The sequence below is a fragment of the Cyanobacteriota bacterium genome (assembly GCA_027618255.1).
Lineage (GTDB): Bacteria > Cyanobacteriota > Vampirovibrionia > LMEP-6097 > LMEP-6097 > JABHOV01.
Map to the genome: position 1 here is coordinate 1 of JAQCFG010000009.1, position 46,102 is coordinate 46,102.

Here is a 46,102-nt window from a genome sequence, read left to right on the forward strand (position 1 = left end):
TGAGGTCTGAACCGTTAAGGTCAATTGTTGTATTTGCATCCATAGACATCGCGTCTTTGAAATCTTCAAAGTCTAGTGAGTCAGCAGCAACAGTTGCAACGACACCAGTTAAAGCCGCTCCATTACCCAAGAATGTACCATTGACAGTTCCTGTAGAAAGTACGTTACCATTGATTTCTAAAGCATGAGTCGGAGTGTTAGTACCAATACCCAAATTAGTACCAACTGGAATAGACTGAACACCTGTACCCAAATCAATTGCAGCAAAAACTTGACTACTTGCCAAAATCAAAATTATTAAAACTGTTATTAATCTAGAAAACATCCTGTCTATTAATGTTTGCCCAATAATGCCAATTAAGTTCACTAGGCTAAATAGTCTAAAGAGAGTCTTTACCACTAAACCATTTAGTATATTTGACATTATTTATTAGACCTACTTATCTCAATCCACTCAGTATCACCTGTGTCATACATTAGTACTAGAGTATCTTTATCACCCAAAGTCACACTTGCTCCATCAGTTAATGCCAAACCTGCACCTTCATCAAGCCTTACAGTATTAGTATCGTCAGTTCCCTTGATAATAATAATTTGACCATCAGTTCCAGTTGCAACTTGAGGTACAGAAGTTAAATTAACAGCTCCACCATTACCAACAACTTTGACAATAGAATTAGCTACAGCAATTGTAGTACCCACACTCAAGCTCTGTACTGCACCTGGTATCAAGGCAAGTGAACCATTTATCTCTAACCTGACACTTGGGCTAGTAGTGCCTAGACCTACTGAACCAGTAGAACTATCTACATATATATCATCTGTGTTAACAATAAATGAACCATCAGCGCTACCGTCAATTACAAGACTCGTTACTCCTGTCACATTGTCTGAGTCATCAATAATCACCGCCGATTGCTGCACTGCCTTGGATCCACCATTACCACGTACAACAGAATTATCAGCAATAGTACTAGATGAACTAACATCACCACCACCAGAGGCAACTGCCCAACTAGCATTACCATTAGCGTCTGAAGTTAATATCTTTCCACTACCAGCAGCACTTGGGATTAAAATACTTCCATTAAACTTGGCTGTTGAACCATTGATAAATAAAGAAGTGCCGTTAAAGCTAGAACCGATTATAGTGGCTGTATTAATAGCAGGGCTAGTAAGAGTTTTGTTGATTAGAGTTTGAGTATCTGTTGTACCAACAACTACTCCACTTGGATCGGCCTTTGTAGCCCAATCATCCAAATCAGCATCGTAAGCTTGCACGTCAGCACCAATGACCAAACCTAAATTAGTTCTTGCGGTTGATGCATTATCAATATCACTTAAATTATTTCCATTATCCATGGAGCCGCTGCCACCACCAGAAGCTGCTGCCCAAGTTGCTACCCCACTAGCGTCACTAGTTAAAACATAGCCAGCATTTGCACCAGTAGGAATCAATAGAGAACCATTGATTTTCAAACTATCATTGACTTTAACCAAGCTGGTACCATTCAGCTCAACAGAATCAAGCAAAGCATTGGTAATTTCATAACCAGCCATATTTAAGTTCTGAGTTGCAGTATGATTACCGAGATTGTCACCATTAACATTGGTTGATGAATCAATCCATGAAACAAGACCGTTACCATCAGTACTCAAAACATAACCAGCAACAGCACCACTTGCAATAGTAAGAGTACCTGTAATAGCTGTGTTACTAAGTGTTTTACCAGTCAGTGTCTGTGCTCCAGTAGTTTGAATCACAGTTGAAGGAAGTGGAGTCGTCTGCACAAGCGTTGTATTTGTTGAAGTTCCTGCGCTCGTATTACTAATAATCTTTCTTATTCCACCAGCAGTAAAATAAAGATCATTACCCATAACCTCAAGAGCACCATCAACAAGCTCAGCACTAAGAGAACCTGGCTTGATTCGTAATGCCGGTTGATCACCAGCTCCAGCCTTGATATCCAAGTAGGCCTGTGGTGACTCAATACCAATACCCAAACTTCCATTACGGCTAAAAGTAAATTCATTAACAGCGGTACTATCAACAGAAATCCCTAGACTACCAGCCGAAGTATATTTAACTGTCGCTTTATTTGAAGCATCAAGCCCCAAAAAGAATTGTTGATAAATATCAGTATCATTTAAAACCAAAGTATCTACTGACGTGTCACCACTCAATTCATTAGTATTAATACGCTGCACCGGTAGTGCCGTCTGCTCCGTTTTTTTTCATTAACGGAATAGCAACTGTATATTTGCCATCTAATTCTTTATATACAGATGTTTCTGAAGTCTTACTTGGTCTTGCCAAGAAAGATACATTCTGTAGAATATATTTCAACTGACAATCATCAAAAACATCTTCAGCACAATCAGCTGCTGTAAGTTCACTAGGATTGACTTGATCAGGCACATTGATTGCAGTTAATCCTAGTGAATAAACATTGACAAGTATTCCAGAAGCATCATAGACATCAAGATAGATATCTTCTTGTGCTTCTATCTCACCAATTTGAATAGTGAATCTAGAATTGGCCGCTTGTCTATCACTAAGTAAAAGTGGTGAGACAGTATTAATAATCTGTTTTTGACCACTTACTAATCTATAAGCATCGATTTTATAATTCTGTGGATAAGTTTTTTTTGTAGCAAGAGGCAATGCATTCATCCTCAAGCGCAAACTTGCATCTTCACTCAGCAAATCAAATTCAAGATCATTAGAATTAACCGTTAAAGCTAAACCAGTATCAGAACCCTGGTCTAAATTAACAATTTGATATTTCAATTGAGCTCTTGCGTGAGCTGCACTTAAAACCAAAACTTGGCCCATAATCAAGAAAACTGCTAATGATTTTGAAATTAATGATTTAATCTTCATTCTATATTCAAGTAATTTTTTTACCCAGTTAGGTAGATCGACTTAATTCCTTAAATCTAAAGAGCCCCATCGTATATTAGTAATCATTAATCTTTTCACCACCCTATATAGTCTATATTGACTATATTTATTAAGCCGAAGTTATTAAACGGTGTTTAATAATAACTTATTTCCTCTAAACTTGATATTTGGACCTATTTCAGGGGATGATGAGTACTAAGTAACGATAAAGAGAAATCTACTAATGAAGACACTCAACGAAACAACTCTACGTGATTTACCCAAGGCAGACCTCCATGTCCACCTTGATGGATCTTTGCGCTTATCGAGCTTAATTGAACTTGCCAAAGAGCAGAAGATAGAACTTCCATCTTATAGCGAAGCTGGTCTTCGAGAATTAGTCTTCAAAAATCAATACAAAGATCTTCCTGATTACTTACAAGGTTTTCAATTTACCTGCGGAGTGATGCAAGACCTGCAAGCTCTTGAAAGAGTTGCCTATGAATTTGCTTGGGATGCCTATCATGATGGAGTCGTCTATATTGAACCTCGTTACTCTCCTGATTTACTCAAATCGAATAAAACCAAAAGTCATGAAGTCATAAGCTCAATAGACAAAGGACTCAAGAGAGCTAGTCTTGAAATCAATGCTCTCATTGATAAAGAGAACCTTGATTTAGCTCAAGAACAAAAACCACTTCATCCTGCTTTTGTATATTCACACATCATTTGTGCGATGCGCATGTGGGATCCACAACAATCGCTAGAAACTATTCAATCAGCGATGCTCACCAAAGAAAAACACAACTTACCAATCATGGCGATTGATCTTGCTGGTCCAGAAGACGGTTTCCCGGCAATTGATCACGCTGATGCCTACACCTATGCACACAAAAATTTCTTATACAAAACAGTCCATGCCGGTGAGGCTTACGGTCCAAGTAGTATCTTTCAAGCAATCACGAATCTCTATGCCGATCGAATCGGACATGGTTTCCATCTTTTTAATAAAGAAATGATCAACACCAAAGATCCAAGCAAAGCAAACAACTATGTCGATAATTTAGTTCAATATATTGCAGAAAAAAGAATCACACTTGAAGTTTGCCTCACCAGTAACCTGCAAACTCTTCCTGAGCTCAACAATGACCCAGCGAATCATAGTCTTGCCAAGATGCTAGAACATGGTATTAGTGTTGCAATTTGCACAGACAATACTTTAGTTTCAAACACAACCATTAGCAAAGAATTATCACTTGCCGCTAAGACTTTTAATCTATCAAATAAAACCATCAAAAAACTAATCATGTATGGAATCAAACGAAGCTTTTATCCTGGTAGCTATCTTGAAAAAAAGAAGTATATAGATCAGTGTAGTAAGTATTATGATTTCATTGCGGAGCAATGAAATTGCCTACGCTTGCGATACAAGCCTATGATATTTCTAGAAATGCTAAAATCACTGCTAGATGTCAATCTACTTAGACAACGCAGCTACCACCCCACTCGCTCCAGAACTTATAGAGCTACTTAACGAGCTGAATACAAATCTCTATGCAAACCCCAGTAGCCTTCATAGTGCCGGTCGGACAGCAAAGAAACAACTCAATCAAGCACGCAAAACAATTGCTGCAATCCTCAAAGCCGAGCCAGAAGAAATCATCTTCACCAGCGGAGCCACTGAAGCCAATAACTATGTTTTTCAAATTTGTGATTATGACCTCATCATCACCAGTCCAGCAGAGCATGCAAGTGTCTTAGAACCCGCAAAGTCCTCTGGCAAAAACATCATTTGGTTAACCCTCAACAAAGAGGGCTATATTAATTTAGAAGAACTAAAATCCAAACTTGAAGAGAATTCACAGAGGAAAATCATGCTCTCATTAATGCATGGCAACAATGAGATTGGTACAATCCATGACATTGAAACAATTGCAACACTCAAGGCTCAATACCCCAATGTGATTTTTCATAGTGATTGCGTGCAAAGTTTTGCCAAATACGATATTGATTTAAGCAAAACTCCAATCGATCTAATCTCAGCTTCAGCTCACAAAATCCATGGACCAAAAGGAGTTGGCTTACTATATATAAGGAAGCAAATTCAAACTGACCAAGCACTGATTATTGGTGGCGGTCAAGAATTCTCACTGCGCTCAGGCACCGAAAACCTCAATGGCATTATTGCTTTTGCTAAAGCAGCTCAGTTAAGTCAAGAGCAAGACTCCAAGCTAGAAGAACTACACAACTATTTATTCAAACAGCTCAAACAAATTGATGGACTGATCATCAATGGACCACAAGAAGTTCAAAGACGACTAATTGGCAATATGAACATCAGCCTCAGCAAATTAAAACTAAATTCAGAAGAACTCGTTTTACAGATGGACCTAAAAGGAATTGCTATTTCTTCAGGCTCTGCATGTTCATCCAATAAAGCTAGCGCTTCAATAGAAAGCTCTTATGTGCTGCGAGCCTGCCAGATTACTGATGACCTTGCCACCAAAGCTATTAGAATATCCGTCTCAAGGTTTAATAATAAAGCTGAACTAGACCAGTTATGCGACATAATACGTAAATTATCTTCGCAATTCTCTTGACTTGTTACTTGACTAAAGAATCTGGGATAATCATTGGATAGGGACTTGCCTAAAGTCTTGATTTGCATACATGTCAGAAAATCACATACAACTTGATGACGAACTTGAACCAAGTTCAGAAGAACTTCTTGAAACAGAGGTCTTTGAAGAGAGCCTGAAAGAAAATGACGAGCTTGAAGAAGAGAAAAAAGACAAAGCAAAAACAACACTTAAAGAAAAAAAAGAAAGAGGCTCTAATGATGACAGTGTCTTCATGTATCTTAAAGAGATTGGTAAGATACCAACTCTCACAGCCGAGCAAGAAATTCTAATCACTCGCGAAATTCACAAAGGCGGGACAGGTGGTGAAAAAGCAAAACGACAACTTGTTCAAGCCAACCTCCGACTAGTAGTTAGTATCGCAAAACGATATTCGTCAACCAATATCCAATTATTAGATCTCATTCAAGAAGGCAATCTTGGTTTAATGAAAGCCGCTGACAAATTTGATCACGCCAAAGGCTACAAATTCAGTACCTTTGCAACCTGGTGGATTAGACAAGCTATCAGCAGATCAATTGCTGACAAATCACGCACAATCAGAATCCCTGTGCACATGGTAGAAAACTCTAGTAAGCTCCGCAAAGTTATCACCAAACTTAGTAATGCTTTAGGTAGGCTCCCCACTGACGAAGAAATTGCCGGCACCTTAGATATCACAATAGAAAAACTTCACGAAATTCAGAACTTGCACATGAAAACTATTTCAATGTCCAGCAAAGTTGGTAGCAATGAAGATGGCTCTTCCCTCGCCGACTTTATTCAAAGCGACGATTCTTACGCCTCGCCAGACCAGTATGCAACTGCTCAATTACTTAAAGCCGAACTCAAAAATGTCATCAATGATCTTTCCGATGACGAACAAAGTGTTCTCATCCTCCGTTATGGTTTACTTGAAGATGAGCACCAAAAGATATACAACTTTGAAGAACTAGCAGAAATGCTAAATATGAGCAAAGACAAGGTCAAAAAGCTTGAAGCAAAGGCGCTGCGCAAACTCAAGGCGCATGTACTCAAGACCGGCAAGCTCCAAGAATTCATTTGATAACATAGCCCCAAAGTCCCATCTGCTGCGTTACGCTCATCCTTCAAAATCCTCATTGGCGGCTCAGCCAACTGCGGTTTTTCAGAACTCGCAAGCCTTGCATATGAACCTTTGGAACTATGTTATACGTGATAAAATAAACACATGAAGTACATCTTAGTTCTAATTCTTTTATTGTCACTCAACCCAGCCCAAGCTGGCGTTATTAAAGCAAGCGGATCACGTCAATGTGCTCTGACCAAAAATATTAATGTAGATGAACTTGTTGATAGTGCAGCAATCATTTTCCGTGGTAGCTTAGATTCCATTAGCCAATCAGAATCCAATGGCTTGCCAGTTCGAGAACTTCATTTTAAAGTATCAGACCCAATTAGAGGAGTTGATAGCAAATTACTCACTCTTAATGAATGGGCTTCTGTCAAGAGTCCCTTTGTTGAGGATGTCATCAAAAATAAGCCTTACGTATTTTTCTTTCATGAACCGAGCAAACTTGGTCTAACTTCATTAATTGGAATGGAACAAGGATTAGTCAATATCGACAGAGAAAATCGCCTTAAATATTCTAAACGACTAGGATTAAAGAAAGTCAAAAACTATTTCTTTATGCAAAGAACGACTGAGCTTGAGTTAAACGACTATAAATCACTTAGAGATTTTTGCTCTAAATAGTAGTAGACCTGTTTCGAAACAGGTCGCTCAAAAAAAGGTAGCAACCATGCGCAACGCATGTGTTGCCCCTCTAGAGAATAGGCTCCTGGTTAATTTTTGCTACAATATGATTATATATGACGGATTTCAAACAAGTTGAACAAAAAGCCAATGAGATAAGGATCAATTCTCTCAAAATGGTACATGCAGCAAACTCAGGACACCCAGGTGGCTCTCTTTCAATTGCTGATATTCTTGCAAGCCTTTATTTTGGTGGACATCTCAAACACAATCCCAAGAATCCAGAAGATCCCAACAGAGACATCTTGGTTCAAAGCAAGGGTCATGCCTCACCGGCTCTTTATTCTTGTCTTGGCTTAGCTGGTTTCTTCCCTATTGAAGAGACCATGAGCTTCCGTCAACTAGGTTCACGCTTTCAAGGTCATATCGATAGAATGAGAGTTCCAGGAGTTGAAATTTCAACTGGTTCACTTGGTCACGGACTTTCCAACTCTGTTGGTATTGCATTAGCTGCCAAACTAGACAAGCATCCACGTAGAGTCTTTGCAATTCTTAGTGATGGTGAGCTGCAAGAAGGATCTAACTGGGAAGCAGCAATGTCAGCGGCGCATTTCAAACTCAGTAATTTAACAGCAATAGTAGATCGCAATCGTATTCAACTAGACGGCTGGACAGAAACAACAATGGGCTTAGACCCACTTCCTGACAAGTTCAAAGCCTTTAACTGGGAAGTCATTGAAATCAATGGTCACAACTTAGAACAAATAGATCAAGCACTAACTAAAGCAGCAGCGCTTGGTACTGGTGAGAAACCAATCATGATTATTGCAAGCACGATCAAAGGCAAGGGCGTTAGCTTCATGGAAGATCAAGTCGCTTGGCATGGTGTAGCACCTCAAGATGCTGATCTAGCAAATGCGCTAAAGGAGCTAGTTTAAATTATGGGTCAACAATTAACAATGTCAGAAACTGGATGGAAATTAGGCGATATGGCAGCCACGCGCGAAGCCTACGGCAAAGCGCTCAAAGAACTTGGCGATAAAAATCCCAATGTAGTTGTGCTTGACGCTGACTTATCCGGCAGTACTCAAACCAAACATTTTGCTAAAGCGCATCCTGATAGATTTTTTAATATGGGAATCGCTGAGATGAACATGATCGGCACTGCAGCTGGGCTAGCTCGCATGGGCAAGATTCCTTTTGCTTCAAGCTTTGCAATGTTTGCAGCTGGCAGGGCTTGGGAGTTTGTGCGCAACTCAGTCGCTCATAACCATCTCAACGTCAAAGTTTGCGCGACACACGCTGGACTTACAGTTGGCGAAGATGGTGCTAGTCACCAAATTATTGAAGACGTTGCTATCATGCGTGTCATCCCAACAATGACAGTTATTGTACCTGCCGATGCAATCGAGGCTTATCAAGCAATTTATGCAATTGCAGAGTATGATGGTCCTGTTTATGCAAGACTCGGTAGAGCCAAAGTACCAGTGGTTTTTGATGAGAATTATCGTTTCCAAATCGGCAAAGCCGCGACCTTACTAGAAGGCAGTGATGTCAGCTTGATTGCTTGTGGTGTGATGGTTTATCGCGCGCTTGAAGCAGCCAAAGAACTTGCCAAACAAGGTATCAAAGCAGAAGTAATTAATATGGCAACTATCAAACCACTAGACAATGCTGCAATCATCAAAACTGCAACGAAGACTGGTAGAGTGATTACGCTTGAAGAGCACAATGTAATTGGTGGGCTCGGAGATGCTGTTGCAGCAGTAATCTCTGAAGAAGTAGATACTAAAGTCAAGTTCAAACGCATGGGCATTGAAGACAAATTTGGACAATCAGGAGATGGAATGGCTCTACTAGATCATTACGGCTTAGCTGTCAGTGACATAGTTGTAGAAGCTACACGTCAATGCAAAGCATAAGCAAAATCATATTTTGTTACGCCTTACTCTGCCTCAGCAACTTCGTTGAGCTGCCGTTTTGGGCTTTCTCTGGTGATAGCTTAGTAGTTTATGATTATCGCCTTCTTTATATAACTTGTTTTATTCTTAGTCTTGCTTTCAAAAACAACTATGCCTTTATCGCTTCTTGCCTCTATATCATTTCAGGTTTAGCCGGCTTACCAATATTTGCTTTTGGTGGCGGCATAGAATATATTTTTGAACCAAGCTTTGGTTATATTCTAGGACTTTTAGTTATTAGTTTATTAGCTTTTTATAGCAAAATACACATCCCAGAAATTGGCGTGCGCACATTCAGAGACAAAAGCATACTGCCCTTGATGTCTATTGTCTTTGCACATGCGCTGGGCTTGATTTACCTATTAGGCACTCAGAGATTGGATTTAGACCACTTTGCCAGCATGACTTTATATCAGATATTTTATGACTTGTTTATAGCTCATCTTGTTATAATTATTCTATGAACCAAACCATAGCAAGACCTACAACTAACAAAATCGGACTCAAGATCCTCAAGCTAGATCCAGCAGTAGAAACACCATTCTACGGCTCAAGTGAATCAGCGGGTTTTGATCTGCGTGCTTTTATTCCTCAGCAGCAGGAAGTCACTATCAAAGCCAACGGCGGTCGTGCCAAAATAGAAACCGGGCTCAAGTTCGTTACTCCAATTGGTTTTGAAGTGCAAATTAGACCAAGATCTGGACTCGCGTTCAAGCATGGTATCTCTTTAACTAACACGCCGGGTACTATTGATTCGGATTATCGCGGTGAGATTCAAATCCTTATGATCAACCATGGTAACGAAGACTTTGTCGTTAAACACGGCGAGCGTATTGCTCAAGCAGTTATTGCACCTGTGTGGCAAGCGGAGTTTGAAGAAATCTCTGAATTACCAAGTGAAGAGAATAATGATAGAGGTACTGGTGGATTTGGTAGTACTGGGGTTAAGTAATCTAAATTAATTCAACTTCGCAATAACGTCATCAATCTTAGACTTATCCACTGAACCAACAAGTTGTTCAACGGGCTTACCGCCCTTAAAAAAGATCAAGTTAGGAATAGAGTTGATTCTAAATTTAACAGCTGATTCCGGGTTATCGTCAGTGTTTAATTTAACTACTTTGACTTTACCAGCATACTCTTCGGCAATTTTGTCGACAGTAGGAGCAAGTGCTCTGCAAGGCCCGCACCATGGTGCCCAAAAATCTACCATTACTGGGATATCTGATTGCAATACTTCTGCTTCAAAATTACTATCTGTTACTTCTGCTGTCATACTGTTAATTATAACATTGCTATAGGTGGCGGGCGTGTAAACGCCGATGGTGGTTATGCCACTACATAGACTTGCTGACTAAGCAGGGCAGAAAGCCCGTAAGCAGTTCGCTCTACGCGAACTTGACGGACGACTATACATAGATGTCAATAATCAATCCCTGCAACTCCCCCAGTGAATCAACAAGCGCAAGCTCAGCTTGCTCAGTAGCAAATAACTCCTCTGCCAAAGCATCAAGCTTGGAATCAACAATCTCTATACGCTGAAAATGATCGTCCTTACTTTGAGAATCGTAAGCATGATCGCGAATATCTGTAAGAAAATCTTTCAAGTCTTTAACGTAAGACTTGACGCTTGAATCAAGAGGATGATGCAAAACAACAACACCTTTGGCGCGAAGACCTGCCAAACGATCTTGCATTGCTTCAAGCTCAGGTTTGGATTTAAGTTTGGGCTCGGTAACTGCCTTTAATCTCTCTAAGAAATTAGGTTTTTTGACTGTCTTCGTGATAGTTTCTGCCAATTTAGCTGAATCGGCCACCTTAGAGTCTAGGTCAGTAGCAGCATCCTTGGCACTGGGCCTTTGGAAAGCATCAAGGGAATTATTGCCAATTCCGGATATCGCATTAAGTGACATATAAACAATTTCCCCAAAAAAACAAGGCTTTGGACTAATCTATATGTACGATTTCTTAAGGAAAGAACCTGTTTCGAAAGAAAGTTTCGATCTACAGGTCGCTCAAAAAAAGCTAGCAACCGCGCGGAATGCGCGTTTGCCTTTGGAGATAATTCCGACTTTAAAACAAGTCTAATAGGCCAGTAGGAGTGGGTTTTTCAGTGAATCCTTAACCTAAATACTAAAAAACCATGTATATCAGTTAAATAACAGCCTAGATTTGCTAAGATTTTGTGCTTATGGCAATCGAATTACAAATCAAACCCAGAGAAAACAAGAAAGCTAAGGCTCTTCGCAGAGAGGGGCAAATCCCAGCAACAATTTATGGACCAGAAATTGAGCCAATAAATCTACAACTTGGGGCCAAAGATTTTTCGCAACTACCTTATGCTGATTACACACACCTTATTGATCTTAAAGATGGTGGAGCAGGACATGAAGTACTAATTAAAGACATCCAAAGAAATTTCGTTAGTCGTGATGTTCAAAGTATTCAGTTTTACAAAGTTAAACGTGGACACAAAGTTACAACTAGAATTGCATTTAAGTTTGTTGGTGTTTCACCAGCTGTCAAACTTGGTGCTGACTTCATTATCGGTCACAAAGAAGCTCACGTTCGTTGTCTTCCAAAAAATATTCCTTATTCAATTGATATTGATATTTCTGTTCTTAAACAAGATGGAGATCACATTACCTTTAATGACCTCAACCTTGATCCAGCAGTTTTAGAACTTCTTGATCCTGGTAAAGAGATTGTTTGCAAAGCTCAAGCCAAACGTACAGATCACACTATCGAAGCTGCTCCTGCTGAGGTTGCTGCTCCTGCTGAAGTTGCTGAAGCCAAAAAAGCTGACGCTTAATTCCATTTCAACAACAAGTCCCAAAATACTTACGTTAATTTATGACAACAAGTCTTCATATCGATATAGACCTAGAACAACAATTTCTGGATTTATATCAGCAGCTCAATCCTGCCCAAAAAGAAGCTGTTGATAGTACCGAAGGTCCGGTCATGGTTATTGCCGGTCCTGGCACTGGCAAAACTCAAATTCTTGCGATGCGCATTGCCAACATATTGCGCAATCCAGATTTGCAAATTAGTCCACAGAATATTCTGGCGCTGACATTTACAGAAAGCGCCGTTACTGCCATGCGCAACCGCTTGATTAGTATCATTGGCACTGATGCTTATTACGTACGCATTCACACCTTTCATTCATTTTGTAATGAAGTGATCAAGGAAAATCCAGAAAAGTTTTTTACCATTAATCCAATCTCAGATCTTGAGCGCATCCAAATCTTCAATAAAATCATTGATAAGTTGGATCCAAATAGTCCTGTCAAGCCATTTGGTGATCCCTACTTATATCGAGGAGACTTGAGCAATCTCGTACAAATACTCAAGCGTGAATCGATTGATGTTATTGCACTCAAAGATGCTATTCAAAGACTCGAAAGCTTTCTTGGTAGAAACTCTGAACTCATTGAAGACTTTATTGCAAGAAACGCGCGCACTATTAAAGAAGAGGATTGTAATCTATTGCTAGAGCAGCTTTATGTGGCAAATCAAAACTCCGAATTCACAAAATTGATTCAGGAATACTACCAGAACGCAGATAGGATTACAACTTTTAAAAATAATCTCAAGGATTTTTATGAAAAGAATCTCAAACTCATCCCAAAACAAAAAGAGCTTTGTAACGTCTATAAAGAATATCAACAAGAGCTTCAAAGCCAAAAACTCTATGACTTTGAAGATATGATACTTCGGGTTATTAATCAATTTGAAAATGATCCAGATTTACTTGCGCGTTATCAAGAGCAGTTTCTTTATATTCTGGCTGATGAATACCAAGATACCAATGGTGCCCAGAACCGCATCCTACAACTATTCACACAAGCAACAACCGAGTATCAAAAGGATCCAAACATCTTCGTTGTAGGAGACGATGATCAATCTATCTATCGGTTTCAAGGGGCATCTGTTGAAAATATCATTCATTTCTACAAGTCTTTTGAAACTACAATCAAACTTATAGTCCTTAGTCAAAACTATCGTAGTCAGCAAGCTATTTTAGATATTGCAGACTCAGCCATTGACCAAAATCAAGCCAGAATCTCGAAGCTAATACCAAGCATCAATAAGAAACTTCAATCAGCTGGTCATGCAGCTAGTTATCCGCAAGCCAAAATCCAGCTCACCAAGACCCTTAATCAAGAAGACGAGCTACATCATATCGCTGGCAAAATCGAAGAGCTAACTCAAGCTGGCACTCCTGCCCGAGAGATCGCCATTCTCTTTAGAGAAAATAAAGAAGCGATTGCCATCATGGATATACTTGCAAGACTTGGAATTCGTTCCAAAATTGACTCTGGCGATAATATACTTGAAGACAGAAATATTCAACAGCTTATTGATTTGCTGACTGTGATTAATAAACCAGAAAGTAATTCCGCTTTGCTTTTCAATATACTTAATTATCAATTCATCACTAATTCTCAAAACTTCAAGGAAGCTGGGATCACAACTAGAGATATTTTCAATGCTAATCGCATTATGCCAAGAAGCCCTGAACCAAAGGCATTCATTGATGTTTTACTGGACAGTCACCTATTTAAGAATTGGGCTGATAAAATCATCACCTACAAACAGCTCTCCGCTAACCTCAAACTTGATATTCTAATCGAAAATATCATCAAGGACTTTGGCTACTTAGACTATGTGCTCAAGCAACCAAACTACACTACCAATATCAGTAACTTAGATGCGCTCTTCCAAGAAATTCGCAACTGTACTGAGATGAGCAAAAGATACAGAGCGGAAATCAACAAAGAAGCAAAACTCCAAGATCTAATTGAACACCTCAATCTCATTTACAGTAACGGACTTAAGATACAGTCTAGGACTAGCAAGCTAGAGGGTGACTTTGTCAGATTGATGACTGCTCACCGTTCCAAGGGACTAGAATTCGAACATGTCTTTGTAGTTAATTGCCGCGACAAACTCTGGGGTAATAAAACAGCCAGAGCCAAAATCAAACTACCTCCAAACTTAATTCAAGAAACCGAATCGCTCTTGATTGACAATCAAAATGAAGATGAGCGTCGATTGTTTTATGTAGCAATGACTCGCGCCAAGAAACAACTCTATATTTCACACCATCTCAAAAACAGCAGTAATAATGACACAGTGCCTTCGATGTTTGTTTCTGACTTAAACAAAAACCAACTAGTCGAAGTTCACAACCTTGAAGCACAGTCCCAAAGCCAAACAGCTCTCGGCGAGATTCCTCTGCAGTTTCAAGAAGCAGATGATTTTGCTATCGTTGAAGCTCAAGAATATATCACTGGCTTACTAGAGAATTACAAATTATCCGTAACTCATCTGAATAATTACCTAACTTGCCCGCGTAAGTTCTTTTATCAAAATCTTTTGCGAGTGCCATCAGCCAAAAATAAACATGCCAGCTTTGGTACCGCTGTTCACGCAGCCCTCTTTGATTATTTTGTAGCTTTTCGTCAGAATGATACAAACAATGCCAACTTGGAATATCTGCTCAAACAGTTTACCGAACATTTAGAAAACGAATACCTAGCAGAACAAGAATACAAAGACACAGTTGGTGTTGGTATCGAAGCGCTCACTCAATACTTCAATCATTATCAAGCAGGTTTCATTAAAGACATAGAGCTTGAATATGATTTTAGTCACAAAGGTATTAATCTAGATGGTATTGAACTCACAGGAAAGCTCGACAAAATAGAAATTATAGATGACATAGTTGGAGTCAAAAAAGTCAAAGTAATCGATTACAAAACTGGTAATCCAGATGGCAAATATCAAGCCCTCAAGCCAGGCGGCGACTATCATAGACAAATTGTTTTCTATCAATTACTTTGTGAGCTGGGCTATAAAGACAAACTCAGTCCATTCAAAATGATCAGTGGTGAGATTGACTTTATTCAAGCGAGCAAAACCAAAGGTTTTGTCAAGAGCACGATTGAAGTAACTAATGAAGATCTTGACGTGATTAAAGCTGAAATCAAAACCATGTATCAATCAATACAAAACCAAGAATTTGATAAAACCGAAGACTTGGATACTTGCAGCAAATGTAGCTTTAAAAATATTTGCGGACGTTAGAGTATAATAAATTCATGAGCCGTAACCTCATCAAAAAAATCCTCATAACAATAATCCTAATTGCTTTAAGTTACGGGATATTTTATCTGCTTTGCCAAAAGCCTAATCTCTCGATTGAGATTCATGGTCTTAATCTAATTAATGAAACAGAGATCAAAGGGAAGCTCACTAACTTTGATTTAGCAAATAAAGCCTTGATACAAATCAATCCAAAACTAATCAGCAAACAGCTTAGTCAATCACCGCTCATCAAATCAGTCAAAACCAAAATCAGTCTCCTGCCTCAACGCAAGTTATCTATCTACATTGAAGAAACCAAACCTTGGGCAATTTACAGAGACTCTATCTTGGGTGAGCAAGCTCAAGTCTTAATCGAATCCAAAATCTCTGCTATCAAATATCAATCAGACGCTATCAATCGTCTCTATGGAGAATCTCATCAAAACAAATCACCTGTCATTGAACTAATGAGCACACGAGCTCTCAGTGATGCAGAACTCTTAATGTTAAAGAACTCTAGTGACACGATTAATAACAATATTGCGTTAATCGCAGCTAACACAATCAATGGCGCCGACATGTATCCACTGCGCTTAATTAGAGTAAACAAAATCAATAATGTATTTTTCTACAGTGACAAGCTCAAGTTTGTTACAGGTGTTTTAAACGATGAGCTATTTAACAGAGTCAAACGCCTTGATACAGTAATTCCCAAGATGATAGCACTAAACCAAAAACAAGAACTTGCTTATGTCGATTTGTCTTTGAGTACTGATGAGATCATTTTGGGCAAGCCCAACCAGAGCGATTAACTACTAGACCTCATTACAAAAAGACCCCAAACCATAGGTTTTGGTAGAGTTCCTTCGAAGCCATTTATGGTTTCAAAAGAACTATATTGTGATAACCAATAAAACTAAGTTCAGCAGCACCAGTCATAAAGATAGTCTCAGCCACAGAATCCCAGCGAATAACCAAAGTGCCGCCAGGCAGCTCCACTTCTATATCAGTATCTTTTTGGACATGTCCTCTCAAAACAGCAGAGACTACAGTCGCGCAAGCACCAGTACCGCAAGCCTCGGTAAAACCACAACCTCGTTCCCAAACTACTAGCTTGATCTTGGTTGGACTAATAATTTGAGCAAACTCTACATTAGTTTTTTGCGGGAAGTTCTTATGAGTCTCGATCTCTGGACCATGAGCTTTAACAGCTTCAATATCCTCAACAAAAGTGATTGCATGGGGATTGCCCATAGAAATAAAGTCATAGTCAAATCTTACCTGCAAAGACCCATCTGCTGCGTTACGCTCATCCTGACCAGTCATCATCGACGGCTCAGTCAACTCAGCCTGATCAGAATTTCGCAAGCCTTGCATATGAGCCTTTTCAGGCAAGATTCCCAAGTCATCCAATAAAAGCGAAAGCCCTTCCTCTATAGACCTTGCAGCTCCCATATCAACTCTGACCATCTCATTATCAAGTAACTCAAGTCCAATATCACCAGCCAAAGTCTCTAACTTAAAACTAGTCTCTTCGCCACTAAGCCCATGTTCATAAATATATTTTGCAGCGCAACGCACACCATTGCCGCACATCTCAGCGATAGTCCCATCAGAGTTATAGAATCTCCAAGAGCGAATAGCATGTTCAGATTCTTTAACTTGATCAATAATTATCAAACCATCAGCACCAATACCACGATTGCGATCACAGATCTTACGCGTCAAAGCAGTCTCGTAATCGACATTAGAGTCAGTAGGCAAGTGACTAGCGTTAACAATGACAAAATCATTGCCCAATCCATGCATTTTTTCAAATGGCATTAAGTAGCTAGTACCTTGTTTATATTTTTCTTCTGCGAGGCCTTCCATTTGCATCAAATTGTATCACGCTTGCTTCTGAGCTAAAACCCCACCATCACGCCTGCCGCACTTCGGTCCTTCAAAAAGCTTACAACCAGCATTGGCAAAAGCATCCTTGGCAACACGACTAGAACTATATGTAGAAATCAAGGCTCCTGGTTTAGCCTTCGTGACAAGCTTGGCTACAAGATCTTGCTCCCAAAGCCAAGGACAAACCTTGGGACTAAACGGATCAAAGAAAATCGCATCATAGTAATTCTTCTCAAGTTTTTCAATACTAACTCGTGCGTCATCCAATAAAAGCTCAAGACTATAATTTCGGGTTTCAACTTTCAAGCTATCAGCGAGCTTGGCAAAATCCTTCATCACAACTTGCATCTCTGCTGGGAAATCTATCTTTGCAATCTCTTGGATAATTTCAATATCATTTTCAAGTCCAGTAATTTCGATTTTGATTTCTGGATTCACTTTGAGAGCTTCAATAATTGCAACAGCCGAGTTGTAACCAAGACCAAAACAAAAATCTAAGATCTTCAACTCATTAGAAACAAGAGCCAGTTCTTTAATACGGCAAGCCTGCACATGTTTCTCAAGAGCTTCTGTGTAAGCGCCATAGCGAGAATGATATGATTCTTGAAACTCTTGATTAAAAAAGCTAATAGAGCCATCTGCTGTTTTTTCTTGATTGAGCTTCATCTTCACAATTGTAGCAAGTGCAGTCATTGCCAGTTCCACATCTAGCTTGCCAATGTTATGCTTAGATCAATGCAAGAACTCACTCAGCAACTCTTCCAAGACCTACTCAGCAAACAAAACAAAATAGCCTTTTGTTTTGATTACGACGGTACCCTCGTTGAGCTTGCCAAAGAAAACATAGTTCACGCAGCGCTATTCCCGCAGTCAACAGCGCAGCTACTTAATGAACTTGCCAAGAAAGCTCCAGTGGCAATTATTACCGGTAGAGAACTCAAGAACCTTAAAGCCCTACTCAATAATCAATTAGATCCTGCCATTCATCTCTATGGTACTCATGGTGTTGAAATGGGAAAAGATAGTGAGGATGATCAATACTTAGAGCATCTCAATACAATCAGGACGATCTTTAGTGAAGATCCAGATATTGAATTTGAACAAAAAAGAATCTCAATTACTATTCATTATTTAAATCATCCTCAGCCGCAAGACTTACTAAATAAATTACGAGAGCTTGCAAAAAGCTACAGCTCGATTTTTCGTATTCAGGAAGGTAGAGACTTTTTTGAATTCCTGCCGATCAATATTAACAAGGGAATGGCAATCCTCGATGTCGCCAAGAAACACCCAGGCTATTTTCTGCTTTATTTTGGTGATGACTTAACTGATATTTATGCCTTTAAAGAAGTCAATAAGCTTGGTGGCTTATCTTGCCAGGTATCTAAGCGTATTACGAACTGGTGCGAAAAGCTTTCAGATACAAGGCTTGCGAATCCCTTGGTGACTGAGTTGACTGAGCCGTCGATGATGGCGCCAAAGGATGAGCGTAACGCAGTAGATGAGGCTTTGCGTACTGGTTCGAAAAATGGTCAAGCTGGGTATCTTATTAATAAGGTCATTGATTTACACCAGCTAATAGCTTGCTATCTGGATCAATAGACTGGCCGCAACTAGGAAATCACCATGAGTACGACAACTAAAGAACTTAAAGAGCTTTCAGCTTATCAATTACTACAACGCAATAAGGCTTCACTCAAAGAAGCATTACAACTTTTAATCAATGCCAAGCGCGAACTTAATCCTGAATTTCTAGATCAAAATTTAATCAACTCAATGAAAGCTGGCTGGCCCAAAGACCAAGCACTGCCTTTGCTTTTTTCACAAAACCAATTGTATGTAGCCTGCTCAGAAGTCGCAGAAGCTGAGCTAGCAAGCAAGCTCAAAACCTTAGCTGGAAGTTCCGAGCTCAAATTAATTAAAATAAACCAACGTAGTTGGGACTTCGTGCAAAATCAAGACAAAGCTGGTGGAGCAAACAATGGTGGTAAAGCAACTGGACAACTAGGCGCTCACTTAACACAATCTCTTGCGGCAATTCCAGAAGTCAAAATCAGTGCTACCGATGAAAATTCAATTGGGAACGAAGTTCGCAGAATATTACTAGATGCAGCCTCCAGTGGTGCCTCTGATATTCACTGGGAGCCTTACGAGAACGTACTGATAGTCAGGTTTAGAATCGATGGTGTCTTGAATGATATTTGCAAATATAAATGTGATCCGCAGAATGATTACCGCAAAATTATTTTAGCTCGTATCAAAATTATTGCCGACCTCAATATTGCTGAAGCGAGAATACCCCAAGATGGTAGAGTAACAGAAATCATCAACGGATCAAAACTAGACTTGCGTGTTTCAACGCTACCAACTCTTCACGGTGAAAAATGCGTTGTACGTTTATTACCTCACGATAATTCATTTCTTGAACTTAGTGATCTTGGTATGCCGCAATCAATTATTCCTGATTTTGAATCATGGCTAACTATGTCACAGGGCATGGTTTTAATTACTGGACCAACTGGTTCAGGGAAAACCAGTACTCTCTACACTAGCTTGGCAAAATTAATTGACACTACCAAAAACGTAGTAACCGTCGAAGACCCAGTAGAGTTTCAGCTAGCAAGAGTAAATCAAGTACAAGTAAACGTCAAAGCCGGTCTTACATTTGCAGCTGGTCTTCGTAGTATCCTCAGACAGGATCCGGATATCGTGATGATTGGTGAGATTCGTGATAAAGAAACCGCTGAAATTGCAATCAAAGCCGCTCTTACTGGTCACTTAGTTTTAAGTACACTGCATACCAATGATGCACCGAGTACCATTACTCGTTTGATTGACATGGGAATACCTCCTTACCTTGTATCAAGTGCCCTGGTTGGTGTTATGGCCCAAAGACTCCTGCGCCGAGTCTGCTCTCACTGCAATTATGAATATCAATCAACAGAAGAAGAGAATACTCAATTAGGTATTAGCGAATCGGTTAATTTGGCTAAGGCTAAGGGTTGTCAAAATTGTAATAATACAGGATACTCAGGTAGAGAGGGTATCTTTGAAATGATGCCGCTAACCGAAGAAATGAAACAAGTTATTTCTAAAGGAGTCGACGTTGAAGTACTCAATCGCTCCATGACAGAAATGGGTATGCCTACTCTTTATAGCGCTGCAGTGATAAAAGTCCTCGAAAAGAAAACTACAGTAGAGGAATTAATGAGGGTAGTACCTCCAACAAGATAAGCGGGTCAGTTTAACTGAATGGTAGACGATAAAAATTCCGACGATAAACCGTCATTTTTTGACTTCTCAGACGATGAGGCTAGATCTTGGCCGCCTGCTGACTCGCATCCAACTGAGGACGACAGCGAAACCGAAGATATTGAAGAAACTACAATTGAAGCAGAACTTCCGAGCATCCAAACAGCTAGTTCTGAACCTGAAGAATTCAATGTTGAAGATTTATTCTCTGATGACTTAGAAGAAGTTGCAGAAGCTGAACCAGAAGCTGAACCTAGCCCAATCACAGCAACAGAAGCCAGTACCGAAGATGATGATGAAGATCTCTTCCCTGATTTTGAACCAATCAAAAAAATAGAAACTGAAACCGATTTTGATCTCACAGCTAATAAACATGATCAAGAAGAAGATCTTGACGATGAAATTGAACTAATTACAGATCCTTTAGTGGATAGTCTTACAGAAGATCTTGACGAGTTTGGTTTTGATGAAGAGCCAGAAACTACAATCCAAATTAATAGTAAAGAACTCCATCAAGAAAGTGTTGATGCTTTGTACAACGACTACTCAGCAAAAGCAGAAGCCGAACCAATTATAATAGAAGAAACAAAAACTCTTCCGTTCCGTACTTTTACGACCTATGATTACAGCGAAAGTGGCATAAGTCAAACTGATTTAAATGACGAAGAAGAAGACAAACCAGGCCTTAACAAAAATGTACTTATACTACTTGCCGTCTTTGTCATAATTGGTGGTTGGTACGGATTTAAGACTATTTTCTCAAGAGACCTCAATGCCAACAAAGGTCGTGAACGTCAGAGCAAACCTAAAAAACAAAAATCATTAATGCTAGCTGAAAAAATAAAAATCCCAGTGTGGGACTTAAGTAGCCAAGAATTTTCAAGTGTGGCAAACGAAAATACCCTTGTCCAAGATATTTTCTATCAAGCTGGGCGAGCCAACCCTTTCTTATTACCAGATTCTGTTATTGCAGAAATGATGAGAGCTGCTGAGCTTGAATTAATCAATAAACAAAAGCCAAACACTTATCGAAGAACAGCATATCGTGCAACTCTAGTTGGTGTACTAACTTCAACTAAAAACACTATCGCTTTAGTTAATTACCAAGAAGCTGTCTTTGATGTACTTGAAGATACATCCAAAGACAAAATCATCAAACTTGCAACTAAAGCAATAGAAAAATCCAATGAAAACATTCAAGAGATGGTTGTTGGTTCTTATATCGGACCTTGGCAAATCAAAGAGATAGAAGCACCTGAGGATGCATACGTTGAACCAAGAATCACCGTAGAAAATAATTTCCAAACAAAAATCATGAGCATGGGTAGAGCAATTGAGCTGGGTATCTTCGATGAAGATGGTAATCTAGACAACCTTGAAACATCTGGTGATGAAGTTTCTTTGGGTGAGTTTCCATTCTAGAACTAAACTTTGAGTTTAATTGACTCTTCTAAATCAGCTAACACTTCTTCTGGTTTACGGCTTGCATCAATCTTAATTACTTGCGAACCATAAAACTGATTTAGTGGTCCACCTGTTTCTGCTTCATAGCCGCCCAATCGCTTGACAATAGCGTCAGGCATATCGTCTTTGCGTTGATATAAAGCTGAACCACAAAGATCGCATTTACCTTCTTCTTTAGGAGCATTAAATTTGGTATGAAAAACACCTTTGCATTTTTTCTTGTGATCATCAGCACACATGCGTCTACCAGCAAGTCTCTCTGTCAAAGCCGCTGAATCAACCTGAAGATCAAAAATATAATCTAAGTTAGTATAAGTCGCCAAGAATTGTGCTTGACCTAAGGTACGCGGATAACCATCAAGAATAAAGGAATCCAAGTTACTAAGTTTGGCTTTAACAATCTTGTTGACGATGTCATCAGAAACCAAAGCTCCAGATTCAACAATCGCTTTGACTTGATTACCAAGCTCAGAGCCAGATTTAATTTCACTACGAATTAAATCACCTGTACTAAGATGTTCAATTCCAAATTTCTCAGCAAGCTTGGCTGATTGAGTGCCCTTACCTGAGCCCGCCGGTCCTAAAAATAGTATCTTTTTTGACATGAACTGCTAATTATAACAAACTTGGAAGAGAAGATTTATTCCGAATGTAGTGAAAACTCGGTTGCTTGCAGCCGAGTAAGTCAAATTCATGGCAAAACTTTATATTTAGTTAAGTGTATTGACAACTAAAGCAATAGGCAGACATCCCCATAACTATAGAACCTATATTTCTCTTGAATAGCTATCTGGTAAAGCTCTTGCACCTTCTCTAGTCCAATCAAAGCACTAATCAAAACAATCAAACTAGACTTCGGCAAATGGAAATTAGTAATCAATCCATCAATGATTTTAAATTCAAAACCAGGACTAATAAATATATCAGTGGCGCCAGTAAGTTCACCAGTTCGTGCGACTGACTCTAAGACCCGAGTGGAAGTACTACCAACTGCAATAATTCTTCTACCTTGTTTTTTAGCTTGAAGAATTTTGCTCCAAGTATTTTGACTAATAGAGTAATGCTCCAAATGCATTTTGTGCTCACTGACATTATCAACTTTGATGGGAGCAAAAGTCCCAAGACCAACATGCAAAGTTAGTTCAGCTATTTCAATACCAGCAGCAACTAAACCTTGATCAATCTCATGGGTGAAATGCAATCCAGCAGTAGGCGCAGCGACACTACCAGCCTCACGTGCATAAACAGTTTGATAACGCTGCTTGTCAAATTCTTCAGCATCACGTTTCATATAAGGAGGAATCGGCATCATGCCACAAGCATCAATTGCTAGATTGAACTTCTCTTCTGTTCCAAAATCCACCAATACATCATCGCCTTGACGCTCAATAAAAATCTCTTGATTATTGTCTAAAAAATATCGACGACCTGCTTTAATACGTTTGGCATTTCCAGCCAAGGCCTTATAGCTTGACTTGGTGATAGGATCCAAAAGCAAAATCTCTAGCTTAGAACCAGTATCAGTATCCACCACAAAACGAGCAGCAAGCACTCGACTGTTGTTTCTCACGATCAAATCACCTGGCTTCAAAATAGACAGAATATCAATAAACTTTTTATGCTCCAGTGAATCTGTATTACAAGAATAATGCAATAAACGAGACTGATCCCGACGCTCCAATGGGTAGCTTGCTATTAGCTGCTCAGGTAAATCAAAATTAAAGTCTTCAAGCTTCATAGGGTCGTATCCGGACATCGGACATTTACTCGATAATATACTATACTTAAGCCAAAGATCGACATAAAAATGTCCGATGTCCGGATACGACCCTATGAAGCTTAGTATTATCATTTGCACCTTCAATCGATCAACCGAACTGGAAGACCAGTTCGAAGATTTGATGCAACAAATTCGCTGGCTGCGATCTTCAGAATCAAAAGATATTGAACTTATCATCGTTGATAATAATTCAATCGATAACACTAGTGAAGTTGTTTATAAACTAGTAGAAAATACCGAACTCTCAATTAAATATTTTACTCATGATAGTTTTGGATTAAGTCACTGCCGCAATCTTGCAATTGAAAAAGCGACTGGTGATCTACTAGCGTTTATTCATGATGACATCACTCTTGATGAGGACTGGGTCAAAGAAGCCTACAAAATTGCCTTACAATGTCAAGACCAAGAAATTGGTGTCTATGGCGGACGCACAGTGCCAACCTGGCAATCAAGCCTACCAAAGTGGGTTAACATCGAAGGACGTAATGCAATTCGCCAAGAAGTTTTTAGAGGACATAGCCATGGCGACGAAGAAGCTCTTTATCCTTTCACTAGTGATTTTGGTTATGCTGAATATCCAACCAGTACCAATTTCCTAATTCGTCGTGAGGTTTTTGAGAACTGCGGCAACTTCAGAACTGATCTAGGTCCAAGTGCAGCTGGTGGGATGACGCTCTATGACGATGTTGAATTCTTTGAATATCTGAGCTGTCTCAAAATCCCAATGCTCTACATGCCACAACTAATGGTTTTCCATAGCGTCAAAGAAAGCAGACTCACGCTCAAAGCCACTCGCCGTTGGTATTTTAAATATGGTCGCGCTCAATACTGGACAGCTCATACCGACCGAATGAAACGCGATCCTAATCCATTACTTGCTATCGAAGATAAATATCGCAAGCTCGTTCCTAAGTCGATGACCAAAAAAGTCAACGGCATTCCACTATATCTTTATCTCAAAATCGCAACAATGTCAGTAGTTTGGTTCTTGCATTTATTTACCTTCAACAGTAAACGTAGAAATTATTTAAGCTATCGAATTTCTGAAACCCTTGGCGAAATTGACGCTGCTGCCCTCGTTGACGAAATGCATTCTATTCGCAAATTTAGTTTTAGAGACAAGCTGGTACAAAAAGGTTTGTTGAAACCAAACTAGTCTGTAAGGGAATTTAGCTGAGCCCTCAGCACTGAGACCAGAGCTGCTTTGAACTAATTACAGCAGCCCCGAAGGGCGTCCCGAAGTTGGTTAACACCAACGAGGGCGAGTATAACGACGTTCTTGAACTTCAAGGCATGATCTAAGACATGCGCTGGCCTGGGTCTGCGCCTTCAAGCGTCATAAAGCGCGGCGAAGTCACCTGTTGTGACAATGCCTGATTCACAAAACCTTGAGTCGGAGTCATAAAATACTTTGCATCACTAGCTTCAAAACCTGGTCTATACCCGCGAACCAAAGTAACTAGTGGATAAGAAACCTCAAACTCAGGTTGCCATGGTTGTGGATTAAATGTTTCCATTGCTTCATCAACGGTGTAGTTATAATATTCTCCAACCTTGTCGGATGCTGTAACTAATTTGTTCAACCAAGCTCTCTCACCAGGCTTGCCAACATATTCATTTGGCAATTTCTCAAAATCAGGTTGATTACTAGCATTCTCAAATGAGTTTTTAGCTTCACTAGCTGAAGTGATTGCTTTTTGCAAGTTCTTATTAAAAAAGTTACGAATATCTTTGGGTAATTCTTGATGATGGTCTTTATAGTAAGTAACCAAAGCAGCTATATCTATTTTGGCTCCATCACCAGGAAAGAAAGCCAGGATCGCTTCTAGTTCAGACTTCTCGCTAGCAGTCATTTGATCTGTTTCTGTTTTCTTATCATCTTCTTCTAATTTGTTTTTGATTAGATTTTGCGCGACTGGACCAAGATCTTGTGACCTTGCAATAATAGATGCTTTTTTGAAATTAGATTTAGCATCACCAGCTTGTTGGTTCTGTTGTTGTCTTTGACTAGCACTAACATATTTATCAAATACTTCTGGAAATCTATTCATCAAAACACTAAAAGCAAACTTGAAAGTCACTGGACTAAGGGAGTTGAGTGCTTGCTCAAGTTTTTGAGCAGCAAGCTCATTATTTTTCTTGATGTCTTTTGCTTTATCAAGATGTTTAGTATCATTAGCTTCAACAAGCTTCTCTGGATTCTTAGTAAAACTATCAGCATCACGTGCATCACCAACTTCATGTCTAATTTGAGTTGCTAGTTGATCAAGATTGAGATTTTTTAAATGCTTAAACACTGAATTAACAGCTCTCTTAGCACCTGTAAATGCAAAGTCTTTTGCTGGCGGCTGCGGTGCTGCGTTTTGTTGTAAATTTCCTTGTGTTTCACCTAACATATCTGTTCTTTCCCCTTTAACTTATAGCGTTGACCATATTGACGTATGGATCTGCAGGAGTACTATTAAAGTCATTAGCAAGGGTCACCAAGCTATCTCTCAACTCTGCACTCATTCCTTTTGATGATGATATCGAAGCTCCAAATTGTCTTTGCGCAGTCATCTCACCTTCTTTGGAGATTGCAATTTCATTTAGATGTTGCGCTTTTTTTATTGCATACTCCGTCATCATTTCCTTATACTTCTTGCCCATCTGTTTGATGATTTCTTGAGCTTGAGCTTTCATTGCAAACTTGGCTCCCTCATCTTTTATTTGAGAAGTATTTTGTGAAGAACTAAAAAGAACTCCAAAGATTTTGGCTGTTAAAGTTGGAGCGACGCCATTTTGCACAACTGATGCTAAGTCACGAATAAATAATTCATGAACTGGGTTTGCAGCATACTGCCCTGACGATGCCTCACCTGCACCTTGCGAAGCTTTATCAGCAAAGACAGATACATTTAAAAATCCATCTGCTAATGCTCCGGCCTGCAAAAATTGTGAATAAGCTGCGTTTGTAGCGGGGCTAGACATAAATATCTCCTATGTAGTAAAGAAACTACATTGAAGTTAAGAGGCGGTTAAATCGACAATAATTTGTGATCCTGAGCCTCAAAGGGCGTCAGGATCACATTAGATATCTTGCGAAACGAAGTTTCGCAGTAGATGTCGCCCAAAAAAAGGTCGCAACGACGCCAGTAGGCGGAAGTTGCGTTGATGATAATTCCGACTTTCGCAAAAGGTCTATTAGACTTGTTTCGAAACAGGTCTATTGCTAAAGAGAAAGATCTGTATTGGTAGTAAGTACTATTTGTAATTCTTGTCCTTTGTAAACAGAGGCATCATCACCATGAGAGAATAGCGCCATAACACTGCCACCAAGCAAGGTTCCAACCACTGGTAATCCAAGTGTCGCAACAGAAACCACCTTACCAGTACTAGTACCTAGTAATGATTGAGTCGGTTTCATGGCCTTATCACTAAAACCAGTTTGCGGATCTAATAAACCATCCTCATTGACTATTCCAGTTTGAAAAACCAAATCAGCATCCAAAGGCACGTAATCTCCTTGTGGAGACAGTAAGGTGTCGAGCTTGATTCCTAGCTTGCCTGATCGACTTAGTAGTCTTGGCTTTTTGATGAAATTGATCTTGCCTCTAATCCAACTATCTTTAGGGACGATGAGCTTACGAAAATCACCAGAGATATAAAAATCATTCATCACTCTTGCTTGAAAATCATCTCCAACATCAGAGATATCAGCAGCGAGAGGCGTCTCAACCCGTATTCTGAGCCTAGTTTCAACAGGAATTTGCGCTGTAGAACTGTGTAATTTAAACGGCGAAGCAGCAAAATCCTCAACTCCGTCAGGCTTAACTGGCTCATTAGTGGATTTAAAATTATCAATTGCCTGTTTACTAGGCTCGCGAATTTCGGTTTTGACATCAGCTAAACCTTCACTTGCAGACAATATCGAAACCGGATTTATCAGGCTTATCACCAGCAACAGGACAAGACGTATCATAATTTGCATAAACTAAGTATAGCCTAGACTTGTTCTGAAAAAAGATGCTAAGATATCTTGCGAAACGAAGTTTCGCAGTAGATGTCGCCTCAAAAAAGGTCGCAACGACACCAGTAGGCGGAAGTTGCGTTAATGATAATTCCGACTTTCGCAAAAGGTCTATAGACAAGAGCATCTTTTTTGAGTACTTAGTTGAAAATAGGGTAAAATCTATTTATGGCAATTGCAATTTTAGGTACATTTACAGTAGTCGTATCCGTAGTGAGCGTCCTTATGTATATGATTTATAACGAGAAACACGAATAGACATCCTGCAAAACCCCGTTTTGCTAGTGATGTCGCTTTAAAAAAGGTAGTAACCGCAACGAATGTTATGTTTGCTTTAAGGATAATTCCGACTTTTGCAGTAAGTCTAATAAGTTAAGATTCTCTTATGGACCCGACTAGAAAACTTCGTTTTTCAGCGTGTCCTTATCAAATACCACATTAAATCATCTATATATGAATGTGAGCACAAGCTCGTGGGTAAAACAATATTAAGGAGTTTTCCTTAATGTCACAGCGAAGAAGCCTGATTGACCAAGATTAAGTATTTTTAATCTTTCTCTTGTCAACTAATGGTTTCCCAAGCTTTGTATTTCTATATGGAGGAATATCATAATGTCAGCAATTAATAATAAAGGACCAATAGGTGGATTAGGTGGACCAGAGAAAAGCTCTGCAGTATCAGCCAAAGCAAATGCAGGTCTGGATCAACTTAGAGCTATTGGCGCTGGTCATCAACCAAGTATAAGTCAACACGTTGCAAATGAAGCTAAATCGTTTGCACAATTAACTTAGAGTATTTATAATACGACTAATACGGGTATGATATTTATGTCCCCTAGAGAGTGAGTGAAAACATACAATGGCTTTAAACGAAAAAGAGAAAACAAGATTCCTCGCCATTTTAAAAGCGATGAAAGAGCAAAAGGGCTATGTTGTAAAACAAAGCGAATTGCAAGCTGACATCAAGCATTACAAAAAAAGTCAAGCCGAAATTGAAGACCTCAAAAAAGAATATAGTGACTGTCCTGCCGTCCTCAAAGAAGCAGACGCGCAAAAGAAAAAACTCCAAAATATTATTAATGACCTAAACCAATACATGCAAATCCTCCACCCAGAAGGTCTGCTTGATATGGGTTCTTCTGGCTTTGCTGTTGGTAAGGGTTAATAAGAACTATTACTAGAATCACCTAGTCTTTTTTTAAAATGTTCAAGAGCAAGGCCTGCGAAGTTATAAAAAGGCTGAGTTGACTGAGCCGTCAATGATGACTTTTTATAACAAGCGTAACGCAGCTATTGGGCATTTGAAAACAAGACTAGTGGTTGCAATCAGCTGTATGTACGTGCCCTTCCACTTCATTATATTGAATATCCGCAGCTTCGATTAATAAATCAATAGCTTTTTGAGTTAACAAATCCAAGTTCAATCTGTTTACCAAGCCTTCCATGTCAATTTGTGAGCGGTCCATATTCGGTGGAAAGTTTAATTTAGAGATTTCTTTTCTGATTTCGTCTTCAGTAATTTCCATTTTTTGTTCACGAATAATAGTAGTAATTAAAATACTTTTTTCAAGTTTGCCACGTGCTCTGTCCATTTCAGCTTCACGATCCATCGAACTCATATAGTCTTTGACCTTGTCTTCATCCCACTTGTTTTGATATTGAAGTGTTGCAATATCATTTTCAAGCTCGCGCGAAACCATCGCTTCAGAGATCTTGACTGTTGATTGAGCATGTAGCTCAGTGATTATCGCTTCACTAGTAATTCCCTTACGAGTTTGTTCACTCATCTTGGTTACTTCTTCTCTGATTTTAGTACTTAGTTCATCCATTGTTTCAATGCCAAAGTTTTTAGCAAAATCATCGTTAAGTTCTGGCGTAGTAGCTTTGGATACTTTTTGAATTTTGACTTTAAATTTTGCATCTCTACTTGCAAGTTCTGGATCATGGTATTGATCAGGAAATTTAACGTCTATTGTTTTTTCATCACCAGCTTTCATACCAACTGTTTGTTCTAAGAAATTATCAATAAACCTACCGGCTTCAACAATTGTTTGAAAACCTTCTGATTTCATTCCAGCTTTTGGTTCAAACTCACCAGCGTCATTTTTGAAAGAACCGTCAAAATCAAGAATAATTTCATCGCTCAATACAATAGCCTTATCTGACTCATTATAAGTCGATTGCTGGTTAGTTAATCTCTTAAGCGTATCAGCATACTGAGCTTCAATATCGAATTTAGGCACGTCCACTGTTAATTTAAATTTGGCATAATCGGCCATTTTAACTTCAGGGAAAAGCTCAATCTTTGCTTCTACTTTAATTGAAGCCTCTGGGCTATCAAATTCAACTTTGCTCACTTGAGCTATGTTCACCACATTCAAGTCTTGTTCTTTAAATACTTGATCAAATAAATTGGATAAGAATTTATTATTCACAGTTTCAGCTCTGACACGATCAGCACCAAAATGATCTTCAACTACTTTCGTTGGTGCTTTACCCTTGCGGAAACCCTTGATAGTTAAGTCCTTGGCTAAAGCCTTAAGTGTTCTACTATAAGCATCTTTGGCAATACCGGCTTCCGTTTCAAAATTGATAGTCGCCATATTGTTTTCGTCTTTCTCTGTTACTGTTACTTGCATCCTGCTCATTATACCCCTATCAACATCGGGTCGTAACGGTGTAAGGTTTCGTTACACCGTTACGACCCGGCGTTGATAGCGCAACAACATTGTATTGACTGATTATGACTCGATAATCAATGATAGAATTCTATAAATGCGATATTTTGTCTTACTATGTTTATTTGCGGTGCTCTTTGGTTGTAATAACAGTGTAAAGAGCTCAGAGACAGCCAAAACAGACGTAACTGCCAGAATAACTAGTGAAAAAAAGCCTTCTGTAATTATGTTTTATGCCAACTGGTGTGGCTATTGCAAGAAGATGTTTCCCACATTTAGAAGCCTCCAGGAAAAATATAAACAAGAAATTAATTTTTTCTATATCGACATTGACACCAAACGTGGCGCAGAACTAGCTAGACAATATAGAACCAAACAAGGTGGAGTACCGGATACTCTGTTTTATAACAGTCAAGGTGAGCTCTTAGAAGAAAAGCTTGGTGCAATAGCACCTGAAATCTTGACCAAAAAAGTTGAGTCTTTGCTTAATTAAGCTCTTTTACGAATCGTTCCAAAATAATTTACAGCAAAAAGCGCTGTAAGTATATGAGAGGCTAAGCAAAACTTGCACATCATATGTAGTTGAAAATAAAGTATATAAAGGAACACAGAAGCTGCTAAGAGCCCTGTGACAACAGCTAGATCAATCACGATATGCTGGAGAATTCCTCTTTGAAACAATACAAAAGCAATAGTCAAAGCTATAAAGAAAGCTAAACCGTAAACAGGAACCGGGATACCGAAGAGCATCGCATACTGTGACATCATCACAGAATCGCAACCATCAGTACAATTGAGATTATTCAATAAATTACCGCCAAAATAGAAATTAATATACTTATAACTCAAATAAGAGCTGTTTACAATCAATAAGAGCAATAAACTATAAGCAGTAAAATAAGGCATTCTGAAAGATCTCCGTCCTTCTATTATATAATAAAAGCATGAACAAAATTAGATTAGTTTTTGTAGTCATAGTCTTTGTATTTTTACAAGCCTGCAACCGCTCCCAGCTCAAAGCGGAAAATCCACCGCAGGAAGCCGAAGCTGTAAAAACTGAACTAGCTGCTGAGCCGATAGAAATCAAAGTTGGTGACAACCTAACAGAAGCCTTTGCCAAAATCAAAGTGAAAAACAGCAACTTGCAAGTTGTTGATTTAAGTTCAGTAATTAATAACAAAAGTTCAGTGATAATCATGGTTAAACCAGGCTGTGTATTCTGTGAATCACTACTAGCAATTATGAATAGTCAAAAAATCAAAACCAAACCACAAATTATTATTGCTCTTGATGGCGCACATGCCAACGCTGAAGAATTCAAAACCAAATTCCAAAAAAATAAGAATATCAAAGCAGACTGGATTTATGACTACACTAATCAATTTCATGATGAATTATCAATATCATCTTTTCCAAGACTACTTTATTTAGACAAAAAACAAAATGTCATTGAAAACCAAATCGGTCTTAAATTACCAGAAGACAAAGCTAGCCTTGAAGGCTTAGAATTCCCAGTAATTCTTCAAAAGCTCTCAATAGGCACTGTTGACTGGATCGAAAAACTCTAACACATAATGGTACAAACAATAAAAGACCTAGGTAAAAATGAGCTGAGCTCCAAAAGAGTATTAGTCAGAGTGGACTTTAATGTCCCACTGCGTGATGGAGTGATTACAGATGACAGCCGGATTGTAGCTGCGCTGCCGACTATCAAATACCTAATTGCAAACAACGCTAAAGTAATCCTGGTTTCGCATCTCGGCAGACCCAATGGTCTAGTAGTTGAAAAACTCAGACTTGATCCTATTGCAAAAAAGCTTTCAGAATTACTAGCTAGACCAGTAATCAAATTTGATACAGCGACTGGTACAGACCTTGTTGCTAAAACCAAAGCAATGAAAGATTCTGAGATTGCATTATTAGAGAACATTCGTTTTTATCCAGGAGAAGAGGCCAACGATGTAGATTTTGCCAAAGAGCTTTCCGAGCTTGCTGATCTTTATGTCAATGATGCTTTTGGGGCGGCTCATAGAGCTCATGCTAGTACCCAAGCAGTTTCCAGCTACCTAAGTCCTGCAGTTGCTGGGCTCTTAATGTACAAAGAAGTTGAAATGCTCGGTTCTAAGTTAAACCATCCGGAAAGACCGTTCACGGCTATCATTGGTGGTGCCAAAGTTAGTTCGAAGATCTCAGTTCTCAAGAAACTTGTACCCAAAGTAGATACCATTATTATTGGTGGTGGCATGGCATTCACTTTCCTCAAAGCACAAGGCGGTCAAATTGGACAAAGTATTTGTGAAGATGATCATCTTGATACAGCAAGAGAGATACTAAGCCTGGCTGATCAGTTCAATACTGCAATCATCCTACCAACAGACAACAAAACTACCAGTGCTGAAAATATTTTTGAAAAATATCAAACTAGTGACAAAATCGAAACTCAAATTTGTGCTTCAAATCAAATCCCTCAAGACAGGCAAGGTATGGACATTGGACCAGAGTCTGTAAAACAGTTTGTCAAAATTGTAACTCAATCCAAAACGATCTTATGGAATGGTCCTATGGGTGTTTTTGAATATGATGTTCTAGAAAACGGAACCAAAGCAGTGGCCTTGGCTTTAGTTGAACTCACAAGCAAGGGCGGTACGACTATCGTTGGTGGCGGCGACTCAGTTGCTGCACTTGAGAAATTTGGTATTAGCAAAAACCAACTTACCCACATCAGTACTGGTGGTGGTGCCTCACTTGAATTTCTTGAAGGCAAAACCCTTCCAGGGCTTGCTTGCTTAGATGGATACAGTAGCAGCATGACCGAAGAATCCGAAAAGCCTCATGCAAGTTTTGCTGAAGAGCTGAAGAAAGCGAGTGTCTAAAACAGCTAATGTTTAAAATCGCGACACTAGTTGCAATTCTCACAGTCTTTAGTAAATTGCTAGGACTAGCGAGAGACTTAGTAATCGCAAACTACTTTGGCACTTCAATGATGGCTGATGCATTCAACCTCGCATATTTATTTACTGGCAACTTCTTTATTATTTTTGGAACTATCGGTGGTCCTTTTTATAGTTCTGTCGTTGCAACATTGCCGAAGCTCAAACAAAACAAAGCAACTTGGGACTTCATCAAAAGCATCATAGTCAAAACCACTCTAGCACTTACAGCAATTGCTTTTGTACTCTTTTTATACAAAGACTTTTTGCTCAAGTTTTTTATAGATGAAGACAAAATTGAGTACATGCAAATCACTCAGCTCAATATTGATATTTTATTACCCTTGATAATTCTTTGTGGTCCAATCGGAATCGTCTTTGCCATACTCAACTGCTACAAGCGTTACGTTGAACCCTCACTAGCTCCAGCCGTTGTCAATATTGCATTAATTGCAACTGTACTGTTGATGGGAGATATCGCAAACGGAATTGCTCTTGCAATCGGTACTAGTCTCGGTGGCATACTTTCATTGGGTTTCCAAATTCCCGGACTAATCAAAGTACGCTCCAACTTATTAGAACATAAAGATCAAGAAGCAGAACCCAAGAATGACCACTACAGTACAATACTAATTCCTGCTCTGTTTAGCACAGGACTCGCTCAAGCAATGGTTTTTGTCGATAGTTTCTTTTGCAAGGGACTTGAGGAAGGTAGCTGGACAGCCTTAATTTTGGCTAATCGTCTGATTCAATTACCGCTTGGAGTTTTACTCACTGCATTTCTAGTTCCACTTTTCCCACGCATCACAGAACTAGTGAAGGAAATTAAATTAGATGAAGTCAAACGCCTACTCAAAAAAGCAATTGGCATACTCACCTTGCTCTGTATTCCCGCAACTCTAGTTGGAATGTTTTGGTCAGAAAAAATCATTCGTCTACTTTTTGAAAGAGGCGAGTTTGATGCTCATTCAACAGCAATGGTCAGTTCATTATTTTTCTACCTCTGCATTTCAATTATCCCTTACGTAATTAAAGATAGTTTTGCTCGAATTTGTTATTGCTTTGGTGATTCCAGATCACCTTTTTTGGTAATGTTAATTAGTATCGCTCTTAAAATTCCTCTAAATATAGTCATGGTCAATTGGCTCGGGCTCAACGGTATTGCTATATCAACTACAATAATCAGCCTAATTAATGTGTTAATACTTTTTCCAATTGTAAAATCAAAATTTAAAGCAAATACCTAAGCTATAATGTAGCCTGTCTAATAGACTACTTGTTCTGAAATGTTCAAGAGCAAGGCTTGATTATTTTTGTAAACCGCAGTTGACTGAGCCGTCAATGAGGATTTACAAAAATGAGCGTAACGCAGCTATTGGGCATTTCAGGACAAGTAGAATGATCAAATTAAAGAATGTTAGCAAACAATACGGCACAATCAAGGCTCTTGATGGAATCAACCTGGATATAAAATCTGGCGAGATGGCTCTTTTAGTTGGTTCAAGCGGTGCCGGCAAATCCACACTCATGAAGCTACTTTATCGTGAAGAAAGGCCGACAACCGGCAATATAATAATTGGCAATATTGATGTTAGTTCTTTATCCGATGCCAAAATTCCTTATTTGAGAAGAAGAATGGGAATCGTATTTCAAGATTTTAAATTATTGCCAAACAAATCAGCTTTTGAAAATGTTGCCTACGCGCTTAGAGGTCTTGGCGCAGAGGAATACGAAATCCAAAAACGTGTTTCTGGTGCACTTAAATTAGTTGGTTTATTAGAGAGAGCTTTTAATTTACCTAGCGAACTTTCCGGTGGTGAACAGCAACGTGTGGGTATCGCAAGAGCCATCGTCCAAGGACCTCCACTCGTTATTGCCGATGAGCCAACGGGCAACTTAGATCCGTCAACCAGTCTCGAGATTTTCAATTTGCTTTCAAGAATCGCAGAGCGCGGCACCACAGTACTCGTGAGTACTCATAACCAACATATAGTAGAGAGTTTTGGTAAAAGAATTATTACCCTCGACAAAGGTCAGGTCGTTAGTGACATTGGACCGACAACCAATAATCACAATTTTGCACAACTAAGAAGATGAAAGAACTAAGAATAGTCTGGAGAACGCTTCAAGAAGCGATAAATAGCATCAGAACGGGTGGAGTCTCCAACCTAGTCGTAGTAAGTATCTTGGCTGTTGCCCTTGCCCTATTTGGTGGGGTACTGCAACTGAATTCTTCAATTAAACAAATATCTCAAAACTTGGATACCCAACTTGAATTCTCTATCTACCTATTAGATTCAGCTGGACCTCAAGAAATTGCAACTGAAATCAGCAAAAATCCCAATGTAGATAAAGTAGAAATCATCACAAAAGATGTTGCCTGGGAACGCTTCCGCACCAAGTTTCAGTTTAGTGACGTAGCAGGTAACCCGCTACCCAACACTATTCACGTCAACATTCGTCACCCAGAAGACCTACAAAAAGTAATTGCCGAAGTCAAAAAACTTCCAGGCATTGAGCAAATTAGTTACGCCCCTGAATTATTTAATGGATTAGAACGAGTACGCCATATTCTATTTTCATTTGGTGTCTTAATCACCTTGATACTTGCTGTTGGTACCATCACTATTGTTTCTAATACTATCCAACTAGTAATCAAAAGCAGATCACTTGAAATAGAGATTCTACGTCTTGTTGGTGTTGATGACTGGTTTATTCGTGGTCCATTTATTTTTCATGGTATCTTTTACGGGCTAGCAGCTTCCTTGCTGGCAATTGCGCCGCTCTTTGTTTTACAAAAAGTAGTATGGAACTCATTTCAAAGCTCATTTAAGACAATTATGCCAGTGACCTTCAATTTTGATTCTGGTGCTGACCTTGGTGTAATTTATATAATCCTTTCACTGACTGGTGTTTTGGTTTGTGGTCTGTCATCGTACTTTACGACAGAGAGATTTATTCGAACATAGCCGAAAACCAAGGAGCTCGTGAGCGAAGTGTTGAGATTTTGCTGATTCGCGAGGGTTGCTCCTTGGATGAGGCGAGAGAGAGCCCAAATTTAAGGCAAAACCCGTTATTAAGACCTAAAAGAATCGTCATTGTCAGAAGCCGAAGGCGACGAAGCAACCTAATAGACTTACTGCAAAAGTCGGAATTGTCCTTAAAGCAAACGCAACATTCGTTGCGGTTGCGACCTTTTTTAAAGCGACATCACTAGCAAAACGGGGTTTTGCAGGATGTCTAATGCCAAGACTCTCAATTAGACTAGAGAATCTAGCCCAAATAACCTAATTTAATACCAAAGATTGAGCCAAAGACAATCTAGTTGCGGGTCTACTCTATGTATGAAAGCAGTAATTCTAGCTGGTGGGCTTGGTACTCGCATTACAGAAGAAACAATTTTGAGGCCCAAGCCAATGGTTGAAATTGGTGGCAAGCCAATTCTTTGGCATGTAATGCAAATCTATTCTAATTATGGAATCAATGAATTTATAATCTGTGCTGGTTATAAGGGCTATATGATCAAAGAATACTTTGCAAATTATTTTATGCACAGATCAGATGTTACTTTTGATCTTAAAAACAACGACTTAATCATCCACAATCATCAATGTGAACCATGGAAAGTCACAGTAGTTGATACCGGTGAAGAAACTATGACCGGCAGCAGACTTAAAAAAGTTACTCGGTATTTAGGAAATGAAGATTTTTGTCTCACTTATGGTGATGGTGTGTCAGACGTGGACATTGTTGAATCAATCAAGTTTCATAAAGCTCATGGCAAATTAGCAACTCTTACAGCCGTCGCTCCTGCAGGACGTTTTGGCGCTTTAGAGTTTGGAGAAAATAACAAAGTAGCGAGCTTTCAAGAAAAGCCCAAAGGTGACGGTAGCTACATCAACGCTGGATTTTTCATAGTCAATCCCAAAGTGATTGACTATATCGGAGAAGGCGAGAATTGCATCTGGGAAAGAGAACCTCTTGAAAAACTAGCTCAAGAATCTCAACTACAAGCATTCAAGCATGAAGGCTTCTGGCAACCAATGGATACACTAAGAGATAAAATCAAACTTGAAGAGCTTTGCAAGGATGGAAACGCTCCTTGGCTTAGAAACTCACTGAGAGCAAAGACCAAAGCTATGTTTATCTGTAAAGATCCCCTCAATCAAATCAAAAACAAAAACTCACAAGATGTATTTTAATTTCTTCAAAGACAAAAAGATTTTAATCACTGGTCACACTGGCTTTAAAGGCTCTTGGCTAAGCCTCTGGTTAACAGAGCTTGGCGCAAATATAACCGGATATGCACTTGAACCTGAGACTCATCCTAATTTATTCACGGCGCTATCGCTTGAAAAGAAAATAAAACACTATATCGGTGATATTAGGGACTATGCAAAGCTCAACGAAGTTATACAAAAAGAACAGCCAGAGATTGTTTTCCATATGGCATCTCAACCACTAGTAAGAAGATCTTATAAAAATCCGCGAGAGACTTATGAAGTTAATGTCATGGGTACAGTCAACCTCCTTGAAGCAGTTCGTCATTGTGACTCGGTGCGCACTGTGATCAATATCACTACTGATAAGGTATATGAAAACCAAGACTACGGTCTAGCTTTTAGAGAAGATGATCCACTTGGTGGCTATGATCCATATAGCTCTAGTAAAGCAGCTACAGAGCTAGTTACAGCGTCGTATCGCAATTCGTTTTTTAAAGAGCAAGGAATTGGATTAGCTAGCGCTAGAGCAGGGAATGTCATTGGAGGTGGCGACTGGTCTGAAGATAGATTAATCCCAGATTGTATCAAAGCACTTGAAAGCAAGAAAACTATAGTGATTAGAAATCCATATGCAACAAGACCTTGGCAGCATGTTCTTGAACCTCTTTCTGGATATATGCAACTAGCTATCAAACTCAATCAAGATCCAAGAACCTACGCGCAAGCATGGAACTTCGGACCAAGACATGACTCTGTCATCAATGTCGAAGAGCTTGTCAAAAAACTAATAGGGGATTGGGGTCAGGGTGAATATCAAGTAGACAAGGGCGAGCATGTCCATGAAGCAAAATACCTTGAATTAGATATTCAAAAAGCTGTGCGCAAATTAAATTACAGTCCAATACTATCTATAGAAGAGAACTTGAGAATGACGGTAGATTGGTACAAAGAGTTTTATCAAAATCCTGAAGCTATTCAAGCCTTTAGTCTCGAGCAAATCAAGATCTATCATAAGAGGCGCTTTGCAAGCTTTGAAGATGCCTTAAGAAGGACTTCACACAGTCAAGTTCACTAGAACAAGAGTATTATTTAAGAATGCCCTTCAGGAGTAATATAGTAAACCAATAAAGTTTTGCCACAGCAGCTGCGCCGAATCGGAGAGGAGCTTTGTAAATGCGAGGAAATTTTTATTGGTTTACTATACGCTATTGCAAGGCAATCAAAATAAGAAGCTTAGTTTCTAACTGGGAATAATGAATCTAGATGTCATTGCTTGACTCATTTTTACGCGCGATTATTAAAGCTCTCACGAGCTTATATTTTTATTTGGTTTATAAACCACAATCTCGTAACAAAAACTACACTCCGGTATCAGGCAAAGTATTAGGTAATCAAGAACTCTCTAATATGATCGATGCCTCACTTGATATGTGGCTGACAACTGGTCGCTTCAATGACGCTTTTGAAAAAAAATTAGCAAACTATCTTGGACTGCGTTATGCACTGACTACCAACTCTGGCTCTTCTGCTAATTTACTTGCAATAAGCGCGCTCACTTCCCCCAAACTCGGTGACAGAGCACTGCAGCCAGGTGATGAAGTAATTACAGTAGCTGCTGGTTTTCCTACCACTGTCAATCCAATTATTCAAAACAATCTAGTGCCTGTCTTTATTGATGTAGAACTTGGCACTAACAATATTGATCATAGTCAAATAGAAGCAGCACTTAGTCCCAAAACCAAAGCAATTTTTGTGGCACATACTTTAGGTAATGTTTATGAGCTAGAAAAAATCCAAGCACTCTGCAAGAAACACAATCTTTGGTTAGTGGAAGACAACTGTGACGCACTTGGCTCCAAGTATCTAGGGCAATACACAGGTAGCTTTGGTGATATCTCAACACTTAGCTTCTATCCTGCTCATCATATAACGATGGGAGAAGGCGGCGCAGTGCTCACAAACGATCCGCTCTTAAATAAAATCATCATGTCTTATAGAGATTGGGGACGTGATTGCTGGTGCCCGCCTGGCAAAGACAATACTTGCAATAATCGTTTTGGTTTTCAAATGGGCGCACTACCAAAAGGCTATGATCATAAATATATCTATTCTCATATTGGTTACAATCTGAAGATCACTGACTGGCAAGCAGCTTGCGGGCTAGCTCAGCTCGACAAGCTAGACGAGTTTGTACAAGCAAGAATTGATAACTTTGACTATCTTCACAATGGTCTCAAGGATCTCGAAGAATACTTGATACTTCCTTACGCTGTAGAGAACGCAAACCCAAGTTGGTTTGGTTTTCCAATTACCGTAAAAGACTCAGCGCCTTTTAATAAAATAGAGCTTACTAAATACCTTGAAGAAAAACGCATCGGCACTAGGCAAGTTTTTGCAGGCAACATTTTAAGACAACCAGCCTACCGCACGACTAATTTCAAACTAAGAATTAGAGACTCTCAATTACTTGAAAGCAAAGATCTTCAAGAAGAGCATTATGCACTTTTGCCAAACTCTGACGTTGTAATGAAACAATGTTTTTGGATTGGTACTTGGCCAGGGCTTAACAAAAAAGATCTAGATCATATGATCAAGAGTATTCATGATTTTACTGCCGAAAATACTTCGAAGTGATTCTTTATTGACATTAGATTATACGCGAGTCTTAAGAAGCTTATGCACAAAACAATTTATCCGAGAAAATGCCTGGAGGCGTTTTATAGCTTGAAAGTAAATTCTGCGTTGCGTGGCAGAATTTACTTTCAAAAAATGTGACCAAGTCTTGTGTGAAACGTCGCCGAAGCCATTTTTCGGGAAATTCGTTTTGTGATAAGCTTCAAGCTAAAAATCTGAAGCAGCCGTCTTAGATTTTCAAAACGAATTTTGTCAAAATCTTTGACTAGTCTAAAGTAAAATTACACTCCCCACTGCACTCGAATCCTACGAAACTTCTAATCAAGGCTGGCAGAGATAAGGATTATCTTAAATGATTCAATCGAATAGACCAGTAAGATTCGGGAATAATGTAATTATGGATCAAAGTATCCATATAACTACTATGGAAAAAACCAAACTCGGGCTTAGCCAAGATCTGATTCTTACAGCAGGTCCTCATATTGATTATAGAGAAGTCAATTATGCTGCTGACGCAGCGCTTAATGGCTGGAATCATCACCATAGTGATTACCTGCGTGATTTTGAAAATCTCTTTAAAAAATATATTGGGGTTGATCATGGTTTTGCAACTTCAAGCTGCACTGGAGCTTTGCATCTTGCTTTACTTGCTAAAGGAATTGGACCCGGTGATGAAGTACTAGTCCCTGAAACTAGCTGGATTGCAACAGCTGCAGCAGTTGTTTATACCGGAGCGACTCCAGTCTTTTGTGATATTGAGGCAGATAGCTGGGTGATGGATTCAAGTAAATTAGAAAAACATATCACAGCTAGAACTAAAGCAATAATTCCAGTACATCTTTATGGTCAACCTGTGGTGATGGAACCGATTTGGGACTTAGCTGCAAAACACAATCTTTTTATTTTGGAAGACGGGGCGCCATCAATTGGCACTATCTACAAAGGCAAAAAAACCGGCAATCTCGGTCATGCAGCGGCTTTTAGCTTCCAAGGAGCTAAAGCAGTGGTGACTGGTGAAGGTGGTTTCTTGGTCACTAACGATGAGGAACTTAAAAAACAAGCCTGGTTTATTAATGATCATGGTAGAGATCCAAACAAAGCACTATACAATCTTGCAATTGGTTACAAATACAAGATGTCTAATGTGCAAGCAGCAATTGGACTTGCACAAATGCAAAAGGTTGAAGAAATCGTTGCTCAAAAACGTCAGATTTTTGCTTGGTATCAAGAAAGACTTGGTGATATTGATGAGCTTAGTCTCAACATAGAAAGACCAGAGACTAGAAATATCTACTGGATGAGTTCGATCGTTTTAGGTCAGCAAATTAAATTCTCGCGTGATGAATTTATGCTCAAGCTTAAAGAACGCATGATCGATAGCCGGCCAATGTTCTATCCAATGAGCTCTTTCCCGATGTTCAACAAAGCTGAAAACCCTGTTGCCTACTCAGTTCCAATGCGCGGTATCAATTTACCAAGCGGGCACGCTAGGACGGAAGAAGAAATAGATTATGTCTGTGCTCATATACGTGACCTACTGGGGTCAGGAATTGGTAAATGCGCTAATATCCAGCCTCATGGCTACCTAGCGTTTAAAAAACAAACTGAAACCAAAATAGCCAACTGGAAAAAAGATCCTGGTTTAGAAATCGAAATTCCTCAGGGTTATCTAAGTCCAGTTACAACTGAATCACTAAATAATCAAGCAGATATTAAACTACTAGCTAAGTGGCGCGAAGCTGCCCAGGATGCCTTCCCAGCTCAGTTCAAAGTAACTGAAGATGGTACCAAGCGCTGGCTTGAGAACGGCGTTCTCAAGACCACCGACAGGGTGCTGTTTTGGGTGCATAACAAACAAGGTCAAAGAATTGGTCATGTCGGGCTATTTAGATTTGACTTAAGTCAAAAATTTTGCGAATTAGATAATATAGTTAGAGGTGAAAGCGGCTCACCAGGTATTATGCAAGAAGCCTGCCAAGCATTAATCGATCTTTGTAAAGAAGAACTTGAGCTTAAAGATATTTATCTAAGAGTTTTTTCAAATAACCCTAAAGCTCTTAAGCTCTATGAAAATCTAGGGATGAGAGAGATTCAAAGATCAGCCTTGCGCAAGATCGAAGAAGATGGTGCTATTAAATGGATCGAAGTGATTAAATCTCCTTATGAAACTATCGAAAGGTATTTTATAACTTACAAGCTATAAGTTAAGGAGATTGTTACCCTCCTTCAAAGGCTTGCAATAACGTCATGGAAGACATAAAAACAATCAAAGAAATTCGCAAATCAATTGTCAAAATGGTCCACAACGCTGGCGTCTCGCATATCGGTGCAGCCTTCTCAATGATTGAGATTCTCTATACTCTCTATTTCAAAACAATGAACATAGATCCGAGTAATCCTCAAGATCCAAATAGAGATATTTTTGTACTGAGTAAGGGGCATGGTAGTGCTGGTCTCTACGCCACACTCGCGCACCGAGGCTATTTCCCAATTGATGACTTGATGACTTATTGTATTAATGATGGCAAATTGCCTGGACACTTAGATAGAGAAAGCTGTCCGGGGGTAGAAGTCTCGGCAGGTTCGCTTGGGCATGGTTTTCCTGTTGCTCTCGGTCTTGCCTTAGCTCGCAAGAATAGCAAGCAGCGTGTGTTCTGTATCATCGGTGACGGTGAATGCAACGAAGGTAGCGTGTGGGAATCAGCAATGCTCGCACCAAGTCTTGGTTTAAACAACTTTACACTAATAATTGATTTTAATAAAATACAATCCTTTGGTAGAACCAATGATATTATTGACCAAACTAATCTAGCAGAGCGCTGGGCAAGTTTTGGCTGGGACACAGTAGAAATTGATGGACATAATTTAAAAGAGATTGAGGCTGCACTGATAAAACCAAGTTCAAGGCCAAAAGCGATAATTGCTCATACCGTAAAAGGCAAAGGAGTAAGTTTTATGGAAGATCAATTGCTTTGGCATTATAAGTCGCCAGATGACACGCAGCTAGAACAAGCGCTGGAGGAACTGAAATGAGATTTGTCATTGCGAGCAAAGCGAAGCAATCCAGACCAAATAGAAACCGAACTTCCTTCTGGATTGCTTCGCCCTTCGGGCTTGCAATGACGGAGGAACTTTCGTGAGAGCTACTTTCATTAATACTTTAATCGAACTTGCTCGCAAAGATGAGAAGATCTTCTTGATTACAGCAGACATGGGCTTTAATGTCATAGAACCTTTTGCCAAAGAGTTTCCAGACAGATTTATCAACACTGGAATCACAGAACAAGCAACCGTGAGCCTTGCTGCAGGGCTTGCTCTGTCTGGCTATAAGGTCTATGCCTATAGCATTACACCGTTTATCACCATGCGCTGCTACGAGCAAGTCAGGCTTGATGTTGCCTACATGAACACCAATGTCAAAATCATCGGCATTGGTGCTGGTTTTGAATATGGAGCAGCTGGTGCAACTCATCATGCAATTGAAGACATTGCATTAATGCGCTCACTACCCAATATGAAAGTAATTTGCCCAGGAGATAATATAGAAGCTAAAGCAATTCTAGAACAAAGCGCCCAAGACCCTAGCCCAATGTATATAAGGATAGGAAGAAATAAAGAGCCTTTTTATCACAAAGAAAATACCAAAATCACCATTGGCAAAGCGGTTGTTTTAAACGAAGGAAAAGATCTAGCAATAATCACGACTAGCAATGCTCTAAGTATCGGCAAAAAACATCTTGAAGATATGCAAGCTCAAGGACAAAATCCATATCTAATCAGCATGCACACAGTTAAACCAATCGACAAAGAATTAATTCTCAAACTAATTCACGAAGGAGTGAAGATTTATAGTATTGAAGAAGGCAATATCATTGGTGGCCTGGGTTCTGCGATTGCTGAAATTATTGCTGACTCAGGCAAAGCATGTAAACTAAACCGAATAGGAATCCCAGATGAATTCACTCACCATGTCGGCAGCCAGGATTATCATCGAAATAGATACAAACTAGATCAGATTGAGCATAACAAGTTTTAAAGATTAAGCTTCGAATAAACTTCTTTTAAATTAAATTCAAAATCTCTAACAAAAGACTCTATATTAAGTGGTGATTTCTTAAGGGCTGCAGGTAAACTAGTTCGATAAGCAGCAATCCTCTCGGTATTTTCAGCGAGTTCAACTGCCTTCTGAATAAACTGCTCTCTATTCTCAGCGATCAGTTCTTCATGTCCAATATTTTTCAAAATAGAAGCTCCCATTCTAGCAACCCAACGATCTCCTTCAATAGTTAAAACAGGAACTCCTGACATCAAAGCTTCAAGCGCTGAAGTTCCACCACCAAAAGGAAAAGTATCAAGCATACAATCCACTTTGTGAAAGTTTGACAGGTAATCAGCTCTTTCTAAGCTAGATTCTATAATAACCCTAGATCTCTTTATGCCAGCTTCTTCAAAAACCTTATAAAAATACTCTTTATTTGCATCCAAAGTTAAAGTCCTTGAATCCAGTTGTATCTTTGAATTTGGCACTGCTTTCATCACCTCAGCCCAAGTCTCTATAACCTCTTTAGATATTTTACGCACTGAATTCATTCCAGCAAAGCTAATATAGCCATTACTCAGGCATGGTGCTTGACTCTGATCATCTGACACTGCATACAAATCTGCATGTGTAAATGACTTAAGGCGAATAATATTTTCGCTAAAATATTTCTCTTCTTCCTTCGGAATCAAGTAGTCATCTGCAATAATATGTTCGATCTCAGGAATAGCCAAAGTTCCAAAATAGCCATGGTGAGTGATTTGTATAGGAGCAGGTTTTAATTTAAAAACCCCGAGTCTTTCTCCTGATGTATGCCCGCTCATATCAAACAATATATCTATCTCTTCAGCAAAAATCTGATCAGCAAGCTGCTCATCCCCTAGCTCTTTTACAAAACTAAAACTATCTGCCAGCTCTTTCAATAGCTCAGTTTGCTCCTGCACCTTCTCTCCATTATAATAAAGATATATTTCAAAATCTTCCTTGTTAATTGACTTAAACACACTAATCAAATAACTAGAAACCGGATGGTTACGAAAATCAGCCGAGACAAATCCCAGTCTTATTTTTGGTTTTATTTTCCTTTGTGAATGCTCATAGCTTGAATTTTTACCACTTAAAAACTTGGCATTATATTCTTCAGCCAGCTCCCTAAAATCAACCAAGCCTTTATTTGGATTATAATGCGATAAGAAAATCAAAACCGCGAGCAAATCCTTATGGGGAGTCATGTCATAAGCATGCTCACAATATTGATAAGCCATATCATAAACACCAAGCCGCTGGTAAGCTTGACTAAAAGCCTTATAAGTATCTAAGTCTGGTCCATTTATTTTCTCTGCTTCTACTAAATACTTGATGGCTAAAGACTCTTGTGTGTCACTCAATAAAATATTAGCGATTCTCGTATATGCTTTCCAATAATCTATATCAAGATGAATAACTTGCTTATAAAGAGTCATCGCTTCTGCATAGCTTTTAATACTTTCAAAACAATAAGCCAAGCAATAACAAGCATGTGCATTAGCAGAGTCGCATGCAACAACTTTTTGTAAAACAGGGATAGCTTTCTGCCATTGTTTCAATTTTGCTAAAGTCTGACCTAATAAATAGAGAGCTTGTTGATTAGAAGGTTCTTCTGCAACAATTTGCTCCAAGCTAGTAACAGCTTCAAGTAATTTATTCTGACTGAGTAAAGAGCATGCCTGTTGCAAAAGCTCATGTTGGGCTGATGACATAATAACAATATTCCCAACAGTCATGGCCTTGCACCACCAAAGATAAAGTCGTAGACCTGTTTCGAAACGAAGTTTCGAAGTACAGGTCGCCTGAAAAAAGGTAGCAACCGCAACGAATGTTGCGTGTTGCTTTTAGGATAATATTGACTTTCGAAACAAGTCTA

At 39.2% G+C, this 46,102-nt stretch carries 43 protein-coding genes and 1 pseudogene; 29 read left to right on the top strand and 15 right to left on the bottom strand.

Going from position 1 to position 46,102, the window contains the following annotated elements; genetic code table 11:
* The 3 genes from O3C63_02215 to O3C63_02225 all read right to left on the bottom strand — a co-directional run.
* Nucleotides 1-424: hypothetical protein (locus tag O3C63_02215; GenBank protein MDA0771736.1), on the bottom strand; the 424-nt coding region annotated here is incomplete at its 3' end.
* The gene (locus tag O3C63_02220; GenBank protein ID MDA0771737.1) at nt 424-2,208 is read right to left on the bottom strand and encodes a hypothetical protein; all 1,785 of its coding nucleotides are present in this window, start codon (nt 2,206-2,208) and stop codon (nt 424-426) included. The genes O3C63_02220 and O3C63_02215, both read right to left, overlap by 1 nt.
* Nucleotides 2,195-2,884, bottom strand: coding sequence for a hypothetical protein (locus O3C63_02225; GenBank protein MDA0771738.1), 690 nt, complete (start codon nt 2,882-2,884; stop codon nt 2,195-2,197). The genes O3C63_02220 and O3C63_02225 overlap by 14 nt, the downstream gene beginning before the upstream one ends.
* Nucleotides 2,885-3,128: 244 nt before the next feature.
* On the opposite strand from O3C63_02225, the gene O3C63_02230 reads away from it, so the two are divergent.
* From O3C63_02230 to dut, 8 genes are all read left to right on the top strand, one after another.
* A complete protein-coding gene (locus O3C63_02230; protein MDA0771739.1) occupies nt 3,129-4,292 on the top strand; it encodes an adenosine deaminase family protein in 1,164 nt (387 codons plus the stop codon).
* Between the two features lie 61 nt (nt 4,293-4,353).
* Nucleotides 4,354-5,484 carry a cysteine desulfurase family protein gene (locus O3C63_02235; protein MDA0771740.1) on the top strand — a complete coding sequence of 377 codons (1,131 nt, stop codon included), beginning with the start codon at nt 4,354-4,356 and terminating at the stop codon, nt 5,482-5,484.
* A 70-nt stretch (nt 5,485-5,554) separates the two neighbouring features.
* Entirely contained in the window at nt 5,555-6,568 is a 1,014-nt protein-coding gene (locus O3C63_02240; GenBank protein ID MDA0771741.1) for a sigma-70 family RNA polymerase sigma factor, read from the top strand.
* 144 nt (nt 6,569-6,712) lie between these two features.
* Complete coding sequence (locus O3C63_02245) at nt 6,713-7,237, top strand: hypothetical protein (protein MDA0771742.1); 525 nt, start codon at nt 6,713-6,715, stop codon at nt 7,235-7,237.
* A 116-nt stretch (nt 7,238-7,353) separates the two neighbouring features.
* A complete protein-coding gene (locus tag O3C63_02250; protein MDA0771743.1) occupies nt 7,354-8,175 on the top strand; it encodes a transketolase in 822 nt (273 codons plus the stop codon).
* 51 nt (nt 8,176-8,226) lie between these two features.
* The gene (locus tag O3C63_02255) at nt 8,227-9,159 is read left to right on the top strand and encodes a transketolase family protein (protein ID MDA0771744.1); all 933 of its coding nucleotides are present in this window, start codon (nt 8,227-8,229) and stop codon (nt 9,157-9,159) included.
* Nucleotides 9,147-9,662, top strand: a complete 516-nt coding sequence (locus tag O3C63_02260) for a biotin transporter BioY (GenBank protein ID MDA0771745.1) — start codon at nt 9,147-9,149, stop codon at nt 9,660-9,662. Before O3C63_02255 ends, O3C63_02260 begins: the two co-directional genes overlap by 13 nt.
* On the top strand, nt 9,659-10,150 hold the full coding sequence (gene dut, locus O3C63_02265) for a dUTP diphosphatase (protein MDA0771746.1): 492 nt from the start codon (nt 9,659-9,661) through the stop codon (nt 10,148-10,150). Before O3C63_02260 ends, dut begins: the two co-directional genes overlap by 4 nt.
* A gap of 6 nt (nt 10,151-10,156) precedes the next feature.
* Here dut and trxA read toward each other — a convergent pair whose 3' ends face one another.
* Both trxA and O3C63_02275 read right to left on the bottom strand, forming a co-directional pair.
* Entirely contained in the window at nt 10,157-10,474 is a 318-nt protein-coding gene (gene trxA / locus O3C63_02270; protein ID MDA0771747.1) for a thioredoxin, read from the bottom strand.
* A gap of 133 nt (nt 10,475-10,607) precedes the next feature.
* Complete coding sequence (locus O3C63_02275) at nt 10,608-11,111, bottom strand: DUF327 family protein (GenBank protein MDA0771748.1); 504 nt, start codon at nt 11,109-11,111, stop codon at nt 10,608-10,610.
* 278 nt (nt 11,112-11,389) lie between these two features.
* On the opposite strand from O3C63_02275, the gene O3C63_02280 reads away from it, so the two are divergent.
* From O3C63_02280 to O3C63_02290, 3 genes are read left to right on the top strand one after another with little or no spacing between them, the layout of a single operon-like run.
* Nucleotides 11,390-12,010, top strand: a complete 621-nt coding sequence (locus tag O3C63_02280; protein MDA0771749.1) for a 50S ribosomal protein L25 — start codon at nt 11,390-11,392, stop codon at nt 12,008-12,010.
* 41 nt (nt 12,011-12,051) lie between these two features.
* On the top strand, nt 12,052-15,294 hold the full coding sequence (locus O3C63_02285; GenBank protein ID MDA0771750.1) for an ATP-dependent DNA helicase: 3,243 nt from the start codon (nt 12,052-12,054) through the stop codon (nt 15,292-15,294).
* Nucleotides 15,295-15,308: 14 nt separating this feature from the next.
* On the top strand, nt 15,309-16,106 hold the full coding sequence (locus O3C63_02290) for an FtsQ-type POTRA domain-containing protein (GenBank protein ID MDA0771751.1): 798 nt from the start codon (nt 15,309-15,311) through the stop codon (nt 16,104-16,106).
* Nucleotides 16,107-16,170: 64 nt separating this feature from the next.
* On the opposite strand, the gene dapF is transcribed toward O3C63_02290, so the two are convergent.
* Nucleotides 16,171-17,166, bottom strand: a complete 996-nt coding sequence (gene dapF / locus O3C63_02295; protein ID MDA0771752.1) for a diaminopimelate epimerase — start codon at nt 17,164-17,166, stop codon at nt 16,171-16,173.
* A gap of 15 nt (nt 17,167-17,181) precedes the next feature.
* Nucleotides 17,182-17,892, bottom strand: a complete 711-nt coding sequence (locus tag O3C63_02300; GenBank protein ID MDA0771753.1) for an MnmC family methyltransferase — start codon at nt 17,890-17,892, stop codon at nt 17,182-17,184.
* A 30-nt stretch (nt 17,893-17,922) separates the two neighbouring features.
* On the opposite strand from O3C63_02300, the gene otsB reads away from it, so the two are divergent.
* The 3 genes from otsB to O3C63_02315 are packed head-to-tail and all read left to right on the top strand — an operon-like array spanning nt 17,923 to nt 21,861.
* The gene (gene otsB / locus O3C63_02305) at nt 17,923-18,789 is read left to right on the top strand and encodes a trehalose-phosphatase (protein MDA0771754.1); all 867 of its coding nucleotides are present in this window, start codon (nt 17,923-17,925) and stop codon (nt 18,787-18,789) included.
* Nucleotides 18,790-18,813: 24 nt separating this feature from the next.
* Complete coding sequence (locus O3C63_02310; protein MDA0771755.1) at nt 18,814-20,421, top strand: GspE/PulE family protein; 1,608 nt, start codon at nt 18,814-18,816, stop codon at nt 20,419-20,421.
* An 18-nt stretch (nt 20,422-20,439) separates the two neighbouring features.
* Complete coding sequence (locus tag O3C63_02315; GenBank protein MDA0771756.1) at nt 20,440-21,861, top strand: hypothetical protein; 1,422 nt, start codon at nt 20,440-20,442, stop codon at nt 21,859-21,861.
* Between the two features lie 2 nt (nt 21,862-21,863).
* Here the strand turns inward: O3C63_02315 and O3C63_02320 are convergent, their stop codons facing one another.
* Nucleotides 21,864-22,508 carry a nucleoside monophosphate kinase gene (locus tag O3C63_02320; protein MDA0771757.1) on the bottom strand — a complete coding sequence of 215 codons (645 nt, stop codon included), beginning with the start codon at nt 22,506-22,508 and terminating at the stop codon, nt 21,864-21,866.
* Nucleotides 22,509-22,633: 125 nt separating this feature from the next.
* The gene (queA, locus tag O3C63_02325; GenBank protein ID MDA0771758.1) at nt 22,634-23,659 is read right to left on the bottom strand and encodes a tRNA preQ1(34) S-adenosylmethionine ribosyltransferase-isomerase QueA; all 1,026 of its coding nucleotides are present in this window, start codon (nt 23,657-23,659) and stop codon (nt 22,634-22,636) included.
* Between the two features lie 58 nt (nt 23,660-23,717).
* Here queA and O3C63_02330 point away from each other — a divergent pair, with 58 nt between their 5' ends.
* A complete protein-coding gene (locus O3C63_02330; GenBank protein MDA0771759.1) occupies nt 23,718-24,842 on the top strand; it encodes a glycosyltransferase in 1,125 nt (374 codons plus the stop codon).
* A gap of 142 nt (nt 24,843-24,984) precedes the next feature.
* On the opposite strand, the gene O3C63_02335 is transcribed toward O3C63_02330, so the two are convergent.
* The 3 genes from O3C63_02335 to O3C63_02345 form a co-directional block, all read right to left on the bottom strand.
* Nucleotides 24,985-26,082 carry a hypothetical protein gene (locus tag O3C63_02335; GenBank protein MDA0771760.1) on the bottom strand — a complete coding sequence of 366 codons (1,098 nt, stop codon included), beginning with the start codon at nt 26,080-26,082 and terminating at the stop codon, nt 24,985-24,987.
* Nucleotides 26,083-26,098: 16 nt separating this feature from the next.
* Nucleotides 26,099-26,656 carry a hypothetical protein gene (locus tag O3C63_02340; GenBank protein ID MDA0771761.1) on the bottom strand — a complete coding sequence of 186 codons (558 nt, stop codon included), beginning with the start codon at nt 26,654-26,656 and terminating at the stop codon, nt 26,099-26,101.
* A 241-nt stretch (nt 26,657-26,897) separates the two neighbouring features.
* A complete protein-coding gene (locus tag O3C63_02345; GenBank protein ID MDA0771762.1) occupies nt 26,898-27,593 on the bottom strand; it encodes a hypothetical protein in 696 nt (231 codons plus the stop codon).
* Nucleotides 27,594-28,307: 714 nt separating this feature from the next.
* Between O3C63_02345 and O3C63_02350 the strand changes: the two genes are divergently transcribed.
* Together O3C63_02350 and O3C63_02355 are read left to right on the top strand one after the other, a co-directional pair.
* Nucleotides 28,308-28,487, top strand: a complete 180-nt coding sequence (locus tag O3C63_02350; protein MDA0771763.1) for a hypothetical protein — start codon at nt 28,308-28,310, stop codon at nt 28,485-28,487.
* 67 nt (nt 28,488-28,554) lie between these two features.
* Nucleotides 28,555-28,860 (top strand): hypothetical protein, encoded by a 306-nt coding sequence (locus tag O3C63_02355; GenBank protein MDA0771764.1) that lies wholly within the window; start codon nt 28,555-28,557, stop codon nt 28,858-28,860.
* A gap of 148 nt (nt 28,861-29,008) precedes the next feature.
* Here O3C63_02355 and tig read toward each other — a convergent pair whose 3' ends face one another.
* Nucleotides 29,009-30,334, bottom strand: coding sequence for a trigger factor (tig, locus tag O3C63_02360; GenBank protein ID MDA0771765.1), 1,326 nt, complete (start codon nt 30,332-30,334; stop codon nt 29,009-29,011).
* 136 nt (nt 30,335-30,470) lie between these two features.
* Here tig and O3C63_02365 point away from each other — a divergent pair, with 136 nt between their 5' ends.
* Nucleotides 30,471-30,866, top strand: a complete 396-nt coding sequence (locus O3C63_02365) for a thioredoxin family protein (GenBank protein ID MDA0771766.1) — start codon at nt 30,471-30,473, stop codon at nt 30,864-30,866.
* On the opposite strand, the gene O3C63_02370 is transcribed toward O3C63_02365, so the two are convergent.
* Nucleotides 30,863-31,279, bottom strand: a complete 417-nt coding sequence (locus tag O3C63_02370) for a vitamin K epoxide reductase family protein (GenBank protein ID MDA0771767.1) — start codon at nt 31,277-31,279, stop codon at nt 30,863-30,865. The genes O3C63_02365 and O3C63_02370 overlap by 4 nt on opposite strands.
* Nucleotides 31,280-31,317: 38 nt before the next feature.
* Between O3C63_02370 and O3C63_02375 the strand changes: the two genes are divergently transcribed.
* The 11 genes and pseudogenes from O3C63_02375 to O3C63_02425 all read left to right on the top strand — a co-directional run bounded on the left by O3C63_02375 (nt 31,318) and on the right by O3C63_02425 (nt 44,196).
* Nucleotides 31,318-31,941, top strand: coding sequence for a hypothetical protein (locus O3C63_02375; protein MDA0771768.1), 624 nt, complete (start codon nt 31,318-31,320; stop codon nt 31,939-31,941).
* A gap of 6 nt (nt 31,942-31,947) precedes the next feature.
* Nucleotides 31,948-33,174 (top strand): annotated as a pseudogene (locus O3C63_02380) (phosphoglycerate kinase).
* A gap of 80 nt (nt 33,175-33,254) precedes the next feature.
* Complete coding sequence (gene murJ, locus O3C63_02385; protein ID MDA0771769.1) at nt 33,255-34,550, top strand: murein biosynthesis integral membrane protein MurJ; 1,296 nt, start codon at nt 33,255-33,257, stop codon at nt 34,548-34,550.
* Nucleotides 34,551-34,701: 151 nt separating this feature from the next.
* Complete coding sequence (gene ftsE / locus O3C63_02390; protein ID MDA0771770.1) at nt 34,702-35,400, top strand: cell division ATP-binding protein FtsE; 699 nt, start codon at nt 34,702-34,704, stop codon at nt 35,398-35,400.
* On the top strand, nt 35,397-36,272 hold the full coding sequence (locus O3C63_02395) for an ABC transporter permease (protein ID MDA0771771.1): 876 nt from the start codon (nt 35,397-35,399) through the stop codon (nt 36,270-36,272). Before ftsE ends, O3C63_02395 begins: the two co-directional genes overlap by 4 nt.
* 375 nt (nt 36,273-36,647) lie before the next feature.
* Entirely contained in the window at nt 36,648-37,505 is an 858-nt protein-coding gene (gene rfbF / locus O3C63_02400) for a glucose-1-phosphate cytidylyltransferase (protein ID MDA0771772.1), read from the top strand.
* Nucleotides 37,495-38,601: a CDP-glucose 4,6-dehydratase gene (gene rfbG / locus O3C63_02405; GenBank protein MDA0771773.1), complete on the top strand. Its 1,107-nt coding sequence runs from the start codon at nt 37,495-37,497 to the stop codon at nt 38,599-38,601. Before rfbF ends, rfbG begins: the two co-directional genes overlap by 11 nt.
* A 188-nt stretch (nt 38,602-38,789) precedes the next feature.
* On the top strand, nt 38,790-40,160 hold the full coding sequence (rfbH, locus tag O3C63_02410) for a lipopolysaccharide biosynthesis protein RfbH (protein ID MDA0771774.1): 1,371 nt from the start codon (nt 38,790-38,792) through the stop codon (nt 40,158-40,160).
* Between the two features lie 397 nt (nt 40,161-40,557).
* Nucleotides 40,558-42,363: a GNAT family N-acetyltransferase gene (locus O3C63_02415; GenBank protein MDA0771775.1), complete on the top strand. Its 1,806-nt coding sequence runs from the start codon at nt 40,558-40,560 to the stop codon at nt 42,361-42,363.
* Nucleotides 42,364-42,407: 44 nt separating this feature from the next.
* Nucleotides 42,408-43,193 (top strand): transketolase, encoded by a 786-nt coding sequence (locus O3C63_02420; protein MDA0771776.1) that lies wholly within the window; start codon nt 42,408-42,410, stop codon nt 43,191-43,193.
* A 103-nt stretch (nt 43,194-43,296) separates the two neighbouring features.
* Nucleotides 43,297-44,196 (top strand): 1-deoxy-D-xylulose-5-phosphate synthase, encoded by a 900-nt coding sequence (locus O3C63_02425; GenBank protein MDA0771777.1) that lies wholly within the window; start codon nt 43,297-43,299, stop codon nt 44,194-44,196.
* On the opposite strand, the gene O3C63_02430 is transcribed toward O3C63_02425, so the two are convergent.
* The gene (locus O3C63_02430) at nt 44,193-45,938 is read right to left on the bottom strand and encodes a tetratricopeptide repeat protein (GenBank protein ID MDA0771778.1); all 1,746 of its coding nucleotides are present in this window, start codon (nt 45,936-45,938) and stop codon (nt 44,193-44,195) included. The two genes, O3C63_02425 and O3C63_02430, sit on opposite strands and share 4 nt — an antisense overlap.
* Nucleotides 45,939-46,102: the final 164 nt, after the last annotated feature.

What these genes read in the sequence shown, in the direction of transcription:
- O3C63_02225 (MDA0771738.1), bottom strand. Translation starts at nt 2,884, where the DNA reads ATGAAGATTAAATCATTAATTTCAAAATCATTAGCAGTTTTCTTGATT.
- O3C63_02230 (MDA0771739.1), top strand. Translation starts at nt 3,129, where the DNA reads ATGAAGACACTCAACGAAACAACTCTACGTGATTTACCCAAGGCAGAC.
- O3C63_02235 (MDA0771740.1), top strand. Translation starts at nt 4,354, where the DNA reads ATGTCAATCTACTTAGACAACGCAGCTACCACCCCACTCGCTCCAGAA.
- O3C63_02240 (MDA0771741.1), top strand. Translation starts at nt 5,555, where the DNA reads ATGTCAGAAAATCACATACAACTTGATGACGAACTTGAACCAAGTTCA.
- O3C63_02245 (MDA0771742.1), top strand. Translation starts at nt 6,713, where the DNA reads ATGAAGTACATCTTAGTTCTAATTCTTTTATTGTCACTCAACCCAGCC.
- O3C63_02250 (MDA0771743.1), top strand. Translation starts at nt 7,354, where the DNA reads ATGACGGATTTCAAACAAGTTGAACAAAAAGCCAATGAGATAAGGATC.
- O3C63_02255 (MDA0771744.1), top strand. Translation starts at nt 8,227, where the DNA reads ATGGCAGCCACGCGCGAAGCCTACGGCAAAGCGCTCAAAGAACTTGGC.
- O3C63_02260 (MDA0771745.1), top strand. Translation starts at nt 9,147, where the DNA reads ATGCAAAGCATAAGCAAAATCATATTTTGTTACGCCTTACTCTGCCTC.
- dut (MDA0771746.1), top strand. Translation starts at nt 9,659, where the DNA reads ATGAACCAAACCATAGCAAGACCTACAACTAACAAAATCGGACTCAAG.
- trxA (MDA0771747.1), bottom strand. Translation starts at nt 10,474, where the DNA reads ATGACAGCAGAAGTAACAGATAGTAATTTTGAAGCAGAAGTATTGCAA.
- O3C63_02275 (MDA0771748.1), bottom strand. Translation starts at nt 11,111, where the DNA reads ATGTCACTTAATGCGATATCCGGAATTGGCAATAATTCCCTTGATGCT.
- O3C63_02280 (MDA0771749.1), top strand. Translation starts at nt 11,390, where the DNA reads ATGGCAATCGAATTACAAATCAAACCCAGAGAAAACAAGAAAGCTAAG.
- O3C63_02285 (MDA0771750.1), top strand. Translation starts at nt 12,052, where the DNA reads ATGACAACAAGTCTTCATATCGATATAGACCTAGAACAACAATTTCTG.
- O3C63_02290 (MDA0771751.1), top strand. Translation starts at nt 15,309, where the DNA reads ATGAGCCGTAACCTCATCAAAAAAATCCTCATAACAATAATCCTAATT.
- dapF (MDA0771752.1), bottom strand. Translation starts at nt 17,166, where the DNA reads ATGGAAGGCCTCGCAGAAGAAAAATATAAACAAGGTACTAGCTACTTA.
- otsB (MDA0771754.1), top strand. Translation starts at nt 17,923, where the DNA reads ATGCAAGAACTCACTCAGCAACTCTTCCAAGACCTACTCAGCAAACAA.
- O3C63_02310 (MDA0771755.1), top strand. Translation starts at nt 18,814, where the DNA reads ATGAGTACGACAACTAAAGAACTTAAAGAGCTTTCAGCTTATCAATTA.
- O3C63_02315 (MDA0771756.1), top strand. Translation starts at nt 20,440, where the DNA reads ATGGTAGACGATAAAAATTCCGACGATAAACCGTCATTTTTTGACTTC.
- O3C63_02320 (MDA0771757.1), bottom strand. Translation starts at nt 22,508, where the DNA reads ATGTCAAAAAAGATACTATTTTTAGGACCGGCGGGCTCAGGTAAGGGC.
- queA (MDA0771758.1), bottom strand. Translation starts at nt 23,659, where the DNA reads ATGTCCGGATACGACCCTATGAAGCTTGAAGACTTTAATTTTGATTTA.
- O3C63_02330 (MDA0771759.1), top strand. Translation starts at nt 23,718, where the DNA reads ATGTCCGGATACGACCCTATGAAGCTTAGTATTATCATTTGCACCTTC.
- O3C63_02335 (MDA0771760.1), bottom strand. Translation starts at nt 26,082, where the DNA reads ATGTTAGGTGAAACACAAGGAAATTTACAACAAAACGCAGCACCGCAG.
- O3C63_02340 (MDA0771761.1), bottom strand. Translation starts at nt 26,656, where the DNA reads ATGTCTAGCCCCGCTACAAACGCAGCTTATTCACAATTTTTGCAGGCC.
- O3C63_02350 (MDA0771763.1), top strand. Translation starts at nt 28,308, where the DNA reads ATGTCAGCAATTAATAATAAAGGACCAATAGGTGGATTAGGTGGACCA.
- O3C63_02355 (MDA0771764.1), top strand. Translation starts at nt 28,555, where the DNA reads ATGGCTTTAAACGAAAAAGAGAAAACAAGATTCCTCGCCATTTTAAAA.
- tig (MDA0771765.1), bottom strand. Translation starts at nt 30,334, where the DNA reads ATGCAAGTAACAGTAACAGAGAAAGACGAAAACAATATGGCGACTATC.
- O3C63_02365 (MDA0771766.1), top strand. Translation starts at nt 30,471, where the DNA reads ATGCGATATTTTGTCTTACTATGTTTATTTGCGGTGCTCTTTGGTTGT.
- O3C63_02370 (MDA0771767.1), bottom strand. Translation starts at nt 31,279, where the DNA reads ATGCCTTATTTTACTGCTTATAGTTTATTGCTCTTATTGATTGTAAAC.
- O3C63_02375 (MDA0771768.1), top strand. Translation starts at nt 31,318, where the DNA reads ATGAACAAAATTAGATTAGTTTTTGTAGTCATAGTCTTTGTATTTTTA.
- murJ (MDA0771769.1), top strand. Translation starts at nt 33,255, where the DNA reads ATGTTTAAAATCGCGACACTAGTTGCAATTCTCACAGTCTTTAGTAAA.
- ftsE (MDA0771770.1), top strand. Translation starts at nt 34,702, where the DNA reads ATGATCAAATTAAAGAATGTTAGCAAACAATACGGCACAATCAAGGCT.
- O3C63_02395 (MDA0771771.1), top strand. Translation starts at nt 35,397, where the DNA reads ATGAAAGAACTAAGAATAGTCTGGAGAACGCTTCAAGAAGCGATAAAT.
- rfbF (MDA0771772.1), top strand. Translation starts at nt 36,648, where the DNA reads ATGAAAGCAGTAATTCTAGCTGGTGGGCTTGGTACTCGCATTACAGAA.
- rfbG (MDA0771773.1), top strand. Translation starts at nt 37,495, where the DNA reads ATGTATTTTAATTTCTTCAAAGACAAAAAGATTTTAATCACTGGTCAC.
- rfbH (MDA0771774.1), top strand. Translation starts at nt 38,790, where the DNA reads ATGTCATTGCTTGACTCATTTTTACGCGCGATTATTAAAGCTCTCACG.
- O3C63_02415 (MDA0771775.1), top strand. Translation starts at nt 40,558, where the DNA reads ATGGATCAAAGTATCCATATAACTACTATGGAAAAAACCAAACTCGGG.
- O3C63_02420 (MDA0771776.1), top strand. Translation starts at nt 42,408, where the DNA reads ATGGAAGACATAAAAACAATCAAAGAAATTCGCAAATCAATTGTCAAA.
- O3C63_02430 (MDA0771778.1), bottom strand. Translation starts at nt 45,938, where the DNA reads ATGTCATCAGCCCAACATGAGCTTTTGCAACAGGCATGCTCTTTACTC.